Origin of the sequence: Asanoa siamensis (genome assembly GCF_016862555.1) — a bacterium.
Taxonomy (GTDB): domain Bacteria; phylum Actinomycetota; class Actinomycetes; order Mycobacteriales; family Micromonosporaceae; genus Asanoa; species Asanoa siamensis.
The window spans coordinates 57,672-114,199 of the sequence record NZ_BONE01000013.1; the positions used below are offsets into that span (position 1 = coordinate 57,672).

The 56,528-nt window shown below is 71.7% G+C and carries 54 protein-coding genes and 3 pseudogenes (2 of these 57 cut by a window edge); 30 read left to right on the forward strand and 27 right to left on the reverse strand.

Going from position 1 to position 56,528, the window contains the following annotated elements:
* Window positions 1–169, forward strand: partial view of a translational GTPase TypA gene (typA, locus tag Asi02nite_RS10845; protein ID WP_203712224.1) — the end only. Its footprint begins 1,697 nt before the window's first position; 169 of the gene's 1,866 nt are visible here — the last part of the coding sequence; the start codon falls outside the window, past its left edge; its stop codon occupies window positions 167–169.
* Window positions 170–254: 85 nt separating this feature from the next.
* Here the strand turns inward: typA and Asi02nite_RS10850 are convergent, their stop codons facing one another.
* Complete coding sequence (locus Asi02nite_RS10850) at window positions 255–1,364, reverse strand: DUF6884 domain-containing protein (RefSeq protein ID WP_203712225.1); 1,110 nt, start codon at window positions 1,362–1,364, stop codon at window positions 255–257.
* Between the two features lie 35 nt (window positions 1,365–1,399).
* On the reverse strand, window positions 1,400–2,314 hold the full coding sequence (locus tag Asi02nite_RS10855) for an amidohydrolase family protein (protein WP_203712226.1): 915 nt from the start codon (window positions 2,312–2,314) through the stop codon (window positions 1,400–1,402).
* Window positions 2,315–2,430: 116 nt separating this feature from the next.
* Here Asi02nite_RS10855 and Asi02nite_RS10860 point away from each other — a divergent pair, with 116 nt between their 5' ends.
* The 3 genes from Asi02nite_RS10860 to gsmA all read left to right on the forward strand — a co-directional run bounded on the left by Asi02nite_RS10860 (window position 2,431) and on the right by gsmA (window position 6,978).
* Window positions 2,431–3,897, forward strand: a complete 1,467-nt coding sequence (locus Asi02nite_RS10860) for a PhoX family protein (RefSeq protein WP_203712227.1) — start codon at window positions 2,431–2,433, stop codon at window positions 3,895–3,897.
* Window positions 3,898–3,933: 36 nt separating this feature from the next.
* Window positions 3,934–5,595, forward strand: coding sequence for a CocE/NonD family hydrolase (locus Asi02nite_RS10865; RefSeq protein ID WP_203712329.1), 1,662 nt, complete (start codon window positions 3,934–3,936; stop codon window positions 5,593–5,595).
* Between the two features lie 279 nt (window positions 5,596–5,874).
* Window positions 5,875–6,978 carry a sporangiospore maturation cell wall hydrolase GsmA gene (gsmA, locus tag Asi02nite_RS10870; protein WP_203712229.1) on the forward strand — a complete coding sequence of 368 codons (1,104 nt, stop codon included), beginning with the start codon at window positions 5,875–5,877 and terminating at the stop codon, window positions 6,976–6,978.
* A gap of 112 nt (window positions 6,979–7,090) precedes the next feature.
* Here the strand turns inward: gsmA and rsgA are convergent, their stop codons facing one another.
* On the reverse strand, window positions 7,091–8,143 hold the full coding sequence (gene rsgA, locus Asi02nite_RS10875) for a ribosome small subunit-dependent GTPase A (RefSeq protein WP_203712230.1): 1,053 nt from the start codon (window positions 8,141–8,143) through the stop codon (window positions 7,091–7,093).
* Window positions 8,144–8,234: 91 nt separating this feature from the next.
* Between rsgA and Asi02nite_RS10880 the strand changes: the two genes are divergently transcribed.
* From Asi02nite_RS10880 to Asi02nite_RS10895, 4 genes are all read left to right on the forward strand, one after another.
* Window positions 8,235–8,933, forward strand: coding sequence for a maleylpyruvate isomerase family mycothiol-dependent enzyme (locus tag Asi02nite_RS10880; RefSeq protein WP_203712231.1), 699 nt, complete (start codon window positions 8,235–8,237; stop codon window positions 8,931–8,933).
* 12 nt (window positions 8,934–8,945) lie between these two features.
* Window positions 8,946–9,605: an MBL fold metallo-hydrolase gene (locus Asi02nite_RS10885; RefSeq protein WP_203712232.1), complete on the forward strand. Its 660-nt coding sequence runs from the start codon at window positions 8,946–8,948 to the stop codon at window positions 9,603–9,605.
* A gap of 334 nt (window positions 9,606–9,939) precedes the next feature.
* Window positions 9,940–11,028, forward strand: coding sequence for a polysaccharide biosynthesis protein (locus Asi02nite_RS10890; protein WP_203712233.1), 1,089 nt, complete (start codon window positions 9,940–9,942; stop codon window positions 11,026–11,028).
* The gene (locus Asi02nite_RS10895; protein ID WP_203712331.1) at window positions 11,028–12,293 is read left to right on the forward strand and encodes a glycosyltransferase family 2 protein; all 1,266 of its coding nucleotides are present in this window, start codon (window positions 11,028–11,030) and stop codon (window positions 12,291–12,293) included. The genes Asi02nite_RS10890 and Asi02nite_RS10895 overlap by 1 nt, the downstream gene beginning before the upstream one ends.
* A 22-nt stretch (window positions 12,294–12,315) precedes the next feature.
* Here Asi02nite_RS10895 and Asi02nite_RS10900 read toward each other — a convergent pair whose 3' ends face one another.
* Entirely contained in the window at window positions 12,316–12,660 is a 345-nt protein-coding gene (locus Asi02nite_RS10900) for a hypothetical protein (RefSeq protein ID WP_203712234.1), read from the reverse strand.
* Window positions 12,661–12,899: 239 nt separating this feature from the next.
* Between Asi02nite_RS10900 and Asi02nite_RS10905 the strand changes: the two genes are divergently transcribed.
* Entirely contained in the window at window positions 12,900–13,184 is a 285-nt protein-coding gene (locus Asi02nite_RS10905) for a DUF427 domain-containing protein (RefSeq protein ID WP_203712236.1), read from the forward strand.
* Window positions 13,185–13,226: 42 nt separating this feature from the next.
* Here the strand turns inward: Asi02nite_RS10905 and Asi02nite_RS10910 are convergent, their stop codons facing one another.
* The 3 genes from Asi02nite_RS10910 to Asi02nite_RS10920 form a co-directional block, all read right to left on the reverse strand.
* The gene (locus Asi02nite_RS10910; RefSeq protein WP_203712237.1) at window positions 13,227–13,733 is read right to left on the reverse strand and encodes a hypothetical protein; all 507 of its coding nucleotides are present in this window, start codon (window positions 13,731–13,733) and stop codon (window positions 13,227–13,229) included.
* A 92-nt stretch (window positions 13,734–13,825) separates the two neighbouring features.
* Window positions 13,826–14,926 (reverse strand): epoxide hydrolase family protein, encoded by a 1,101-nt coding sequence (locus Asi02nite_RS10915; RefSeq protein WP_203712238.1) that lies wholly within the window; start codon window positions 14,924–14,926, stop codon window positions 13,826–13,828.
* The gene (locus tag Asi02nite_RS10920) at window positions 14,927–15,718 is read right to left on the reverse strand and encodes a maleylpyruvate isomerase family mycothiol-dependent enzyme (RefSeq protein ID WP_203712239.1); all 792 of its coding nucleotides are present in this window, start codon (window positions 15,716–15,718) and stop codon (window positions 14,927–14,929) included.
* A gap of 120 nt (window positions 15,719–15,838) precedes the next feature.
* Between Asi02nite_RS10920 and Asi02nite_RS10925 the strand changes: the two genes are divergently transcribed.
* The gene (locus Asi02nite_RS10925; RefSeq protein WP_203712240.1) at window positions 15,839–16,237 is read left to right on the forward strand and encodes a VOC family protein; all 399 of its coding nucleotides are present in this window, start codon (window positions 15,839–15,841) and stop codon (window positions 16,235–16,237) included.
* Between the two features lie 9 nt (window positions 16,238–16,246).
* Here the strand turns inward: Asi02nite_RS10925 and Asi02nite_RS10930 are convergent, their stop codons facing one another.
* The gene (locus tag Asi02nite_RS10930; RefSeq protein ID WP_203712241.1) at window positions 16,247–17,347 is read right to left on the reverse strand and encodes a glycosyltransferase; all 1,101 of its coding nucleotides are present in this window, start codon (window positions 17,345–17,347) and stop codon (window positions 16,247–16,249) included.
* A gap of 17 nt (window positions 17,348–17,364) precedes the next feature.
* Window positions 17,365–17,829, reverse strand: a complete 465-nt coding sequence (locus Asi02nite_RS10935; protein WP_203712243.1) for a DoxX family protein — start codon at window positions 17,827–17,829, stop codon at window positions 17,365–17,367.
* A 180-nt stretch (window positions 17,830–18,009) separates the two neighbouring features.
* Between Asi02nite_RS10935 and Asi02nite_RS10940 the strand changes: the two genes are divergently transcribed.
* The 5 genes and pseudogenes from Asi02nite_RS10940 to Asi02nite_RS10955 all read left to right on the forward strand — a co-directional run bounded on the left by Asi02nite_RS10940 (window position 18,010) and on the right by Asi02nite_RS10955 (window position 20,153).
* Window positions 18,010–18,567, forward strand: coding sequence for a dihydrofolate reductase family protein (locus Asi02nite_RS10940; protein ID WP_203712244.1), 558 nt, complete (start codon window positions 18,010–18,012; stop codon window positions 18,565–18,567).
* Window positions 18,564–18,635, forward strand: a pseudogene (locus Asi02nite_RS42290) (hypothetical protein); the annotation flags it as partial. The gene Asi02nite_RS10940 and the pseudogene Asi02nite_RS42290, both read left to right, overlap by 4 nt.
* Window positions 18,636–18,717: 82 nt before the next feature.
* Entirely contained in the window at window positions 18,718–19,296 is a 579-nt protein-coding gene (locus tag Asi02nite_RS10945; RefSeq protein WP_275410306.1) for a tyrosine-protein phosphatase, read from the forward strand.
* A gap of 10 nt (window positions 19,297–19,306) precedes the next feature.
* Window positions 19,307–19,729: an RpiB/LacA/LacB family sugar-phosphate isomerase gene (locus Asi02nite_RS10950; protein WP_203712245.1), complete on the forward strand. Its 423-nt coding sequence runs from the start codon at window positions 19,307–19,309 to the stop codon at window positions 19,727–19,729.
* The gene (locus Asi02nite_RS10955) at window positions 19,722–20,153 is read left to right on the forward strand and encodes a GNAT family N-acetyltransferase (protein ID WP_203712246.1); all 432 of its coding nucleotides are present in this window, start codon (window positions 19,722–19,724) and stop codon (window positions 20,151–20,153) included. The genes Asi02nite_RS10950 and Asi02nite_RS10955 overlap by 8 nt, the downstream gene beginning before the upstream one ends.
* A gap of 115 nt (window positions 20,154–20,268) precedes the next feature.
* On the opposite strand, the gene Asi02nite_RS10960 is transcribed toward Asi02nite_RS10955, so the two are convergent.
* From Asi02nite_RS10960 to Asi02nite_RS11005, 10 genes are all read right to left on the reverse strand, one after another.
* The gene (locus Asi02nite_RS10960) at window positions 20,269–20,742 is read right to left on the reverse strand and encodes an NUDIX domain-containing protein (protein WP_239126633.1); all 474 of its coding nucleotides are present in this window, start codon (window positions 20,740–20,742) and stop codon (window positions 20,269–20,271) included.
* Window positions 20,743–20,774: 32 nt separating this feature from the next.
* Window positions 20,775–22,580 (reverse strand): phosphoenolpyruvate--protein phosphotransferase, encoded by a 1,806-nt coding sequence (gene ptsP / locus Asi02nite_RS10965; RefSeq protein ID WP_203712247.1) that lies wholly within the window; start codon window positions 22,578–22,580, stop codon window positions 20,775–20,777.
* Complete coding sequence (locus tag Asi02nite_RS10970; RefSeq protein WP_203712248.1) at window positions 22,573–22,860, reverse strand: HPr family phosphocarrier protein; 288 nt, start codon at window positions 22,858–22,860, stop codon at window positions 22,573–22,575. Before Asi02nite_RS10970 ends, ptsP begins: the two co-directional genes overlap by 8 nt.
* Window positions 22,861–22,872: 12 nt before the next feature.
* Window positions 22,873–23,907, reverse strand: coding sequence for a zinc-dependent dehydrogenase (locus tag Asi02nite_RS10975; protein WP_203712249.1), 1,035 nt, complete (start codon window positions 23,905–23,907; stop codon window positions 22,873–22,875).
* A complete protein-coding gene (locus Asi02nite_RS10980) occupies window positions 23,904–24,359 on the reverse strand; it encodes a PTS mannitol transporter subunit IIA (protein WP_203712251.1) in 456 nt (151 codons plus the stop codon). Before Asi02nite_RS10980 ends, Asi02nite_RS10975 begins: the two co-directional genes overlap by 4 nt.
* A complete protein-coding gene (locus Asi02nite_RS10985; protein ID WP_203712253.1) occupies window positions 24,352–24,660 on the reverse strand; it encodes a PTS lactose transporter subunit IIB in 309 nt (102 codons plus the stop codon). The genes Asi02nite_RS10980 and Asi02nite_RS10985 overlap by 8 nt, the downstream gene beginning before the upstream one ends.
* A 69-nt stretch (window positions 24,661–24,729) precedes the next feature.
* The gene (locus Asi02nite_RS10990) at window positions 24,730–25,959 is read right to left on the reverse strand and encodes a PTS transporter subunit EIIC (protein ID WP_203712254.1); all 1,230 of its coding nucleotides are present in this window, start codon (window positions 25,957–25,959) and stop codon (window positions 24,730–24,732) included.
* Window positions 25,960–25,995: 36 nt separating this feature from the next.
* Window positions 25,996–27,081, reverse strand: a complete 1,086-nt coding sequence (locus Asi02nite_RS10995; protein ID WP_203712256.1) for a 1-phosphofructokinase family hexose kinase — start codon at window positions 27,079–27,081, stop codon at window positions 25,996–25,998.
* On the reverse strand, window positions 27,078–27,839 hold the full coding sequence (locus Asi02nite_RS11000) for a DeoR/GlpR family DNA-binding transcription regulator (RefSeq protein ID WP_203712333.1): 762 nt from the start codon (window positions 27,837–27,839) through the stop codon (window positions 27,078–27,080). The genes Asi02nite_RS10995 and Asi02nite_RS11000 overlap by 4 nt, the downstream gene beginning before the upstream one ends.
* Window positions 27,840–27,957: 118 nt before the next feature.
* Window positions 27,958–28,785: a helix-turn-helix transcriptional regulator gene (locus tag Asi02nite_RS11005; protein WP_239126634.1), complete on the reverse strand. Its 828-nt coding sequence runs from the start codon at window positions 28,783–28,785 to the stop codon at window positions 27,958–27,960.
* A gap of 103 nt (window positions 28,786–28,888) precedes the next feature.
* On the opposite strand from Asi02nite_RS11005, the gene Asi02nite_RS11010 reads away from it, so the two are divergent.
* Window positions 28,889–29,761, forward strand: a complete 873-nt coding sequence (locus tag Asi02nite_RS11010) for an oxidoreductase (protein ID WP_203712258.1) — start codon at window positions 28,889–28,891, stop codon at window positions 29,759–29,761.
* A 4-nt stretch (window positions 29,762–29,765) separates the two neighbouring features.
* Here Asi02nite_RS11010 and Asi02nite_RS11015 read toward each other — a convergent pair whose 3' ends face one another.
* On the reverse strand, window positions 29,766–31,043 hold the full coding sequence (locus Asi02nite_RS11015) for a GGDEF domain-containing phosphodiesterase (RefSeq protein WP_203712259.1): 1,278 nt from the start codon (window positions 31,041–31,043) through the stop codon (window positions 29,766–29,768).
* 305 nt (window positions 31,044–31,348) lie between these two features.
* Between Asi02nite_RS11015 and uvrA the strand changes: the two are divergent.
* The 13 genes and pseudogenes from uvrA to Asi02nite_RS11080 form a co-directional block, all read left to right on the forward strand.
* Window positions 31,349–34,303: pseudogene (uvrA, locus tag Asi02nite_RS11020) on the forward strand (excinuclease ABC subunit UvrA); the annotation flags it as partial.
* A gap of 701 nt (window positions 34,304–35,004) precedes the next feature.
* Complete coding sequence (locus Asi02nite_RS11025) at window positions 35,005–36,336, forward strand: putative bifunctional diguanylate cyclase/phosphodiesterase (RefSeq protein ID WP_203712261.1); 1,332 nt, start codon at window positions 35,005–35,007, stop codon at window positions 36,334–36,336.
* A 34-nt stretch (window positions 36,337–36,370) separates the two neighbouring features.
* Window positions 36,371–37,162, forward strand: a complete 792-nt coding sequence (locus Asi02nite_RS11030) for a YunG family protein (RefSeq protein WP_203712263.1) — start codon at window positions 36,371–36,373, stop codon at window positions 37,160–37,162.
* Between the two features lie 140 nt (window positions 37,163–37,302).
* A complete protein-coding gene (locus Asi02nite_RS11035) occupies window positions 37,303–37,773 on the forward strand; it encodes a Rieske (2Fe-2S) protein (protein ID WP_203712265.1) in 471 nt (156 codons plus the stop codon).
* 75 nt (window positions 37,774–37,848) lie between these two features.
* Entirely contained in the window at window positions 37,849–39,822 is a 1,974-nt protein-coding gene (gene uvrC, locus Asi02nite_RS11040; RefSeq protein WP_203712267.1) for an excinuclease ABC subunit UvrC, read from the forward strand.
* Between the two features lie 11 nt (window positions 39,823–39,833).
* On the forward strand, window positions 39,834–40,727 hold the full coding sequence (gene rapZ, locus Asi02nite_RS11045; protein ID WP_203712269.1) for an RNase adapter RapZ: 894 nt from the start codon (window positions 39,834–39,836) through the stop codon (window positions 40,725–40,727).
* Window positions 40,724–41,680 carry a gluconeogenesis factor YvcK family protein gene (locus tag Asi02nite_RS11050; protein ID WP_203712270.1) on the forward strand — a complete coding sequence of 319 codons (957 nt, stop codon included), beginning with the start codon at window positions 40,724–40,726 and terminating at the stop codon, window positions 41,678–41,680. The genes rapZ and Asi02nite_RS11050 overlap by 4 nt, the downstream gene beginning before the upstream one ends.
* 58 nt (window positions 41,681–41,738) lie before the next feature.
* On the forward strand, window positions 41,739–42,719 hold the full coding sequence (gene whiA / locus Asi02nite_RS11055; RefSeq protein ID WP_089253797.1) for a DNA-binding protein WhiA: 981 nt from the start codon (window positions 41,739–41,741) through the stop codon (window positions 42,717–42,719).
* A gap of 147 nt (window positions 42,720–42,866) precedes the next feature.
* The gene (gene gap, locus Asi02nite_RS11060) at window positions 42,867–43,871 is read left to right on the forward strand and encodes a type I glyceraldehyde-3-phosphate dehydrogenase (protein WP_203712334.1); all 1,005 of its coding nucleotides are present in this window, start codon (window positions 42,867–42,869) and stop codon (window positions 43,869–43,871) included.
* 5 nt (window positions 43,872–43,876) lie between these two features.
* Window positions 43,877–45,073: a phosphoglycerate kinase gene (locus Asi02nite_RS11065; protein WP_203712271.1), complete on the forward strand. Its 1,197-nt coding sequence runs from the start codon at window positions 43,877–43,879 to the stop codon at window positions 45,071–45,073.
* Window positions 45,073–45,864, forward strand: coding sequence for a triose-phosphate isomerase (gene tpiA, locus Asi02nite_RS11070; RefSeq protein ID WP_203712272.1), 792 nt, complete (start codon window positions 45,073–45,075; stop codon window positions 45,862–45,864). The genes Asi02nite_RS11065 and tpiA overlap by 1 nt, the downstream gene beginning before the upstream one ends.
* A gap of 84 nt (window positions 45,865–45,948) precedes the next feature.
* Window positions 45,949–46,203 carry a preprotein translocase subunit SecG gene (gene secG / locus Asi02nite_RS11075; RefSeq protein WP_203712273.1) on the forward strand — a complete coding sequence of 85 codons (255 nt, stop codon included), beginning with the start codon at window positions 45,949–45,951 and terminating at the stop codon, window positions 46,201–46,203.
* A 140-nt stretch (window positions 46,204–46,343) separates the two neighbouring features.
* Window positions 46,344–46,688 (forward strand): RNA polymerase-binding protein RbpA, encoded by a 345-nt coding sequence (locus Asi02nite_RS11080; RefSeq protein WP_203712274.1) that lies wholly within the window; start codon window positions 46,344–46,346, stop codon window positions 46,686–46,688.
* Here the strand turns inward: Asi02nite_RS11080 and Asi02nite_RS11085 are convergent.
* The 7 genes and pseudogenes from Asi02nite_RS11085 to tkt form a co-directional block, all read right to left on the reverse strand.
* A complete protein-coding gene (locus Asi02nite_RS11085) occupies window positions 46,685–46,876 on the reverse strand; it encodes a hypothetical protein (protein WP_203712275.1) in 192 nt (63 codons plus the stop codon). The genes Asi02nite_RS11080 and Asi02nite_RS11085 overlap by 4 nt on opposite strands.
* A gap of 69 nt (window positions 46,877–46,945) precedes the next feature.
* On the reverse strand, window positions 46,946–47,719 hold the full coding sequence (gene pgl, locus Asi02nite_RS11090) for a 6-phosphogluconolactonase (protein ID WP_203712277.1): 774 nt from the start codon (window positions 47,717–47,719) through the stop codon (window positions 46,946–46,948).
* Window positions 47,720–47,936: 217 nt separating this feature from the next.
* A pseudogene (locus tag Asi02nite_RS11095) lies at window positions 47,937–48,908 on the reverse strand (glucose-6-phosphate dehydrogenase assembly protein OpcA); the annotation flags it as partial.
* A complete protein-coding gene (zwf, locus tag Asi02nite_RS11100; protein WP_203712281.1) occupies window positions 48,905–50,422 on the reverse strand; it encodes a glucose-6-phosphate dehydrogenase in 1,518 nt (505 codons plus the stop codon). The gene zwf and the pseudogene Asi02nite_RS11095, both read right to left, overlap by 4 nt.
* A gap of 5 nt (window positions 50,423–50,427) precedes the next feature.
* Window positions 50,428–52,035 (reverse strand): phosphoglucose isomerase-related protein, encoded by a 1,608-nt coding sequence (locus tag Asi02nite_RS11105; protein ID WP_239126636.1) that lies wholly within the window; start codon window positions 52,033–52,035, stop codon window positions 50,428–50,430.
* Window positions 52,036–52,128: 93 nt separating this feature from the next.
* Complete coding sequence (gene tal / locus Asi02nite_RS11110; RefSeq protein WP_203712285.1) at window positions 52,129–53,271, reverse strand: transaldolase; 1,143 nt, start codon at window positions 53,269–53,271, stop codon at window positions 52,129–52,131.
* 14 nt (window positions 53,272–53,285) lie between these two features.
* Window positions 53,286–55,421 (reverse strand): transketolase, encoded by a 2,136-nt coding sequence (gene tkt, locus Asi02nite_RS11115; protein ID WP_203712287.1) that lies wholly within the window; start codon window positions 55,419–55,421, stop codon window positions 53,286–53,288.
* Window positions 55,422–55,666: 245 nt separating this feature from the next.
* Between tkt and Asi02nite_RS11120 the strand changes: the two genes are divergently transcribed.
* A protein-coding gene (locus Asi02nite_RS11120; RefSeq protein WP_373312220.1) for a heme o synthase crosses the window boundary here: on the forward strand, window positions 55,667–56,528 show its 5' portion. 77 nt of this gene lie beyond the right edge of the window; only the first 862 of its 939 coding nucleotides appear in the window; its start codon is at window positions 55,667–55,669; its stop codon lies beyond the right edge, outside the window.

A 56,528-nucleotide genomic window follows, 5' to 3' on the forward strand; every position in this document is an offset into this window, starting at 1 on the left:
GACGGAGAAGGTGATTCCGCCGCGGAAGCTGTCGTTGGAGCAGGCTCTGGAGTTCTGCCGTGAGGACGAGTGCGTCGAGGTGACCCCGACGGCGGTGCGGATCCGCAAGGTGGTCCTGGACCAGACGATCCGCGGGCGGGCAGCGGCCCGCCGCAAGCACGCCGGCTGAGCCCCGCGGTGTGGGCAGCGGTGGCAACCGGATCGATCGGCGCCCGCGGGCGCCGAGGTGGTCCGGTTGCCGGGGCGCACGGAGGCTAGAGCCGGTGCCGGCCGCGTAGTCGGGTGAGTTGCGCGCGGACAGGTGTGGCCGGCATGCCCTTCAGGTTCAGCGGTGGGTCGAGGTCCTTGAGGACCGTCTCCTCGAGGCGGCCGAGTGTGTCGGCGTCCGCGTAGGGGACGGTGACGACCTTCAGGCGGTCGTGCATCCAGGACGTCAGCGCCGGTTCGTCGATGCTGTCGCTGCCCGCCGCGGCGGCGAGGATCGCGCCGAGTGTGCGCCGGAGCGTGGAGAACTCGTGGTTTCCGCCGAGGTGCATGCCCGCGATGCGGGCCCACAGCGTGTTCGTCGACCGCCTGCCGCTCGGCCATCTGGTGGCGCCAGCGGTTCCGGCGTAGATGATCCCCGAGGCGATCGGGAAGCCCAGCCCGCGGGACAGGTCGAGGGCGCCGGGCGCATCGACCCACCAGCAGTAGAGGCCGGTCACGCGGAGGCCGGCGCCCTGCCGGTCCAGGAACTCTTCTGGAGTCACCGCGGCCCCTCGTGACCGCAGGCGGTCGATGACCAGGTCCGACTCCGCCGGTTCGCGCGCACCGGCGCCGGCCGCGTCGTACCAGGCGAGGCGCTCGCCCATCGTCAGACCGTGCAGCGGGAGCATCAGGCCGGCACCCTTGGTGGCGAGCGGTCCGCTGATGGCGTCGACGTACGCCGCCCCGGCGTGGACCTCGACCACGCGTCCGGTCAGTGGGCCGGCGAGGAGCTCGAGCCGCTCCGCCACCCAGCGTCCCCACGCCGACCGATAGCCGGCGGGCGTGTCGGGCAGGTACCGCTCGTACGGCGCCAGCCACTCGTCGGGTCCCACCAGGCCGTGTTCGGCGGAGAGGATGAACCAGGGAACTCCGCTGCGTTCGGCGTACGCCCGCTCCTTCTTGAACAGCGCGGAAACATACAGGTCGCGGGCGGCGGCCGGCACGCCGCGCTTCTCCTTGACGCAGGTGACCAGCAGCAGATCCGCGGGACCGCGCGGGACCGCGGGCAGCTCCGGTGAGCCGGCCCGTACGAAGGTGACCTCCACACCAGGGACCACCTTGTCGATGGCGTAGCCGGCGGTCGGAGCCGAGTCGAGAGCTTCGCGCAGCGGTTCCATGTGGTCAGTCTTCAACACGGGCCTCGCCGGCGGCATTAGTCGATCGTGGCGCCTTCCGCGGCGTTGAGGTTGAAGAGGCGTGACGCGTTGTCCCAGCAGACCGCGCGCAGCCAGTCGTCGCCGAAGTCCAGAGCGGCCAACCCCGCCAACTGACGCGCGTACGCATAGGGGATGTTCGGGAAATCCGATCCGAGGAGGACCTTGCCGGCCTCACCCAGGGCGTGTAACCGCGGCAGTTCCGACCGGGGGAACGGTTGCGCCGCGTCGAAGAAGTCCGTGAACATCATCGTCGTGTCCAGGGCGACCCCCTCGTAGTCCTCCGCCAGCCGCAGGAAGTCGACATACTCCGGCGCGCCCAGGTGGGCGATGATCGCGCGCAACCGCGGATGCCGCGCCAGGACCGCGCCGAACGGTCCCGGACCCGTGTGGCCGTGGGCGACCGGGCCCGAGCCGGCGTACACCACGACCGGCACCTGCGCCTCGGCCAGCAGGCCCCACACCTCGTCGAGCAGCGGGTCGGCCGGGTGGAAGTCGGCGACCTGCAGGTGCAGCTTGAACAGCCGGGCACCCGACGAGAGAGCGGCCCGGGTGTAGGCCGACGCCGACGGCTCCGGGTAGAACGTCGCGCACGGCAGACAGCCGGGGGTACGGGCGGCGAAGTCGAGCGTCCACGCGTTGAGGTCGGCCGCCATCCCGGGGCGGTGCGCGTAGGCGAGCGCGCTGAACACCCGTACCCCCATGCCCCGCAGATGGGCGACCCGCTCCGCATCCGGCCAGCGGTAGCGGATCGGCCACGGCATCCCGACCAGCGGCCCCGCGTCGTCGAAATGCGCCCACACCCGGCGCATCATCCGGTCCGGCAGGAAATGCGTGTGCACGTCGGCCAGGCCTGGCAACCCCAGCGCCTGCCAGAAGGCCGGCACGTCCTCGTCGTCCAGCAGCCGCGGCATGCGAGCCAACCTACCCCCGGCGAAGATGGCCGAAAGGTTAACTCCTGGCCAACCAGCGGTTGCGCGTACACCGGGACCTCGTGAGGATCGATGGATTCCCGACAAAGGAGTCCTGGATGTCTGACCTTGATCGCCGTTCCTTGTTGCGGGGTGTTGCCGCTGCCGCCGGAGGTGTCGCGCTCGGTGGGCCGTTCCTCGGGTTCGTCAACCGTGACGCGGCCAGCGCCGCCCGACCCCGCCGGCCCCTCGTCGACGACGTCGCCGACCTGCGTGACGGGCAGGTTCGGCTGCACGTGCCCGCCGGTTTCCGCTACCGCTCCTTCCATGACACCGAGTCACCGATCACGCTCGACGACGGCACCGCGCTGCCCGGCCGGCACGACGGCATGGGGGCCTTCCGCGGGAGGGACGGCGACGTCGTCCTCGTCCGCAACCACGAGATCAACGGCCCGGGCGCCGCGTTCGGGCCGCGTACCCCTTATGACCCGATGGCCCGGGGCGGCACCACGACCGTCCACACGACGCGGTACGGCGAGGTCAAGCGCGCGTACACCAGCGTCAACGGCACCATGATGAACTGTTCCGGCGGCCGGATGCCCTGGGGCAGCTGGGTGACCTGCGAGGAGACCGTCAACGGGCCCGACGTCGGGCCGGATTTCACGAACGTCTCCAACATCCCGCTGACCCAACCGCACGGGTACGTGTTCGAGGTGCCCGTCAAGGGTGAGGCCAGCGGCGAGCCGCTCACCGCGGCCGGGCGGTTCACGCACGAGGCCGTCGCCTGGGACCCGCACTCCGGCTACCTCTACCTCACCGAGGACAGCTTCGAGTTCCCGTCCGGCTTCTTCCGCTACAAGCCGCGGCGCGACCCGATGCGGCTCGGTCACCTCGACAACAAGGGGCGGCTGCAGATGCTCGCCGTCCGCAAGCGCCCCAACATCCACCTCGAGGGCGAGCAGCGGCGCGGCGCCACGTACGACGTGAAATGGGTCGATATCGACGATCCCGCGCCGCGCTTTCCCTACACTCCCGGCGAGACGGCGCCGACGAGCAACGACGATGCCACCGTGTACGTGCCGCGGCAGGGCTGGGAGCAGGGGGCGGCCTACTTCTCCCGCCTGGAGGGCGCGGTCTACGACGACGGGGTCATCTACTTCACCTCGACGCAGGGTGGCGGCGAGCCGGAGACGGAGATCGGACCACACCCGACCGGCGGGTACGGCAACGGGTCAGGCCAGATCTGGGCCTACTACCCGAAGCACGAGGTGCTGCGGGTCGTCTACCAGTCGCCGGGGCCGGACACTCTCGACTTCCCGGACAACGTGACCACCAGCCCGCGCGGCACGCTGGTCGTGTGCGAGGACAACACCAACGACAACTACCTGCGCGGGCTCACCCGGCACGGGGACCTGTTCGACATCGCGCTGAACCGGCTGACGTCCTCGACCGGCACGACCCGGTACAACGACGAGTTCGCCGGGTCGACGTTCAGCCCCGACGGGCGGACGCTGTTCGTCAACATCCAGGCGAGCGCGGGCATGACGTTCGCCATCTGGGGTGACTGGCGCGGGATCGGCGTGTGACCGGCGGCGCGGGCGGTGGCTGGGTACGGTGAGATCGTGCTCGCCCAGGTCGCGACCTACGCCGCCGCCCGCGCGCTGCGCCTGCCCCCGGCCGTGCCGGGCAAGGTCAGCTACCGCCGCAACCAGCGCATGCGCGCCCGCGACGGCGTCGCGCTGATGACCGACTATTACGCCACCGACGTGCCCGACGCGGGTACGGTGCTGATCCGCACGCCGTACGGGCGGGGCGGGCCGGTGACCCTGCTCGGGCGGCTCATCGCTTCGCGTGGGTTGCACACGGTGATCCAGTCCTGCCGCGGCACGTACGGGTCCGGCGGCACGTTCGAGCCGATGCTGCACGAGCGCGAGGACGGCATCGACACCGTGGACTGGCTGCGGCGGCAGCCCTGGTACAACGGCAACCTGGGCATGTTCGGCTCCAGCTACCAGGGATTCACCCAGTGGGCGGTGGCGCCGTACGTCGGCGACGAGCTGCGGGCGATGGTGCTGGTCTGCACGGCCTCGTCGGCCCGCGACTCGACCTACGCGGGCGAGGCGTTCTCGCTCGACACCGTGCTGACCTGGGCCGAGCTGCTGGCGGCCGAGGGCGCGCCGTTCTTCAGCCGCCAGGCCGAGCTGCGGCGCGGGCAGCCCAAGCTGTTCCGCGGGCTGGCGACGCTGCCGCTGGAGACCGCGGACGCGGTCGCCACCGGGGCCGCGGTGCCGTTCTTCCAGGAGTGGCTGCGCGAGGTCGCGCCGGACGCGGCCTACTGGGCCGACCGGGTGTTCGACGCCGGCGTGACCTCGGTCAAGGCGCCGATCGCCATGATCACCGGCTGGTACGACATCTTCCTGACCGCCCAGCTCCGTGACTACGCCGCGCTGAAGGCGGCGGGGGCCGACCCGTACCTGATGATCGGGCCGTGGACCCATGGCAGCCCCGGGCTGCTCACCGCCTGGATGCGGGAAGGGCTCGCGTTCCTCTGTGACCGGATGCCGCGGGGTGGTGACGCGGCGGCGGCGCTGCGCGGGCGGTCGGGCGGGGCGCCGTGGGACGGCGAGGTGCGGCTGCACGTGGCCAACGCCGGGTGGCGCTCGGAGCGGGCGTGGCCGCCGCCGGGGCGCTCGGCCGAGGTGCTGCTGCGGCCGGGCGGCGGGCTCGGCGCGTCGCCGGGCGTGGGTGAGCCGTCCAGCTTCTACTACGACCCCGGCGACCCGACGCCGTCGGTCGGTGGGGCGGTGCTGACCGCGAACCGGGCGGGGCGGGTCGAGAACGGCTCGGTCGAGAGCCGCGACGACGTGCTGGTGTTCACGGGCGCGCCGCTGGAGTCGCCGTTCGACATGGTGGGCGAGGTCGCGGCGACGATCTACATGGGCGGGGAGCCCGAGTTCTTCGACGTGTTCGTGCGGCTGTGCGACGTGGACCCGCGCGGACGGTCGTTCAACGTGTGCGACGGGCTGGTCCGGGTGGTGCCACGGCGGTTCCGCCGGGATGCCGACGGGGTGACGCGGGTCGAGGTGCCGATGTACCCGACCGCCTACAGGTTCCAGGCCGGCCACCGGCTGCGGGTGCAGGTGGCGGGCGGGGCGCATCCACGGTGGGCGCGGAACCCGGGGACCGGGGAGCCGCTGGGGTCGGCGGTCGAGATGCGCGGCGGGCGGCGCTGGGTCTATCACGACGAGGCTCGGCCGTCGGCGGTGCGGTTCACGGTCGTCTGAGCGCTTCGACGGCCTTGTAACAGCAGTGTGTTGGTTGCCGCTGCTTGCTTCTGGCGCGCGCCGTCGCGCGTATCTCCGCGTCATTGATCTTCAGATCCCTGCCCCCAGCTCCTCTTCCCCGTGGCCCTGCGGCGTCCCTCGTCCGGACAAATCGGATGTTCATGACTTTTGTTCGCGGTTTCCTCGCTTTTCCCGCCTGTCTCATTTCCGGCAAATAGCCTGAATTGACCGCTGGCGGAGCGGACCGTCGGGGGCTTCTGGTGGAACGGGGGACCGACGGTGCCATCTGCTCTCACGCGCGCGCTGCTCGCCGGCGCTCTGGCCGCCGCGGCGGCGGTCACCTTCCTGCCGGGCGTGGCCGCCGCGGCGCCGACGGCTACGGTCGCTGCGAACGGACCGCTCAATCTCCGAAGTGGACCGTCCACGGCGGACTCGCGTACCGGCTCGGTGGCCGACGGTGCCAAGGTGACCGCGGTCTGTCAGGCGTTCGGCCAGGAGATCGCGGGTACGCAGCGCAAGACGCCCTACTGGGACCGCCTCTCCAACGGCCACTACGTCTCGGACGGCTACCTGAAGTGGTCGCCGGCGCGGCCGACGCTGCCCTGGTGCTCCAGCAAGGGCGCCACAGTGTCCAAAGTGAGCAGTGGCGGCGGGAAGGTCAACGTGCGGGCCGGCGCGAGCACCGGCACCGCCATCCTCGGTACGCTCGCCAACGGCAGCGGGCTGGCGATCGAATGCCAGGTGTGGGGCCAGAAGGTGACCGGCCACGCCCGCACTACGAACGCCTGGAACAAGCTGACCAACGGGCGGTACGTCAGCGACGCGCTCGTCTCGTACAGCAAAGGTCTGCCGAATCTGCCGTGGTGCGGCCAGACGCCGCCGACGGTGCCTCCGGCGGGCGCGGCGGCGTTCGTCTCCCGCGTCGCGAAACCGGCGCAGTTGGGCTTCCAGAAATACAAGGTGCCGGCCTCGGTGACGATCGCGCAGGCGATTCTCGAGTCGGGTTGGGCGCGCTCCTATCTGACGCGGCGCGACCACAACTACTTCGGCATCAAATGCTTCGGGTCGCCGGGGACGATCGCGCTCGGTTGCCGCAGTTATGCGACGCAGGAGTGCGAGAACGGCAAGTGCTACGACACGACGGCGACCTTCCGCGCCTACAAGGACGCGACGGCGTCGTTCGCGGACCACGGCTATTTCCTCACCGTGCACGACCGCTACGACAAGGCATTCAAGTACAGCAACAACCCGAACCAGTTCGCTAAGGAAATCCACAAGGCCGGGTACGCGACGTCACCGTCGTACGCCAACGACCTGATCAAAATCATGAAGTCGTACGACCTGTACCGGTTCGATCCGAAGTCCCGGGCGGCGCGGAGCTAGCGTCTCGGCGGGTGCGGCGAGGCCTGGCAGCGGCTGGGCCTCGCCGGCTTTTGTCGGCTCTCGAAGCGGCGTGCGCTGACCGCCGCCGCGTGGCCCGGGACGCCGCGTTCACTCAGCGGGCATCGCGGAGCCGCTGCTGTTTGAGCCGGGCACGCTCGGCCTGTGCCTGACGGGCCGCCCGGCGCCGGGTCTCATACGCCACTTCCCGCTGAAGGCGCTGCCAACTCTCCCAGCGGCGCGGGCTGAGATCGCCGTCGGCCAAGGCCGCACGGACCGCGCACCCGGGCTCCGCCTCGTGAGCACAGTCGGCGAACCGACAGGCGGCCACGACCTCGGCCACGTCGGCAAAGGCCCGGTCGAGACCCTCGGCCCCCTCAAGCAGGCCGACCTGCCGCATCCCGGGCGTATCGAGCACCGCACCGCCGCCCGGGATCGGGATCAGCGCGCGGTAGGTCGTCATGTGCCGCCCCTTGCCGTCGCTCTCCCGGACGGCCCGCGTCGCCATGACGGATGCGCCGGCGAGTGCGTTCACCAGCGTCGACTTGCCGGCGCCGGACGGACCCAGCAGCCCCAGCGTGCGGCCGGGAGCGACCAGCGGTTTCAGCTTGTCGAGGCCCTGCCCGGTGCGGGCGCTGACGGTCAGGATCTCGACGCCCGGCGCGGACCGGGCCAGGTCTCTCGCGACCGCCTCGGGGTCGGGCGCGGTGTCGCACTTGGTCAGCAGCACGAGCGGGCGCGCGCCGGAGTGCCAGGCGAGGGCGAGCAGGCGCTCGACGCGCCCGACCTCGGGAGCGGGATCCATGGGCTCGACCACCGCGGCGACGTCGAGGTTGGCGGCCAGCACCTGCCCGGACGAGTCCTTGTCGGCGGTACGCCGCACGATCGCGGTGCGCCGGGCCAGGACGGCCTCGATCGTGACCCGGTCGTCGGGCCAGGCGCGCACCAGCACCCAGTCGCCGGCGCACGGCAGCCGGGCGGGGTCGCGGGACGCGGCGGCCAGCACGGCGCCGGCGAGGCTGGCGCGGACGGGACCGCCAGCGGCCAGCACGGTGCAGACGCCGCGGTCGACCCGGGCCACCCGGCCCGGAACCACGTCGGCGTCGAGCACCGGCAGGTCACCGGCGTAAGCGGCGTCCCACCCGAGGGACGCGAGATCAAAGATCATGGGTGCCTTTCCTTCGTTGGCATCGACGGTAGGCCGCCGTCGAGGGGGCCGAAACCGAATTCCGGCGGGGGCACCGACTAGGGTGGTCATCGTGACCACGGACCCGCTGGCGCTGATGGCCGAGGTCGACCGCGCGACGGACCGGTTGATCGCGACAGCGGCCGCTTTCGACGACGCCGCGGTCGCGGCCCCGTCCCTCCTGCCGGGCTGGACCCGCGGCCACGTCCTGGCCCACGTGGCCCGCAACGCCGACGGCATGCGCAACCTGCTGACCTGGGCGCGCACGGGCGTGGTCACGCTCCAGTACGAGCCGGGCCAACGCGAGGCCGACATCGAGGCGTACGCTTCGCGCCCCGCGGCCGAGCACCTGGACGACCTACGCGCCTCCGCGGCCGCCTACTCCGCGGCGGCGGCGTCGCTGACCCCGGAGCAGTGGACGACCACCCTCGACGTCCCCGGCCACCCGCAGTCGGCGGCGTTCGGCGTGTGGCGCCGCCTGCGCGAGGTCGAGGTGCACCACGTCGACCTGGGCGCGGCGTACGGGGCTTCCGACTGGCCCGACTGGTTCGGCCACCGCCTGCTGCACGAGGTGGTCAGCGACCTGGACTCTTCGGTGCCGCTGGTGCTCCAGCCGGCCGGCGCCGGCCACCCCCTGGTCGTCGGCGCCGACGGCCCGGTGATCTCAGGCTCGGCCTGCGCCCTGGCGGCGTGGTTGACGGGCCGCTCGTCGGGCGCGGACCTGTCGGTGTCGCCGTCCGGCCCTCTGCCCACCCTACCCACCTGGATGTAACGGAGAACCGCCATGTCGTCGTCGTACACCGGCAACGTCGAGCCCGGCGGCGCGCCGGACGTCCGCGAGCTGCCCAACCTGCGCATCACCAAGCTGTCGGTGGGCCCGATGGACAACAACGCCTACCTGCTGGAGTGCATCCCCACGGGTGATCTCCTGCTGATCGACGCGGCCAACGAGGCACCGCGCCTGCTGGAGCTCGTAGGCGACCGCCGCCTGTCCACTGTGGTCACCACGCACCAGCACATGGACCACTGGGTGGCGCTGGAGGAGGTCGTAGCGGCAACCGGCGCCCGCGCCCTGGTCCACCCGGACGACGCGGACGGCCTACCGATCGCCACGTCCCCGGTGGTCGACGGCGACCGCATCCCGATCGGCGACTGCGAGCTAGAGGTCATCCACCTGGTCGGCCACACACCGGGTTCGATCGCCCTGGTCTACCGCGACCCGTCAGGAGTCCCGCACCTCTTCACGGGCGACAGCCTGTTCCCGGGCGGCGTCGGCAACACGCACGACGACCCGGTGGCTTTCACGTCCTTGATCGGCGACGTGGAACGCAAACTCTTCGACGCCCTCCCGGACGACACCTGGTTCTACCCGGGCCACGGCAAAGACTCGACCCTGGGCACGGAACGCCCGTCGCTCCCAGAATGGCGCGCCCGCGGCTGGTGACTGAGCCGGGCTGGACGCAAGCCCGCGTGATCGACGTGCCACTTTAGAGATCGTCCAGTTGGACGCGGGAGGCCTCTAGTTGACGCCTTGGCCTGCCAGATGGACGGCCGCGATCGGCCAAAGCGCCGTTGCGTGATCGACCGCTGGGCAACGGCGGAAGTCCTGCGCTACATCCGCGCCGGACGGAGCGGCGAGCCTGAATCGGGTCAACCGGACGAAGGATGAACAACAGGGCAGGAAACGGACACACTTGCGTCGGTCGGCCGCTTCGCGCCGGCCATCGCCCCTGCGACGGCGAATCGTCTTCGCAGTTCGTGTCCGGAAGGCTCCACGGTTGTCCACTCTGGTCTCTGCGACGGTCAACGACCTGATCGGTCGCGACGTCACGATCACGTACTCCGCCCAGGCCCGGGCGTCGGTCGACGGTAAACGGTTCTTGGTCACCGGGGCCGGCGGCTCGATAGGCAGTGAAATCGTGCGTCAGTTGGTCTCACTTGGCGCTGGCGCCGTTTACATGCTCGACCACGACGAGGGAGCGCTCCACGCGCTTCAGCTCGAGCTTCGGGGGCACGGGCTGCTCCAGGACGACACGGTTCTGCTCGCCGACATCCGTGACGGCAGGACACTCCGGAGGATCTTCGCCGAGGTAGCGCCGACGACTGTGTTCCACGCGGCGGCCCACAAGCATCTGCCCTTACTGGAGCGCTTTCCCGCCGAGGCGGTCCGGACGAATGTGTTGGGTACCGCGAACACGGTACGTGCCGCCGCCGCGGCCGGAGTGCGCCGTTTCGTGAATGTGTCGACCGACAAGGCCGCAGCGCCGGTATGTGTACTGGGCGCGACGAAGCGCGTAGCAGAAGTGGTTACGGCTCGGGAGGCCAAGCCCGGAACGGCGGTCGCATCGGTTCGCTTCGGCAACGTACTCGGAAGTCGAGGGTCTCTGCTTCCGACGCTGCACTGGCAGCTGACGCATGGCGTCCCGGTCACGGTGACCGATCGTGCGGCGACCCGGTTCTTCATGACCATCCCGGAGGCCTCCAGCTTGGTCATCGAGGCGTCGGCAATGGCCAGCACCGGCGAGACGTACGTACTCGACATGGGGACTCCCGTGTCAATCCAAGGTCTGGTCAACCGGTACGCACGACACCTGGGCGTTCCTGCTCCGCGCATCGAGTACACCGGGTTGCGCCCGGGGGAGAAGTTGCACGAAGAGTTGAGTGACGGCGCGGAAACGCGGGGGTCGACCGAGCACGAACGGATCTGGCGGATGACGTCCACCGCGCCCTGCCCGACGGACTTCCCGGCGCGGCTGCAGCGGCTGGGCCACGCCGCGGCCAGCGGTCGCGACCACGCGATCAGGGCCCATCTCTGGTCCTTGCTGCCGGTGGGATCGGCCGCTCGAGCCGTGACGGCGGCGGCGTGATGATCTCGTACACCTGGCTCGCATGGCTCGTCAGCCTGCTCTGTCTGCCGCTGCTGTACGTCTTGATCGACACGCTCGGCGGCCTTCGCGGCAAGCACCACCGCGGCATTGCGACCCCGCACCCGCCCGTCGAGGACTTCACCGTCCTCGTACCGATCTACGGCGATGTCCGCTACCTCGAGAACGTCGCTTACCTGGCCGAGTACGGCGCCCGCGTCGTCCTCTGCACCACCGCGAGCGAGACGCCGGCCTTTTATGCGGCGCTCGACGAACTCTCCGCCGTTCACGGGTTCCGCGTCTTCCGTGGCACTGTCCCGGTGACGCAGGCCAACGCCGGGGCCTCGGGACGGCGTGCTACCAGCGGTACGATCCGCGATCGACTGATCCGCGATGCCCTTCAGTTCGTCGACACCCCGACCGTGGTGTGCATCGACGCGGACACGACCACGACCCGACCTCTGCAAGAGCTTGTCGGCACCTTCGTCGGGAATCAGTTCGATTTCGCGTCCGTGCGCTTGATCCCCTCGAATACCGACCGGCTTCTTGGCCGACTACAGGCCTACGAGTACCGGTTGTCCATGCAGATGCGCCGCATCGCACCCTGGATGGTTTCGGGCGCCTGTCATGTTGCCCGCACCCCCGTCCATCTCGAAGTGATGCGCCGGCATTCGTTGTTCTTCCAAGGAAACGACGTCGAGGCCGGCATCATCGCGTCAGCCTTGGGCTACCGCGTCGGCCACATCCCGTTCGATGTGCCGACGACCGTTCCCGACCGGATCAAACCCTGGTTTCGGCAACGCCTCGCATGGGCCGGCGGTGAGTTCCGGCTCTTCGCGCTGAACCTCCACCTGGCCCGCCGACACCCCTGGTTCTGGGCCTATGGGACTCTCATCACCCTTGTCGGTCTGCCACTGCGGTGGGCATCCGCGAGTCATCCTGCTTGGCCGCTCGCTGCCCTCGCCATCCTCTACTTCGGTGGCTGCCTTTACCTTCACTACCGCCACCGCGGCTGGACTCTTCTGCTACTTCCCTTCTACACCGCGTTCAACAGCCTGGTCATGACTCCACTGGGCGCCGTCTGGTACGCCGTCATGGCGGTTCGTGATCGCAACCCCGGCATCATCAGAACAAGATTGACGAGGTATCCGGCGGCAGCATCGATCACGCAAGCGAGAGAGCTTCTGGCGATCGAAGCGCTTTCGACGGATACGCAGATCCTTCCAGTCGTCCCGTCGCGCGCTCGACCGATCGAGGCGTCGCATTGATGGGCGTCCGGCTGGCCGTTCGTCACTGATCGTGCGCCGTTGAGATCGACTGGTCAATCGTCAGCGACCTCGAGGTGGGATCGGGCGTGAGCCAGCCCGTTGACTCGTCGCTCGGCAGCAGTGTGGCCCAGTCGATCTCGTCTCGGTGTCGCACGGTGGGGTTCAGGAAGAGAACGAACGTCCACGTGTCCTGACCGGTTGGGCCACACCAGGCCATGCCTCGAATGCAGGGTCGTTCCGCGAGCAGGTCGTACTCCTCGGGGACGAAGCCGTCACACCAGAACTGTCGAAGGTCCTTGTCGGTGAAGCCGCGGAACTCGGCGGACACTCGATACTCCAGCCGGAGCCAGAAGTCGTCCTCGTTCATGAATGCCTCCTCGGCCAGCCATTACAGCGCCGGCCGTGGATTCTGTCGATATCACCGCGCCTGCTGGTCGGCGTTCGGCGCGTCGTTCGGCCTTGCTGGCTCTGCCGTACAGGGGCGACTGCTGGCCATAACCGGCGCGGCCGGGCACAGCTTCGATCCGACCGGGATCGGATCGTCGGCGGCGTCGGTCGGGACGGTGCTGGTGGGCAGCACCCCGTGATTCGGCATAGGTTGGCGGCATGCCGAAAGCGATCTGGAAAGACCTCGTCATCGCCGACTCCGATGACACCGTCGTCGTCGAGGGCAACCACTACTTCCCCCGGGCGTCGCTGCGGGATGACCTGATCAAGGAGTCGGGGACGCACACCGTGTGTCCCTGGAAGGGCACCGCCTCCTACTACTCCCTCGAGCATGACGGGCAGGGCAGCGCCGACGCTGTCTGGTACTACCCCGATCCGAAGCCTGAGGCCGAGATGGTGCGTGATCGGGTGGCGTTCTGGAAGGACGTCCGCGTCGTCGACTGAGCGGCACGGGCGCCAACGCGACGTGGCGCCCGTCACCGCAGCTCAGCGTGCTGCGTAGCAGATGACGTAGACCGTGCCCCGGCCCGGCTGGTCGGTCGCGTTGTCGAACGCCGCCCGCCAACCGAGGAAGGCACCGCCCGAGCCGACCACCGGCGCGCTCGCCACCAGCGAGACGTTGTCCGAGTCGAGCTCGTGGCCGCCGCCGGTAGGCGTGGTGCCCGTGGGGCAGAACGCGACGATCGACTCCTCGTCGGCGCGGGCCGGGATCACCTCCGTCTCCGTGATGATGCGGTTGCCGGTCAGGCCCGACGCACCGGGCGGACCCTGCGGACCCCGCGGGCCGCGTACGTTCCAGAACACCTGCTCCTCCCACCGGGTGCAGTCGCGCGCGCCGGTGTTGATGCGCACCTCACCGGACTTCCTGTTGACGCAGGCGATGATCACGCCTGCCCCTTCGGACGGCCCGGCCGCGGCGATGCCGCCGAAGACCAGCAGGGCCGCGGCCACGAGGCCGGCGACGCCCAGCGAGCGTCGGGTTGGCGATGTCATGGTGCTCTCCTCGAGACGTTGCGGTCGCTCCGGCGGGAAGCTCAAGGCCGGTTATATCGAGGAGAAAGTCCGGATTTGTGTAGCCACTCCGCTCAGAGCCGCGCGGCGAACGTCGTCAGCTCGGCGACGAACGCCTCAGGCTGCTCCCACGCGCCGAAGTGACCGCCCCGCGCGGGCTCGCCCCAGTGGACGATGTTCGCGAACCGCCGTTCCGCCCACCGCCGCGACGGGCGCGGCACCTCGCGCGGGAACACGGTGCAGCCGGTCGGCACCCGTACCCGATCGGTCGTCTGCGCGGTGAACCACCGCGACACCTCCGCGATGCTCTCCCGGTAGAGGCGGGTCGACGAGGCCCCGCTGCGGGTCAGCCAGTAGAGCGTGACGTCGTCCAGGACCTGGTCGCGGGTGAGCACCGTGGACAGGTCGCCGTCGTGGTCGGCCCAGGACCAGATCTTGTCGACGATCCACGCGCACAGGCCGGCGGGGGAGTCCACAAGGGAGTAGCCGAGCGTCTGCGGCCGGGTCGCGTGCACGACGGAATAGCCGGAATCCGCGGCGCGCACGGCCAGGTCGGCGAGCGCCGCCGCTTCGGCGGGCGTCGGGTCGTCGTCGGTCGGCGCCACCAACGGGGGTACGAGGTGGAGGCCGATCAACCGCTCCGGCACCTGCAGGGCCAGGCTCGTCGACACGCTCGTGCCCCAGTCACTGCCCTGCGCGATGAAGCGGTCGTAGCCGAGCGCGCTCATCAAGGCCGCCCACGCCCGCGCGATGCGGTGGATGTCCCAGCCCGGCTCGGTCGGCTTGCCGCTGAAACCGTAGCCGGGCAGGGACGGGACCACGACGTCGAAGCCGGCCGCGACGAGCGGCGCCACCGCGGCCTCGTACTCGAAGAACGATCCTGGCCAGCCGTGCGTCAGCAGCACCGGCAACCCGCCGCCGCGCGCGTGCAGGGCGTGGATCCCGAGCCCGTCGACGGTGACCGTGACCTGCGGGATCTGGTTGACCCGGTGCTGGGTCGCACGCCAGTCGTAGCCGTCGGCCCAGTAGGAGACCAGATCCCGCAGGTAGTCGAGCGGCACGCCCTGCGCCCACCCGTCGACCGGCGCCGGCTCCGGCCAGCGGGTGGCCCGGAGCCGGCGCCGCAGGTCGTCCAGGTCGGCCCGCGGCGTGTCGACGCGGTAGGGCGTGACCACTCAGAAGCCGGGGAACACCCGGCGTAGGTCGTCGAGGGTCAGCGGGCCGTCGAGCTTGACCGGCGCCGCCGCGTGCTCCGTCTTCAGCCGACCGGTGACGAGCCGTAGCCAGGTCTCGGCGGGTAGCCGCAGCGTGCCGTCGGCCTCGGCGGGCGCGGCGGTCAGCGAGATCTCGGGGCCGAGCACGAGGCCGAACGACTCGGGCACGTCGGTGAGCTCGACCGCCAGCGTCGCCGCCTTGCCGTCGAGGTGCTCCGGCTTGGCGACCCAGCCGAGCATGTGCGACATCTGGCCGAGCAGCAGCGGTGCCGCGGCGGCGTCGACGGTGGCCGCCGGGTCGAAGGCGACCGCGACGTCCCAGGCGTGCAGCGCGAACTCGGATAGGCGCATGGTCCCCGACGCGGCGACGTCGACCGGCGCGGGCATCCACGAGTACGTCACGCGTACGCTCTCGCGCTCCTGCTCGTCGAGCGACTCGTAGCGCTTGACCAGCGCCTCGTTGGCGGTGAGCACCCAGTCGGCGCGCTCCTGGCGGGAGGCGTCGTCCCACTTGGCCCAGACGCCCTTGTTGAAGTCGCCGTCGGGCGGAGTGCTGCCGGTGATGCCGGCCTCCAGCGTCGCGAGGTTGATCTCCGCGCCGCTGCCCAGGTGGCTGAGCACCTGGGAGACGTCCCACTCGGCGGCACCGGAAGGACGGCCGAGGTCGTCGGCGGTGAACCGGGCGACGGCGGCGGCGAGGTCGTCGTGGCCGCTGCGCAGCACCGCGATGACGCGGTCGGCGGAGGATGCCATGAGGGTGAGCTCCAAACGCGAAGGGGGTTGTTCGCGACCGAGCCTATGCCGCCGCTGCCGGAAAGTGTCAGGGGCTGTGGATAGCGTCAGCGTCACCAATGGACGAGGAGGGGATCGCAGATGCTCCGGGGGATCGCGACGATGAGCTACTGGACCGACGACCTGGCCGCGGCCAAGCGGTGGTATGCCGACCTGCTCGGCATCGAGCCCTATTTCGAGGTGCCTGGCGGTTACGCCGAGTTCCGGCTCGGTGACTATCAGCAGGAGCTAGGGCTGATCGACCGGTCGTACGCGCCGGAGGGCACTCCGACGGGCGCCGGCGGCGTCGTCGCCTACTGGCACGTCGACGACATCGACGCGGCGCTGGAGCGGCTGACCGCCATGGGCGCGACGGTCCGGGACCAGCCCCGCGACCGTGGCGAGGGCTTCATCACCGCCACGGTCACGGACCCGTTCGACAACATCCTGGGCATCATGTTCAACCCCCACTACCGCGACGTCCTATCGCGGCGCGGCTGACGGCGGCGGTCAGCCGAACTTCGCGAAGACGGTCGAGGCGATCTCGGCCGGTGCCGGCATGGCGGCGATCTCGGCGGCCACCTCCGTCGACGCGGCCCGCAGGCGCGCGTCCTCGATTAGGCGACGCAGGGCCGCCGCGTCGATCCGCTTGACCGGCACCGCCAGACCCGCGCCGCGGTCGGCGATCCGCTGGCCGTTGTGGGTGCGGTCGCCAGGCCCGGGCGTGAGCAACTGCGGCACACTGGCCGCCAGCGCCGCGAAGATCGTGCCCGCGCCGCCGTGGTGGACGATCGCGCTCGCCGTCTCCAGGGCCTCCGGCACGGGTGCCCAGCCGACCGCGCGTACGTTCGGCGGCAGGGTCCGGCCACCGACCTTGTCGACGGCGCGGAGCAGCACGAACTCCGCGTCGACCGACGGTGCCAGGCGGATGATCCGGTCCAGCACCGAGGTCGACCCCGGCCCGGCGATCGTGCTGTGGCTGACCAGGATCCGGGGGAGCGTCCCCGGTTCACGCAGTGACTGGGGCAGGCTCGCCCCGCCGCCGTAGCCGACCGGCCGCAGCGGCTGGCCGCTCGCGCCCGGCACGACACTGTCGGGGCTGATCCGCAGCACCGCGGCGCTGGCCGGCACGTCGACCCGCGCCCGCATCTTCGCGGTCGTCACCGACAGCAGCAGCGCGTCGTCGAACAGCGTGTTGCCGTGCAGCACCGCCGGCACGTCGTGCCGGGCCGCGGCGACCGCACCGGCGCCGCACAGCGGTTCGTGCACGACCACGTCCGGGCGCCACCGGCCCACCAGCGCGGTGGTCGCCTCGACGAGCCGGTCGTTGACCGCGCCGAAGATGTGGCCGACCGCGTCCGTACCCGCCCGCCCCGCCAGTTCCCGCACCAGCAACCGCGGCCGGCTCAGCATGGTGCCGAGGGCGATCCGGCCGAAGTTGAACGGCCCGTCGACCACGTCCTCGACCGGGAACCCGGCGGGCGGCCGGGCAGCGGCGTCGCCGCCGGACGCGACGAGAACGTCGTGTCCGGCGGCGCGCAGCGCCTCCGCCAGCGGAACCATCGGATAGAGGTGACCGATCAGCGGGGCTGCGACGAACAGGATCCGCACGGGCTTGGTCCTCTTCTCTAGTCGGCGGCGGGCGGCACCAGCCGGGCGCCCAGGGCCCGGGCGGCGACGACGAGACCGGCGGCGGCGAGCACGATGTCCTTCGCCACATACTGCCCCTCGATCGTCGGTGTGCCGGGGAAAAGGTCGGTGAAGAACAGCAGAAGTGGCGACATGATCCCGACCAGGGACGCGGCCAGGACGACCAGACCGGTCTTCAGCAGCCGCCCCGTGACCAGCGTGAGGCCGATGAAGCACTCGGCCACCGCGGTCAGCAGCAGGGCACCGGTCCCGCTGACCAGGCCGAGGCTGAGCGTGTCGATCGTCCGGACGACCAGGGCCTCGGCCGGGCTGGCGCCGGGAAAGAACTTGAGCACCCCGAAACCGAGGAAGACCAGCCCCAGGCTGACCCGCAGGATGGCGATGCTGTGCCGGGCGAGCAGGTCGGTGAGCCGGCGCTGCGCGGCGATGGCGACCGTTGTCATGACGTCCGTCCCCTCGTGGAAGGTGTTGTCGCATCAGCGTCCCGGCCACGCGGCCGCGGGTCGTCCGGCCCGCGGCGGCGAAACCGGTACGGCATCGGCGGTACGCACCCTCGGGAGGCGTACGCCACGAGGCGGCCCGCCGCCCCGGAAATGTCGTACCCCGCTGATAGGTTCGGTGCCATGACCAGGGTGATCTTCGGTATGACCGTCTCGGTCGACGGCTACGTCGAGGACGCGGAGGGCAGCGCCGCGCCGCTCTACCCGGACCTGGCCGAGCTACGCCCGACCCACTACATGACCGAGATGGTCGACGAGACCGGCGCCGTGCTGATGGGCCGCCGCACGTTCGCGATGGCCGACCCCGACGGCTACGCCGGCGCCTACGAGTTCCAGGTCCCGATCTTCGTCGTCACTCACACGCCGCCGGCCACCCACCCCCGCGAGAGCGGCAACCTGACCTTCACGTTCGTCACCGACGGCGTCGAGGCGGCGCTGTCGGCGGCCAAAGCCGCGGCCGGCGACCGCGACGTCACCGTCGTCGGCGGCATCGACCTGGGCCACCAGTTGCTCACCCGCGGCCTGGTCGACGAGCTACGCCTCGACGTCATGCCCGTGCTGCTCGGCGGCGGCCGGCGGCTGTTCGAGCCCGACGCCGACCTGGCCGCGCTCGGCCTGCGCAAGACCCGCGTCATCGAGGTCGGCATGCGCACGTCGCTGCGTTTCACGGTGTCGCGATGAGACACATCGCGTTCGACCGGCTGCACAACTTCCGCGACGTCGGCGGCTATTCCACATCGGACGGTGCCACGACCCGCTGGGGCCGGTTCTACCGGTCCGACGGGTTGGGCAAGCTGACGGGCGCCCCCGGACGTGGCGAGGTTCCAGGCCTTGGGCGTCGGCACGGTGATCGACCTGCGCTACCCGGAGGAGGTGGCGCGGCGCGGGCGGGTCCCCGAATACGACGGCCTCGCCTACTACAACCTCTCCATCGAGCACCGCCCGCACAAGCAGGCGACGCTCGCCCGCGACGTCGAGACGGTGCGCTTCCTGGCCGACCGCTACGCGGAGGTCCTGGCCGACGGCGTCGTCGAGATCGCCCAGGCGCTGTCGGTCATCGCCGCCGCGCGGGACGCGCCGGTCGTGATCCACTGCGCGGCCGGCAAGGACCGCACGGGCCTGCTGACCGCACTGGTGCTGGCCCTGGTCGGCGTCGGCGACGAGGACATCATCGCCGACTACGCGCTCACCGACCTCGCCGCCGACAGGTTCGTCGCCGACTGGCAGGCCAACGCGGCCAACCCGCCGATCACCTGGCCCGGCTACGGCCGCGCCCCGGCGGAGGCGATGCGGCTGACGCTCAAGGAGTTGGCCGCCGAATACGGATCGGTGAGCGACTATGCCCGTGACCGACTAGGCACCGACGACGCCCTGCTGGCCGGGCTGAGGGCCCACCTGCTCGACACGTAGGGTTGGCGGTATGCGGGTGGCGTACGGAGCCGACGACGCGAACGAGACCACGCGGGCGGTCCAACAGGCGCTCGCCGACCGGGGCATCGAGGTCGTCGACGTGACCGGCGACCAGCAGTGGCCCGACATCGGCGCGGCGGTCGGCCGCGCGGTCGCCACCGGCACCGCCGACCTGGGCGTCGTCCTCTGCTGGACGGGCACCGGCACGGCCATCGCGGCCAACAAGATCGCCGGCGTCCGCGCCGCCCTGGCCTGGGACCCGTGGATCGCCGGCGGCGCCCGCAAGTGGAACGACGCCAACGTCCTCGCGATGAGCCTGAAACGCCTGGCGCCGGACGTGGCCGTCGAGGTCCTCGCCGCGTTCCTCGACACCCCGGCACCCGACCCGGACGAGGCCGCCAACATCGCCCGCCTCGGAGCCCTCGATGACTGACCTGCGCCGCGCCACCCCACGTGACCTGGCCGAGATCCTCGCCGACCTCCCGTCGTACTGGGGCGACCGCGACGTCCGCCACCTCCACCACCCGATGTTCGTCCGCGAGTTCGGCGACACCGCGTTCGTCTCGGGCGACGTCGACGGCTACCTGTTCGGCTTCGTGGCACCGGCCCACATCGGCTACATCCACGCGGTCGCGGTCCACCGACGCCGCCGCGGCACGGGTGTCGGCCGCCACCTGCACACGGCCTTCGCCGCAGCGGCCCGCGCCCGCGGCGCCACCCGCCTCAAGGCCATCACGGGCCCGGCCAACGCGGAATCGATCCAGTTCCACGAACGGATCGGCTTCAAAGCCGACCTGGTCACCGACTACAGCGGCCCCGGCCAGGATCGCGTCGTGCTCACCCGCGACCTGCCATAGAAATCAAGCGGTCCCGGGTCCGTCGTCGGCACGACCGTCGCTCCCGCCGGACACCGCTTCGCTGCCATCTCCGCGCCCGGTCACCGTTGACCCGAACCGATGAACAGACCGCGGTTCAGGCCGCCGTATGCGCTTTCAGTGCCCTCCGCACCCACGTCGAGACCGCCGATCCACCCGGCAGGTCCGTCAGGTCAATGGCCACCCACCGAGCTTCGGCGATCTCTCCGTTGCGCACCAGGCCGTCCGAGACGGCATGTGCGACGACAACTTTCTGGTAGCGCTGTCTGCCCTCGGCCGTCGTCAGGTGTTCCTCCAGCAGAAGCGCGCACGACCTGAGCGCGAGGCCCAGTTCCTCCATGCACTCGCGCCGGGCCGCCTGCTCGGGCGTCTCCCGGGTCGGCCGGTATCCGCCTCCCGGCAGCCTCCACAACGACCGGTTGCCGTAGCTGTGTCGGACGAGGAGCACCCGCCCAGCGTCCGACGGGTGAATGATCAGGGCCTTTACGCCGAAGGTCGTCGGCTTGACGATCCGCCGGTAGACCTTCCGGATGCGATAGAGGGGCCCGAACGCGTACGGAGGAATCCTCACGCGGCCATGATCCCGGAGGGCGGCATCCGGGGTCAGCCGGCCGCCGCGCGGGCCGCGGTCGGGTCCTCGGCCGACAGGACCGCGGTGGCCAGGCGTTCGCAGGCCTCACGGGTGTGGGCCGCGAGTGCGTCGCGGACCGCCGGGATCGCGTGGGCCGGCATCGACAGACTGCTGATGCCCAGCCCCGCGAAGACCGGTGCCAGACCCGGATCCGCCGCCGCCTCACCGCAGATGCCGACCGGCTTGCCGGCCGCGCGGCCCGCGCGGGCGCACATGGCCACCAGGTCGAGCAGCGCCGGCTGCCACGGGTCGAGCAGCTCCGCCAGGTCGCCGGCCATCCGGTCGGCCGCGAACGTGTACTGGCTCAGGTCGTTCGTGCCGATCGACAGGAACTCGACCTCGCGCAGCAGGGCGCGTACCCGAAGCGCCGCCGCCGGGATCTCCACCATCACGCCCGCGGACGCCAGTCCGGCCGCACGGGCGCGGGCAACGAAGTCCCGGGCCTCGGCCGGGGTCGCGATCATCGGCGCCATCACCCAGGCGGTCGCACCGGTACGGGCGGCGGCCGCGGCGATCGCGGCGAGCTGGCCGTCGAGCAGCCCGGGATCGCGCCGCGCGAGGCGCACCCCGCGGACGCCGAGCGCCGGGTTCGGCTCACCCGACTGCTCGAGGAACGGCAGCGGCTTGTCGGCGCCCGCGTCCAACGTGCGCACGACGACCTTGCGGCCGCCGAGGGCGTCGAAGACGGCCGCGTACGCCTCGACCTGCTCGTCATGGCTGGGTGCCTGCGCGCGGTCGAGGTACAGCAGCTCCGTGCGGAAGAGCCCGACGCCCTCGGCGCCCGCGACCGGGTCGGCCGCCGAACCCACGTTGGCCAGCAGTTCGACAGACCAACCATCGGCGGTACGGCCCGGCCCGGACGACGCCGCCGCCCGCGCGCGGCGTTCCTGCTCGCGCCGCCGGGTGTCCGCGACGGTGGCCTCGTCGACGCCGACCCGTACCGTGCCCGCCGCCCCGTCGACGGCGACCACCATCCCGTCGCGGAGCCCGGCCGCGCCGCCGCAGCGCACCACGGCGGGGATGCCGAGCGAGCGCGCCAGGATCGCGGTGTGGCTGGTCGGGCCGCCGGCCTCAGTGACCAGCGCGAGCACCCGCGCGGGGTCGAGCCCGGCCGTGTCGGCGGGCGCGAGGTCGGTCGCGACCAGCACGAACGGATGGTCGGGCGACGGGATGCCGGGCATCGGCGCGCCGCTCGACACGGCCACCGCGCGGTCGCGCAGGTCGTCCAGGTCGGCCACCCGCTCGGCGAGGTAGCCGCCGGCATCCAGAAAAGCCTGCCTGTGTACGGCGAACGCCGCGTCGATCGCGTGCGGTGCGTCGGAGCCCGCCCGGATCGCGTCGGCCACCGCCTCGTCCAGCACCGGATCCTCGGCCATCAGCACCTGCGCGCGGAGGATCTCGGCGGCGGTGGCGTCCCGGGTGGCCTCGGCCCGCCGCCCCAGCTCGGCCGCCACCTCCCGCAGCGCCGCCGCGGCGCCGGCCAACTCGGCCTCGACGTCGTCGACCACCCGCGGCGACGGCATCCGCGGCGCGTCACCCGCCCGACACACCGGGCCGGCGGCGAAACCGGGCGACACCCCGATGCCGCGCAACGGCTCCGCCGACGGACCCGGACGCACCCCGCCCGGCACCCCGCCGATCAGACCGGGGGTCGCTCCCGTGAGCCGCCCGGCGGGGACGCCGGTCTGTGATGGGGCGCTCGCCGCGACCGGCTGGCCGGCGGAGATGTCGGTGGGTGCGTCGGCCGGGAGGCTCGACGCGGCAGCCGCCTCACCCATCGGAGCCACCTTCCTCGGCGTCCAGGTCGCGGGCCAGCAGCGCCGCCAGGTCGTCGAGGACCACGTCGGCGCCGTCGCCCTCGGCGGTGATGGTCACCTCGGTGCCGCACTTGGCGCCCAGCGACAGCACCGACAGCATGCTGTTGGCCGGCACGGGCTTGCGGCCCGCCACATTGATCTTCACCGGCAGCGGAGCGGACCCCGCGGCGGCGACGAACAAGGCCGCCGGGCGGGCGTGCAGGCCGGTACGCGAGCCCACGGTCACGGTGCGGGACGGCATGGTGAAACCCCCTCAGGACTCGATGGTCACCTTGATGGCGGCACCCCGGGCGACGATGTCGAACGCCTCCAGCGCCGACGTCACCGGCAACCGGTGGGTGATCAGGTCGGCGACCGGCACCGCGCCGGACGCGATCAACTCCAGCGCCCGCTTGTTGTGCGCGGGCGACGAGCCGTTGGCGCCGACGATCGTCAGCTCCTGGTAGTGCACGAGGTTGCTGTCGACCCGGATCACCGGGTCGTCCTTGGGCAGCCCGCCGAAGAAGCTGATCCGGGCCTGCCGGGCGCAGAGCGCGAACGCCTGCTCCTGGGCGGCCTTCGACGCCGCCGCGGTGATGACCACGTCGGCGCCGCGGCCGTCGGTGAGCTTGCGGACCTCGTCGACCACGTCGGTGTCGGCGCCGCAGATCGCCGCGTCCGGCGCCACCCGTACGGACGAGAGCGCCAGCCGGTCCGGGTTCAGGTCGACGAGGAAGACCCGCCGCGCGCCGCGGGCCCGGGCAAGCCGGACGTGCAGGCAGCCGATCGGGCCGGCGCCCATCACCACCACGTCGTCGCCGGAACCGACCCGGGCGAGCTCCTGTCCGTTGAGGACACAGGCGAGCGGCTCGGCGACCGACGCCTCGGCGTACCCGATCCCGTCCGGAATGCGGTTGAGACCGTCGACGGCGAGCACCTTGGCGGGCACCAGCATCAGCTCGGCGAAGCCGCCGTCGTAGTGGTAGCCCATCGACTCCTGGTTGGGGCAGACGGTCATCCGGCCGCGCCGGCACTCGCCGCACTGTCCACAAGGGATCGCAGCGATGACCTGGACGCGGTCGCCGGCCTGCCAGCCCGTGTCGCCGCCGTCGACCACCTCGCCGGCGATCTCGTGGCCCATCACGCGCGGCGGGCGGATGTGGTGGTGCCCGAACTTGAAGATCTTGACGTCGGTGCCGCAGGTGGAGCAGTTGTGCACGCGGATCAGCACGTCGCCGCCGGTCCGGGTGGGCTCGGGGGCGTCCTCGATGCGTACGTCGCCGGGCGCGTGGAAGCGCACGACCTTCATGCCGTCTCCTCGATGGGGGTCAACAGGTCGTAGACCGTGTCCTGGTCGGTGGCCGCGCGCAGCGCCGCGGCCCGGTCGGGGTCGAGCAGGATCTGGGCGAGCTCGCCGAGCACCTCGACGTGCCCGTCGCCGCGGGCGGCGATCGCGACGCAGACGCGTACGGGCCGGTCGCCGCCCCAGTCGACGCCGGCCGGGAAGCGCAGCACGGCCAACGCGTCCCGCAGCACGGTCTCCTTGCCGGCCAGGGTGCCGTGCGGGATCGCGACACCTTCACCGACGTACGTGGAAACGGATTTCTCGCGTTCGAGCATGGCGTCCACATAGGCCGGTTGGACCGCGCCCACCGACACGAGCACCTCGCCGCAGCGGCGGATGGCGGCCTCCCTGTCGGCGGCGGTCTCGGCGAGCCGGATCGCGGCCGGGTCGAGCAGCGCGCCGAGGCCCTCAGCCATCGAGCTCGCCGCCGGACTCGACCACCTGCACGAGCCGCGTGACCGCCGGGTCGCCGATGAACACCTGCACCGGGAGGATCACCTTGCCCGGCGCGCTGCCGCGGGCACGGTCGGCGAGCCCCGCGTGGCAGACCACGACGTCGGCGTCGGCCGGGATCGAGTTGACCGGCGTGTGCTCGACGGTGATGCCGCGCTTCTTGAGCTGGCGCCGGAGCTGGCTGGCGAGCATGACGCTGCTGCCCATGCCGGCGTCGCAGGCCACGACGACCTTCTGGATGTCGCTGCCCTTGATGTTGGCCATGACGGTTGCCTTTCGGGGGTGGGGAACGGAAGGGGCCCCGCGCTGCACGGGCCCCTTCTCATCGCGGGGTCAGGCGGACGTGCGTTGATCCGGCGCGGCGGCCGCGACCGGCTCGCGGTCGGGCGCCGGCTGCGTGCCGGGTTGCGGATCGGCATCCGGGGGTACGGCGGCCGCCGCGTCACCGCCCGCGGTCGTCGGGTCCTCCTTCGGCTCGAGGCGGCCGAAGCCGAGCAGGGCCGCGGCCACCGCGAACGTCACGCCGGCCGAGATCACGATCCCGAGCAGCATGGGTACGTAGCCGCCGCGCGGCGTCACCGCGAAGTAGGCGAAGATGCTGCCGGGCGACGGGGTGGCGGTGAGGCCCGCGTCGGTGAGCATGAAGGTGCCGACGCCCGCCGCGCCACCGGCGATCATCGCGATGATCAGGCGGGGCTTCATCAGCACGTACGGGAAGTAGATCTCGTGGATGCCGCCGAGGAACTGGATGATCATGGCGGCCGGGGTGGTGGCCCGCAGGTTGCGGGGTCCGAAGAAGAAGAACGCGAGCAGCAGGCCGAGGCCGGGGCCCGGATTCGACTCGATCATGAACAGGATCGACTTGCCGGTCTCGGCGGCCTCGGCGACACCGAGCGGCCCGAACACGCCGTGGTTGATGGCGTTGTTGAGGAACAGCACCTTGGCCGGCTCGACGAGGATCGACGCGAGCGGCAGCAGGTTGCGGTCGACCAGCCAGCTGACGGCGTCGCCGGCGGCGTTGGTGACCGTACGCATGACGGGGCCGATCGCCCAGGCGCCGAGCAGCGCCATGCCACCGCCGATGATGCCGGCGGAGAAGTTGTTGACCAGCATCTCGAAGCCGGGTCGGATGCGGTCCTCGACGAGCGCGTCGAACTGCTTGAGCAGCCAGGCGGTCGCAGGCCCGATGATCATCGCGCCGAGGAACATCGGCGAGGCGTTCTCGAGCTCGGTGCCCATCACGGCACCGGCACCGACGGCCACGCCGACGGTAGCGACGGCACCGACCACGGCGCCGCGCTGGCCGTGCACCAGCCGGCCACCGGTGTAGCCGATGAGGATCGGCAGGAGGAAGAAGATCATCGGGTTGACGAGCTGGCCGAAGTCGTCGTTCGGTATCCAGCCGGTCGGGATGAACAGGGCCGTGATCAGACCCCACGCGATGAACGCGCCGATATTAGGCATGATCATGGCCGCGAGGTTGCCACCGAACCGCTGCACGGTGGCGCGGAACCCGGTGCCCTGCACCGTGGGTGTGTAGCCACGTTCCTCGGTAGTTGTCACCGAACGCTCCCTTCGGGGGTGGGGGAGGGGGGTCCGTCAGCCTTGCGAGGCCAGGCTCCGGACAGGATCGGAATCGGGATGGATAACCACGTCACCGCGGCGCATTTCGTCAGGCCGCGGCATCCGGGAGCCCGGCAGGCTGACCGCCGCCGCACCCCAGGCAAGCCCTTCAGCGAGCGCGGCCACGAGATCGGGCCGCAACCGCCCGTCCCGCCCGCCACCAGCACGGGCTTCGTCGACGGCGGTGAAGGTGTCAGCGGTAGTGGCCGGACCGCTGACACGGTTGGCCGTTTCGGTCGGGCCGGTGGCGCCGGCAGCCGCCGCCTCTGACCTGGTCAGCGCCGCCAAGAACCCCGCCAGCAACGCGTCGCCGGCGCCGACCGTGGAGCGGGGGGCCGTGACCGCCGCCGTGCCGCTGACGACCGTGTCGGCCGTGACCAGGATCGCGCCGTCGGCGCCGAGGCTGGCCAGGACCGCGCCCGCGCCCCAGGCGCGTACCTGGTCGGCCGCCGCGATCACGTCGGAGCGGGACCCCAACGGGCGGCCGACCACGTCGGACAGTTCCTCCCGGTTGGGCTTGACCAGGTGGGCGCCCGCCTCCGCAGCCGCCCGCAAGGCCGGCCCGCTCGTGTCCACCGCCAGCCGTACCCCCGCCGCCACGATGCGGTCGCACAACCGGCCGAAGGCCGCCGGTGTCACGCCCGGTGGGAGGCTGCCGCAGACCACCACCCAGCCCGCGGTGCCCGCGGCGGCCAGGGCCTGGCCCGTCACCGCGTCGAACTCGACCGCGGACAGGGTCGGGCCCGGTTCGTTGACCTTCGTCACCGTGCCGTCGGGTTCGGCGAGGGTGATGTTGGAGCGGGTCTGGCCGCCGATCGGGACGGCGACCAGGTCGACGCCCTCCGCCGCGAGCAGGCGGACCAGTTGGGCGCCCTCGTCGCCGCCGCACGGCAGGACCGCGCGGGACGCAACCCCGTTGGCCAGCAGCGCGCGGGAGACGTTGACGCCCTTGCCGCCCGGGTCGAGGCGGGCCGAGCGGGCCCGGAGCACGTCGCCCCGGGCCAGGTGGTCGATCTCGATCGCCCGGTCGAGGCTCGGATTGAGGGTGACGGTGACGATCATGCGCGGACCACCCGTACGCCGGCCGCCTCGACGTCGCCCGCCAGTTCCGCGTCGAGGCCCGTGTCGGTGATCAGCACGTCCAGATCGGACAGACCGCCGAACCGGGCCAGGTAGTCGTTGCCGATCTTCGTGTGGTCGGCGAGCAGCACCACCCGCCGGGCCGCCGCGATCATCGCCCGCTTGACCGTCGCCTCGGCCGGGTCGGGTGTGGTCAGCCCGCGCTCGACCGAGCAGCCGTTGGTGCCCATGAAGGCGACGTCGACGTACATGTCGGCGAGCGGGCGCAGCGCCCAGTCGTCGACGGTGGCCAGGGTCTTGCCGCGGACCCGGCCGCCCAGCAGCAGTACCGTCAGGTTGGCCCGGGTGCCGAGCAGCGTGGCCAGCACCGGCGAGTTGACGACCACCGACAGCTCGCGGTCGGCCGGCAGTGCCTGCGCGAGCCGGGCCGTGGTGCTGCCGGCGTCGAGGATCACCGCGCCCTCGTCGGGCAACTCGGCCAGCGCCGCCTTGGCGATGCGCTCCTTCTCGGTGATCAGCACGGAGTCACGGGCGGCGAGCGCCGGCTCGAAGCCGATCCGCTCGACGGGAATCGCGCCGCCGTGCACTCGGCGCAGCACCCCCGCCCGCTCCAGGACGGTCAGGTCGCGGCGGACCGTCTCGGCGGTGACCTGGAAGGCATCGGCGAGCGCGGTCACGTCGACCCGCCCCTGAGCACGCGCGAGCCGCCGGATCTCCTCTTGCCGCTCCTCCGCGTACATGTGGCTTTGCCTCCGCATCATTTTGTTTCGTCTTTGTTTACGCTTGACTATGTGGGAAGTCAAGACATGGAAATGCCCCGACCTCGGGTACGAGGCCGGGGCGTGCGGAAAAACGGACCTAAGTGGACGCCGCCAGCGAGCCGAGCAGCGAAAGCGATCGGGCCGATTCGCTGCCGGGTTCCGCGTGATACACGCACAGGACCAGACCGTCCGTCCCGGCGATCGTCAGCTTGTCGCCGTAGAGGTCGAGGTCGCCGACCTCCGGATGGCGCATCAGGCTGAACCGGGCCTCCGGGCGCCGCACGTCGTGGCGCGCCCAGAGCTGTCGGAACTCCGCGCTCTTCAGTGACAGCTCGCCGACCAGCGACGTCAGCGCCAGGTCGTCGCCGTGGCCGGTCGCGTCGGCGCGTAGGCCGGCGACCGCGTGCGCGACCGCTTCGGGCCAGTCGCGGTGGAACGCGCGCTCGGCCGGGTCGAGGAAGACGGCGCGCAGCCGATTGACGCCGGGGGAGAGGTTCGGCGACAGGGCGAGCGCCATCCGGTTGGCGAGCAGCACGTCGAGCCAGCGGGTCTGCACGAACGCCGGCGACGTCAGCTCGTCGAGCAGGAAACGGATGCTCTGCGGGATCGCCGTCGACGCGGCCCCCGGGCGGGCGGCGGCGCGGGAGGTGGGCCGGCTGAGCCCGACCAGGTACGCGGCCGCGTCGGTGTCCAGGCGCAGCACCCGGGCCAGCGCGTCGAGCACCTGCACCGACGGGTGCCGGTCGCGGCCCTGCTCCAGCCGCAGGTAGTAGTCGGAGCTGATGCCCGCGAGCATCGCGACCTCCTCGCGGCGCAGGCCGGGCACGCGCCGGACGCCCACCCCGGGGCCGAGGCCGACCTCCTCCGGCGTGATCCGCTCACGATGCGCGCGCAGGAAGTCGCCGAGCTCGTTGCCCTTGTCCACAAGCCCGACGATAGGCACATCCGGCGCGCCGCGGGTGGTCCCCGCACACCCAGGAACAGCACGACTCTGCCTGTCAGGTCCGCGGCGAGGCACGGTCGAGGGCATGACGACGACAGCAGCGATCTCCGGAAGCGTCCTCCACCTCGCCGACGAACTGACCATCACCAGGATGGGGTACGGGGCCATGCAGCTGGCCGGCCCCAACGCGTTCGGCCCGCCGCGCGACCACGACGCGGCGGTCGCCGTGTTGCGTGGGGCGGTCGACCGCGGCGTCACCCACATCGACACGAGCGACTACTACGGCCCCGTTTCGGTCAACCGGCTGATTCGGGAGGCGCTGCACCCGTACGCGGATGATCTGGTCATCGCGACCAAGGTCGGCTCACGTCGCATGATCGACGGCCGGTGGGTCCAGTCGCTGCATCCCGAGGACCTCAAGGCCCAGGTTCACGACAACCTGCGCAGCCTCGGCGTCGACGCGCTCGAGCTGGTGAACATGCGCACCGGTGGTGTGGAGGAGAACCGGGAGGAGTCCCTGGCCGAGTCGTTCACCGCGCTGGCCGAGCTGCGCGAGCAGGGGTTGATCAAGCATCTCGGGCTCAGCGGGGTGACGATCAACCAGGTCCGCGAGGCGCGGTCGATCGCGCCGGTGGTCGCGGTGCAGAACCTGTACAACCTCGCGAAGCGGGCCGAGGACCCGATGGTCGACTTCTGCGCGGCGCAGAACATCGCGTTCGTCGGGTACTTCCCGCTCGGCGGCTTCTCGCCGCTGCAGTCCGACGAGCTCAGCGCGTTGGCCGACCGGCTCGGTGCGACGGAGCGGCAGGTCGCGCTGGCCTGGCTGCTGCAGCGGTCGCCGACGATGGCGGTCATCCCGGGTACGTCCTCGGTGGCGCACCTGCGCGAGAACCTGGCGGCGGCCGACCTGACGCTGCCGGCGGACGCGGTCGCGGAGCTCGACCGCATCGCCGGCTGAGGGCTCAGTTCACCGAGGGTACGGCGAGGCCACCCGCGCCCGGCCAGCGCAGCGCGCGCGAGGCCGGTGCGGGGCGGCCGAGGTGGAAGCCCTGTGCGAACGGCATGCCGAGCGCCGAGAGCGCCCGTACCTCCAGCGCGCTCTCCACGCCCTCGGCGATGATGTCGGTGACGCCGGCGCCGGCCGCGAGCAGGCGGACCGCCCGGACCACCGTCGGGTCCGGCATTCCGGGCTCCTCGTCGTGCAGCAGCTCGCGGGAGATCTTGATGCCGTCTATCGGGAGGCGCCGCACGCTGGCCAGCGAGGAGAAGCCGGTGCCGAAGTCGTCGACCAGCACCCTGATGCCGGCCTTGCGCAGCTCGATGAGCTGGGCGCGGGACCGGGCGGAGGCCAGCAGGGCCGACTCCGTGACCTCGATCCGCAGCTCGTCTGCGGGGACGCCCTCCTGGTCGAGCGCGCGCAGCACCTCGTGGGTGAAGTGCACGTCGTCGAGCTGCACGGCGCTGACGTTGACCGACATCCAGCTGTTGCGGCAGGCGCCGTAACGCCGCTTGTCGCGCAGGGCCCGGCGGAGCACCCGCAGGCCGATGTCGGCGATCAGGCCGCTGCGCTCGGCGGCGGGGATGAACGCGTCCGGCGAGACCCAGCCGCGCTGCTGGTCGGGCCAGCGGGCGAGGGCCTCGTAGCCGACGATGCGGGCGCCCGGCAGCGCCACCACCGGCTGGTAGTGCACGGTCAGCCGGTCGCCCTCGACGGCCCGGCGCAGGTCGACGTCGAGCGTGACGCGCTGTCGCGCGCTGGCGAGCATCGGCGCGGTGCAGATGGTCACGGCGCCGGGCGCGCGGCGGCCCGCCTCCTCGAGCGCGAGGCCGGCGCGGGAGACCAGGGCGTCGGCGTCGTCGTGCGCGACCGCGACGGAGGCACCGACGCTGAGCTGCCCGTACGCGGCCGCCGTCCAGCCACTGCCTTCGCGGACCAGGTCGTGCAGGCGGTCCTCGAGCCCGGCCGCGCTGTCCAGCAGGACCAGCATGTCGCCGTCGGGCTGCACGGAGAGCAGGTCGCGCGGGCCGAGCCGGCTCTGGATCCGTTCGCTGATGTGGTCGAGCAGGTCGGTGGCCGCCTCGGCGCCCAGGGAGCTGCGGATCTCGGGAAAGTCGTAGACCGCGAAACGCGCGACGGCGAACCCCGTGCCACGGTCGCGGACGAGCGTGGCAGCATGTTCACAGAGAGTAACCGGCTCGACGGGTACCCCGGGTACGCGCGTCGTCAGGTCCGTTGTCACATTTCCCCCTGAGCACGAGGGGTCGCCCCGCCGGCGACCCGGCGCACTGTGATTGCCGGACGCCCTACGGTACGTGATGGCCGGGGCGGATTGCGTACCCGGAATGACCGAAATCACCGGCCTCTTAGATCTCCCCTGTTTGGGGGAATGCGGTGCATGACATTAACGCTGTCGGGGGAATGCCTCGGCTGACATTCGCGCCGTCGCGGGAATGCCGGGCCGCGGAAAGTTGTCGTACCCCGCGGCTAGAGTTGCCGAGGCAGAGATTCTGCAGGTCTTCCATCATGTCAGGAGTGGGCTGGGCTGTGGCCGACCGACTGATCGTGCGCGGCGCGCGGGAGCACAACCTGCGCGACGTCAATCTGGATCTTCCCCGCGACGCCATGATCGTGTTCACCGGACTCTCGGGCTCCGGCAAGTCGAGCCTGGCGTTCGACACGATCTTCGCGGAAGGTCAGCGCCGTTACGTTGAGTCACTTTCCTCGTACGCGCGGCAGTTCCTCGGTCAGATGGACAAGCCGGACGTCGACTTCATCGAGGGGCTCAGCCCCGCGGTGTCCATCGACCAGAAGTCGACCTCGCGCAACCCGCGCTCGACGGTCGGCACGATCACCGAGGTCTACGACTACCTCCGCCTGCTCTACGCCCGCGTCGGTGAGCCGCACTGTCCAGTCTGTGGCGAGCCGATCGCCCGGCAGAGCCCGCAGCAGATCGTCGACCGCGTCCTGGCGATGCCCGAGGGCACCCGGTTCCAGGTGCTGGCGCCGGTGGTCCGCGGCCGCAAGGGCGAATACGTCGACCTCTTCGCCGAACTGCAGTCCAAGGGCTTCGCGCGCGCCCGGGTCGACGGCGTCGTGCACCCGCTGACCGAGCCACCCAAGCTCAAGAAGCAGGAGAAGCACACCATCGAGGTCGTCGTCGACCGGCTCGCCGTCAAGGCGTCCGCCAAGCAGCGGATGACCGACTCGATCGAGACGGCGCTGCGGCTGGCCGCCGGCGTCGTGCTGATCGAGTTCGTCGACGAGCCCGACGACTCGCCGACCCGCGAGCGGGTGTTCTCCGAGCACCTGGCCTGCCCCAACGACCACCCCCTGGCGATCGAGGATCTCGAGCCGCGGGTGTTCTCGTTCAACTCTCCTTACGGCGCCTGCCCCGAGTGCACGGGCATCGGCACCAAGAAGGAGGTCGACCCCGAGCTGGTGATCCCCGACCCGGAGCGCACCCTGCGCGAGGGCGCGGTGCAGCCGTGGGCCACCACCCAGACGCTCGAATACTTCCTGCGCCTGCTGCAGGCGCTGGGCGAGGCCGAGCACTTCGACCTCGACACGCCCTGGCGGGCGCTGTCCAACAGGGCGCAGAAGACGATCCTCTACGGGTCGCACGACCAGGTGCACGTGCGCTACCGCAACAAGTACGGGCGCGAGCGGTCCTACTACACCGGCTTCGAGGGCGCGGTGCAGTGGATCGAGCGGCGCCACGGCGACACCGAGTCCGAGTGGTCGCGCGACAAATACGAGGGCTACATGCGCGACGTGCCGTGCTCGGTGTGCGGCGGCGCGCGGCTCAAGCCCGAGGTGCTCGCGGTCACGATCGACGGCCGCAACATCGCCGAGGTCACCGGCATGTCCGTCGGCGACACCGCCGAGCTGCTCGGCGGCATGGTGCTCAACGACCGGCAGAAGATGATCGCCGAGCGGGTGCTCAAGGAGATCAACGCCCGGCTGCGGTTCCTGGTCGACGTGGGTCTCGACTACCTGTCGCTCGACCGGCCGGCGGGCACGCTCTCGGGCGGCGAGGCGCAGCGCATCCGGCTGGCCACGCAGATCGGCTCGGGCCTGGTCGGCGTGCTCTACGTGCTCGACGAGCCGTCGATCGGCCTGCACCAGCGCGACAACCACCGGCTGATCGAGACGCTGGTCCGGCTGCGCCGGCTCGGCAACACGCTGATCGTGGTCGAGCACGACGAGGACACCATCCGCACGGCCGACTGGGTCGTCGACATCGGCCCGGGCGCGGGCGAGCACGGCGGCGAGATCGTCCACAGTGGCTCGTTCGACGACCTGCTGACCAACGAGGCCTCGATCACCGGCTCCTACCTGGCCGGCCGCCGGCAGATCCCGACGCCGATGGTGCGCCGGCCGGCGACGCCCGGGCGCGAGCTGGTCGTGGTCGGCGCCCGCGAGCACAACCTCAAGAACCTGACGGTGCCGTTCCCGCTGGGCCAGTTCATCGCGGTCACCGGCGTGAGCGGCTCGGGCAAGTCGACGCTGGTCAACGACATCCTCTACACGGTGCTGGCCAACCAGATCAACGGCGCGCGGATGGTGCCGGGCCGGCACCTACGGGTGACGGGCCTCGACGAGGTCGACAAGGTGGTCGGCGTCGACCAGTCGCCGATCGGCCGCACGCCGCGCTCCAACCCGGCCACCTACACGGGCGTGTTCGACAACATCCGCAAGCTGTTCGCGGAGACCACCGAGGCCAAGGTGCGCGGCTACGGCCCGGGCCGGTTCTCGTTCAACGTCAAGGGCGGCCGCTGCGAGAACTGCGCGGGCGACGGCACGATCAAGATCGAGATGAACTTCCTCCCGGACGTGTACGTGCCGTGCGAGGTCTGCAAGGGCGCCCGCTACAACCGCGAGACGCTCGAGGTGCACTACAAGGGCCGCACGATCTCCGAGGTGCTGGAGATGCCGATCGAGGAGGCGGCGACCTTCTTCGAGGCGATCCCGGCGATCCACCGCCACCTGAAGACGCTGGTCGACGTGGGCCTGGGCTACGTCCGTCTGGGCCAGCCGGCCCCCACCCTCTCGGGCGGCGAGGCGCAGCGGGTCAAGCTGGCGTCGGAGCTGCAGAAGCGCTCGATGGGCCGCACCGTCTACGTCCTGGACGAGCCGACCACGGGCCTGCACTTCGAAGACATCCGCAAGCTGCTCAAGGTCCTGGAAAGCCTGGTCGACAAGGGCAACACGGTCATCGTCATCGAGCACAACCTCGACGTCATCAAGACGGCCGACTGGCTCATCGACATGGGCCCGTCCGGCGGCCACCGCGGCGGCATGGTGATCGCGGCGGGCACACCGGAGGAGGTGGCCGAGGTCCCGGAGAGCGCGACGGGCCAGTTCCTGCGGCACACGCTTTCCCTGACGGGCCCGGCCCAGGGCTCGGAGAAGGCGGTGGCCCGCGCGGCGAAGGCCAACGGCGGCAGCAACGGCAAGGCGACCAGCAACGGCAAGGCCGCCAGCAACGGTCGGGCGGCCGCGACCAACGGCGCTGCCGCCGACCCGGCTCCGGAGCCGAAGGCAGGGGCGAAGTCGGCGGCGCGGAAGTCGACGGCGACCAAGGCGACCCCGGCCAAGGCGGCGGCCACCAAGCCGGCGGCGACCAAGTCGGCCACCAAGGCGACGAAGGCCACGCCGGCCAGCCGGACGAAGGCGGCGGCGCCGATCGAGGAGAAGCCGGCCAAGAAGGCGGCGGCCCCGCGCGCCCGAACGGCCTCGAAGGCCACCAGCCGAGCGCGCGGCTGACACTGGCCGCGGCGACCGCCCGGGTCGCGGCGGCGTGGTCCGGGCTAGCCGGCCCTGCGGCTAGCCGCTCATGCAGCTAGCGGCCCTGCGGCTAGCGGCCCTGCGCGGCCGCGGAGTGCCGCGGGGCGGCTGATACCCGGACGTGTCCGCCGCGCTGGTAGCCGCGGCTGTGCTTCGCCCCTTGCGCCGAACGTCCCTGCGTGGCCGCTGGCCGCAGCGACCGCGCGGTTCTCCGCGGCTGCGGTCCGGGGTAGCCGGCGCGCGGCCGCGGGCGCCGCGTCGGATGTCCCGGTCCGGGGTGCGAAGGGGGTCAGGCGGGGCGAGGGGGACAGCTGTGGCGCCGGGAGCAGGTGGGCGGCGGTCGGGCGCGGCGGTTTGGGCGAGCTTGTCCGCGTAAGGAGGGGCAAGCCGGGTACACGCATCCCGTGCTCGGCGTGCACGAAGCGCAGCAGCGGCGATCGCAGGAGCGCGCCCTGCGCCGGGACCTGGAACGCCGCGCCAACCAGGACGCGTTGACCGCCCTGGCCAACGCCGACCGGTTCCGCGAGACGATGCGGGCCCGCGCCCGGGAGGAGCCGACCGGCGGTTGGGCCGCGCTGTTCGTGGACCTCGACGACTTCAAGGCGGTCAACGACACGTTCGGCCACCAGGTCGGCGACGGCCTGCTGCGGGTGGCCGCCCGCCGGATCGAGTCATGCGTACGCGAGCAGGATCTCGTCGCCCGGCTCGGCGGTGACGAGTTCGGGGTGCTGCTCGACGGCGTGGACGTCGCGGACGCGCGGGCGATCACCCAGCGGATCTCCGACACCCTCGCCGAGCCGGCCACGGTGGACGGCGTCCGGGTCGACCCGCAGGCCAGCATCGGCCTCGCTTACCTCCCCGACGACCGGAACCCCGACACGCTCCTGCGCGCGGCGGACAGCGCGCTCTACCGCGCGAAGGGTGCGGGCAAGGGCCGCTGGCGCCAGTACCGGCCCGGCATGCCGGCACCGACCCGGCAGCACGCGAGCGCCCGTGAGCGGCTCGCGCGGGCGCTGGAGGCCGACACGTTCGCGGTGCACTACCAGCCGATCGTGACGACCGCCGACGCCGAGCCGGTCGGCTTCGAAGGGCTGCTGCGCCTGCGGGACGACGGCCCGCCGATGACCGCTCCGGAGATCGTCCAGGTCGCCGAGGCGACGGGTCTGATCGCCGACATCGGGGACTGGGTGCTCGCACGGGCGTTGCGGGACCTGCCGCGGCTCAACGCGGGTCCCACGGACGACCGCTACGTCTCGGTCAACGTCGCCCCGCGCCAACTGCGCCTGCCCGACTACGCCGACCGGGTCGCCGGTGAGCTGGCCCGCGCGGGCGCGCGGCCCGACCTGCTCGTCCTGGAGGTCACCGAGGGCGACCTCGTCCGCGAGGACGAGCGGGCGTGGGCGCAACTCGAGGACCTTCGGGCGAAGGGTGTACGCGTCGCGATCGACGACTACGGCACCGGCTTCGCGGGGCTGTCGTACCTGCGGCAGTCCGCCGTCGACATGATCAAGGTGGACGGCACGTTCCTGGCCGACCCGGGCTCGGCGCGGGCCCGCGTGCTCGTCGAGGCCGTCGCCGACCTCGCCGACCGCCTCGGGCTCGCCATGGTGGCCGAGGGCGTGCACAACCTGCCCTGCCGCCACCTGCTGGTCGACGCCGGCTGCCCGTACGCGCAGGGCCACCTGTTCGCGAAGCCGATGCCGGTCGACGCGGCCGCGGGCTGGCACTTCGACGGCAACGGTTGACCCTCGACCTGCTCGACGGTCCATGATCACCGGTATGTCGACCGTCGAGCGGCTGAGGCCGCTGTTCGAAGCCGCCTGGGGACCCGACACCTGCGACCCGCACGACCTGGCCGCCTGGCGTCCCGGCAACCCGTCCCGCGGCCAGTGCGGGCCGACCGCGCTGGTGCTGCAGGACCTGCTCGGCGGCGACCTGGTGCTCGGCCGCGGGCACGTCGACGGCCGGCAGGTCGGCCACCACTGGTGGAACCGGCTCCCGGACGGCGCGGTGGTCGACCTGACGGCCGACCAGTTCCGCCCGGAGGAGACGGTGGTCGGCGGCGAGGTGCGGCACCGGCCGCCGGGCGCGCCCGGCCGCTGCCGGGGCCAGTACGAACTGCTCGGGCACCGGGTGCGCGGCCCGGCCCGACCGCCGGTGAGCGGCGACCCGGTGCGGATCGCGGTGGTCGCGTTGACCGACTCCGCCGGCCGGCTGTTGCTGCACCTGCGCGCCGCGGACGCCGCCGCCGAGCCGGGCCAGTGGGCCCTGCCCGGCGGGCACGTCGAGCCGGGGGAGACGCCCGCCGAGGCGGCCGCCCGCGAACTGCGGGAGGAGACCGGCCTCGTCGCGGACGGGCTCCGGCCGACCTGGACGGCCCTGCGGCCCGACCTGACCGGCGCCGCGCCTTGCGTCGAGGTGCACGCCTTCGCGGGCCGGACCATCGCCACCACGAACGGACAGGACGCCAGGTTCGTACGGGAGGCGGACCTGCCGCAGACGGACCTCAGCCCCACGGCGGCCGCGGTGCTCCACGCGACCTGGATCTCCTTCGGGTCGGGCTCCCGGTAGGTCGTACGGTCCGGTCAGTATGGTGCCGGAACGAAATGTCCGGACCCGCCTGTCGTGAACCGGGGGCCACCGACGTCCGTGTGACCTGGTGGGGAATTTGAACATTCAACTGACCGTGCGGCCGAGGAGAGGCATAGCGGATGAATACGGAAGAGACGGTGACGAGCCGGCGCGCGCTGCTGGCGGGTGTCGGAGCGGTGGGGGCCGTGACCGTGCTCGCGGCCTGTGGCAGTGACGACCCGGCCGGGTCCGGGACGTCGGGCCAGGGGAGCCAGGACCCGACCGAGCCGGCCGAGGAGCCGGGTGACTCCACCGGCGGCGGGGGAGAGGTCATCGGCAAGGTGGCCGACGTGCCGGTCGGCGGCGGCGCGTTGTTCCGCTCGGCCGAGATGGTGGTGACGCAGCCGACCGAGGGGCAGTTCCACGGCTTCCGCGCGGTCTGCACCCACCAGGGCTGCCCGATCGCCAGCGTGGACAGCGGCACGATCAACTGCAGCTGCCACGGCAGCAAGTTCGCGCTCGACAGCGGCGAGCCGAAGAACGGGCCGGCCACCCGGCCGCTCACGGCCCGCGAGGTCACCGTCAAGGGCGACGACATCGTCCTGGCCTGACGAAACGACATCCGACGGCGGGTCGGCCAGCAAGATCAACTGATTGTGTCGGAGGCGAGCGTTACGCTTGCCGCCGTGGCTGACCCGTCGTCGTATCGTCCCCCACCGGGTTCGATTCCGGACCTTCCGGGCGTCTACCGGTTCCGGGACGCGACCGGCCGCGTCATCTACGTCGGCAAGGCCAAGAGCCTGCGCAGCCGGCTCAACTCCTACTTCGCCGACCCGTTCGGCCTGCACCAGCGCACCCGCCAGATGGTCACGACCGCCGCGTCGGTCGACTGGATCACGGTGGGCACCGAGGTCGAGGCGCTCCAGCAGGAATACACCTGGATCAAGGAATACGACCCGCGGTTCAACGTCCGCTACCGCGACGACAAGTCCTATCCCTACCTCGCGGTCACCCTCGACGAGGAGTTCCCGCGGCTGCAGGTGATGCGCGGCGCCAAGCGCAAGGGCGTCCGCTACTTCGGGCCCTACTCGCACGCCTGGGCCATCCGCGAGACCCTCGACCTGCTGCTCCGGGTCTTCCCGGCCCGCACCTGCTCCAAGGGCGTCTTCAAGCGCGCCGGCCAGATCGGCCGCCCGTGCCTGCTCGGCTACATCGGCAAGTGCTCGGCGCCGTGCGTCGGCTCGGTGACCGCCGCCGAGCACCGGCAGATCGTCGACGACTTCGTCGACTTCATGGCGGGCAAGACCGACACGTTGGTACGAAGGCTGGAGCGCGACATGTTCGCCGCCAGCGAGGAGCTCGAGTTCGAGCGGGCCGCCCGCCTGCGCGACGACCTGGCGGCTCTGCGCCGCGCCATGGAGAAGCAGACCGTGGTGCTCGGTGACGGCACCGACGCCGACGTGGTGGCCTTCGCCGAGGACCCGCTGGAGGCGGCCGTCCAGGTGTTCCACGTCCGCGGCGGCCGGGTCCGCGGCCAGCGCGGCTGGGTCGTCGAGAAGACGGAGGACCTGACCACCGGCGACCTGGTGCACCACTTCTGCTCCCAGGTCTACGGCGGCGAGCAGGGCGAGTCCGACGTCCCGCGCGAGTTGCTGGTGCCCGCGGTCCCGAGCGACGTCGACGCGCTGACCGACTGGCTCGGCCAGCACCGCGGCAGCAAGGTGACGATGCGGGTGCCGCAGCGCGGCGACAAGAAGGCCCTGCTCGAGACCGTCGCCCGCAACGCGCACGAGGCGCTGACCCGGCACAAGCTCAAGCGCAGTGCCGACCTGACCACCCGCAGCCAGGCGCTCGAGGAGATCGCCGAGGCGCTCAACATGGACACCGCCCCGCTGCGCGTCGAGTGCTACGACATCTCGCAGATCCAGGGCACCGACGTGGTCGCGAGCATGGTCGTCTTCGAGGACGGGTTAGCCCGCAAGAGTGAATATCGGCGTTTCATCATCAAGGGCGCGACCGACGACCTGTCCGCGATCTCCGAGGTGTTGCGCCGCCGGTTCGCCCGCTACCTCGACGCCCGGGCCGAGACCGGCGAGCTCGGCGAGGAGATGGAGATCGATCCGGACCGCCCCGGCATCGACCCGACGACCGGCCGGCCGCGCCGGTTCGCGTACCCGCCGCAGCTCGTGGTGGTCGACGGCGGCGAGCCGCAGGTGCAGGCCGCGGCGGCGGTGCTGCGCGACCTCGGCATCGACGACATCGCGCTGTGCGGCCTGGCCAAGCGGCTCGAAGAGGTGTGGGTCCCCGACGATCGGTTCCCGGTCATCATGCCGCGCACGTCGGAGGGCCTCTACCTGCTGCAACGCGTCCGCGACGAGGCGCACCGGTTCGCCATCACGTTCCACCGCCAGCGCCGGTCCAAGCGGATGACGGCGTCGCAGCTCGACGGCATCCCGGGGCTCGGCGAGCTCCGGCGCAAGGCCCTGCTGCGGCACTTCGGGTCGGTCAAGCGACTGACGGCGGCCTCGGTCGACGAGATCGCGTCGGTGCAGGGCATCGGCCAACGCACCGCCGAGGCGATCAAGGCCGCGCTCGGTGACGACAGACCAACCAACGGGACGGAAGAGGGCGATGAGTCCGATGTTTCCCGCGATGCCTAGGATTTCGCGACGTGGGTGAGCGGGAGCACGACGAGCTGGACCGGTCCGACACCACGCTCGTGATCGTCACGGGCGTCTCGGGTGGTGGCCGGAGCACGGTCGCGCGCGCACTGGAGAACGTCGGCTTCTACGTGGTCGACAACCTGCCGCAGACGCTGATGCTGGAGATGGCGGAGCTGGCCTACGCGGCCGGCGGCCCGGCCCGGCTCACGGCGATGGTGCTCGACGTGCGCAGCCGGGCGTTCTCGGCCGACCTGACCGGCGCCGTGCACGCGCTGCGCGAGCGGGGCTTCAACCCGCACGTGGTGTTCCTCGACGCCGACGACGACGTGCTGATCCGGCGCTTCGAGAGCGTCCGCCGCTCGCACCCCCTGCAGGGCGACGGCCGGCTCGCCGACGGCATCGCGGCCGAGCGCAAGCTGCTCGAGGAGGCCCGCGAGCAGGCCGACGTGATCATCGACACCAGCCACCTCAACGTCAACCAGCTCCGGCGCCGCGTCGAGGAGATGTTCGGCGGCGAGGACGCCCGCCGGCTCAAGGTGACCGTGCTCAGCTTCGGCTTCAAGTACGGCCTGCCGCCCGACGCCGACTTCGTGCTCGACGCCCGCTTCCTGCCCAACCCGTTCTGGGTGCCGGAGCTGCGCGACCTGACCGGCCGCGACGAGGCGGTCAGCGGCTACGTGCTGGGCCAGCACGGCGCGGTGCCGTTCGTCGACACCTACGCCCGGCTGGTCGTCGGCACCGCGCCCGGCTTCGAGCGCGAGGGCAAGCGCTACCTGACGGTGGCCGTGGGCTGCACCGGTGGCAAGCACCGCAGCGTCGCGATCGCCGAGGAGCTGGCCACCCGGCTGCGCGAGGCCCGGGTCTCGGCCTCCGCCCAGCACCGTGACCTGGGGCGCGAATGATGCGGGTCGTCGCCTTCGGTGGCGGCCACGGCCTGTCCGCCTCGCTGCGGGCCCTGCGCACCAGCGGCGTCGACCTCGACATCACCGCGGTGGTCACGGTCGCCGACGACGGCGGCTCCAGCGGCCGGCTGCGCGCCGAGCGGTCGGCGCTGCCGCCCGGTGACCTGCGCCAGGCGCTGGCCGCGCTGGCCGCCGAGCGCGACGACACCCAGCGCACCGCCGCGCTGTTCCAGCACCGCTTCGTCCCGGACGGCCGCGACCACAGCCCGCTGGACGGCCACACTGTCGGAAATCTGGTACTCGTCGGGCTCATGGAGCAGCTCGGCGACCCGGTGTCCGCTTTGGATCACGCGGCGCGGATGGTCGACGCCGGCGGCCGGGTGCTGCCGATGGCGGTCAAGGCGGTCGGCATCGAGGCCGACGTCCGGGGCGCCGACCCGCGCCGGCCCGAGACGCTGCTCACCGTCGTGGGCCAGCACGCGGTCGCGGTCGCGCCCGGGCACGTGGAGGCCGTCCGGCTCACGCCGGCCGACCCACCGGCCTGTCCGGAGGCGGTGGCCGCGGTCGAGGCCGCCGACTGGCTGATCTTCGGGCCGGGCAGCTGGTACACGAGCGTGATCCCGCACCTGCTGGTCCCGGAGCTGGCCCGGGCGATCGTGGCCAGCCCGGCGCGCCGGCTGGTCACCCTCAACCTGGCCGCCGAGCCCGAGACGTGGGGCCTGTCGGCTGCTGATCACCTGGCGGCCCTGCGCTGGTACCTGCCCGAACTGAAAGTTGACACGGTTCTGGCCGACGGCGCCGCCGTCGGTGACCCCGAACCCGTCCGTCGTGCGGCAGAATCGCTGGGTGCGCGGCTGGTGCTCGCCCCGGTCGCTGTGGCCGACGGCAGCCCGAAGCACGATCCGGGAGCACTCGGGGCGGCCCTGGTGCCTGTCCTGGGCGCCAGTCGTTAAGCACGTGAGAACCCACCGGCTTCGGGCCGGATACCGGCACGCGAGGTGACGAAGAGTTATGGCGATGACCGCCGCGGTCAAGGACGAGCTGAGTCGGGTCGACGTGCCCAAGCCGTGTTGCCGGCGCGCCGAGATGGCCGCGCTGCTGCGGTTCGCCGGCGGCCTGCATATCGTCTCCGGCCGGGTGGTGGTCGAGGCCGAGCTCGACACCGGCGCGGTGGCGCGCCGGCTGCGCCGCGAGATCGCCGAGGTCTACGGCTACCCGAGCGAGATCCACGTGCTGGCCTCCGGCGGCCTGCGCAAGGCCAGCCACTACATCGTCCGGGTGGTCAAGGACGGTGAGATCCTGGCCCGCCAGACCGGCCTGCTCGACGTGCGCGGCCGCCCGGTGCGGGGCCTGCCGCAGCACGTGGTCTCCGGCAACGTGTGCTGCTCCGTGGCCGCCTGGCGGGGCGCGTTCATGGCGCACGGCTCGTTGACCGAGCCCGGCCGCTCCAGCGCCCTGGAGATCACCTGCCCGGGCCCCGAGTCGGCGCTGGCCCTGGTCGGCGCGGCCCGGCGGATCGGCATCACCGCCAAGGCCCGCGAGGTCCGCGGCGTCGACCGCGTGGTCGTCAAGGACGGCGACGCGATCTCCGCGCTGCTCACCCGGATCGGCGCCCACAGCAGCGTGCTGGCCTGGGAGGAGCGCCGGGTCCGGCGCGAGGTGCGGGCGACCGCCAACCGCCTGGCCAACTTCGACGACGCCAACCTGCGCCGCTCGGCCCGCGCGGCGGTGGCCGCCGCGGCCCGGGTCACCCGGGCGCTGGAGATCCTCGCCGACGACGCGCCCAACCATTTGACCTCGGCCGGCAAGCTGCGCCTCGACCACCGCCAGGCCTCCCTCGAGGAGCTGGGCGCGTTGGCCGACCCGCCGCTGACCAAGGACGCGATCGCCGGCCGGATCCGCCGGTTGCTGGCGCTGGCCGACAAGCGTGCCCGCGATCTGGGCATTCCGGACACCGAGGCCGCTGTGACGCCCGACATGCTGGTGGTCTGAGCGACCACCTGCCGCGCCGGTCAAGCGTGGGCTCAGATAGGGTCGTCAGGTACGGCGACGGGGCCGGCAACCGGTTCTAACACCGGCCGGCGTACGCGGAGGAAAACCGCGGCAGCCGGCCATCCCATCATCGAGGAGATGAAACCTGTGACCATCCGGGTTGGCATCAACGGGTTCGGCCGCATCGGCCGCAACTTCTTCCGGGCCGTTCTCGCCTCCGGGGCGGACGTCCAGCTGGTCGGCGCCAACGACCTCACCGACAACGCCACCCTCGCCCACCTGCTGAAGTACGACTCGATCCTGGGCCGGCTGCCGTACGAGGTGAAGGCGACCTCCGACGAGATCACCGTCGGCAGCCACACCTTCAAGGTGTTCGCCGAGCGCGACCCGGGCAAGCTGCCCTGGGGCGACCTGGGCGCCGACGTCGTCATCGAGTCGACCGGCCTGTTCACCGACGCCACCAAGGCGCGGGCGCACGTCGACGGTGGTGCGAAGAAGGTCATCATCTCCGCGCCGGCGAAGCACGAGGACGTCACGGTCGTCATGGGTGTCAACGACAACCAGTACGACCCCGCCAAGCACACGATCATCTCGAACGCCTCCTGCACCACCAACTGCCTCGCCCCGATGGCCAAGGTGCTGCACGACACGTTCACGATCCAGCACGGCCTGATGACGACCATCCACGCGTACACGCAGGACCAGAACCTGCAGGACGGCCCGCACAAGGACCTGCGCCGGGCCCGCGCCGCGGCGCTCAACATCGTGCCGACCTCGACTGGTGCCGCCAAGGCGATCGGCCTCGTGCTGCCGGAGCTCAAGGGCAAGCTCGACGGGTACGCGCTGCGCGTGCCGATCCCGACCGGCTCGGCCACCGACCTCACCGTCAACGTGGGCCGCGAGACCTCCGTCGAAGAGGTCAACAACGCGATGAAAGAAGCCGCCGCGGGTGCGCTCAACGGCTACCTGACCTACACCGAGGACGAGATCGTCTCCAGCGACATCGTCACCGACCCGGCGTCCTGCATCTTCGACTCGGGCCTGACCAAGGTCATCGGCAACCAGGTCAAGGTCGTCGGCTGGTACGACAACGAGTGGGGCTACTCGAACCGCCTGGTCGACCTGGTCAAGCTCGTCGGTTCCTCGCTCTGACCGACATGAAGACGCTTGACGATCTCCTCGCGGAGGGAGTCGCGGGTCGGCGCGTGCTCGTGCGCGCCGACCTGAACGTCCCCTTCGAGAAGGACAAGCCCGGAGTCATCGCCGACGACGGCCGCATCCGGGCGGTCCTGCCGACCCTCACCGCGCTCCGCGACGCGGGCGCCGCCGTGGTCGTGATGTCCCACCTGGGCCGCCCCAAGGGCGCGCCCGACCCGAAATACACGCTGACCCCGGTCGCGCGGCGGCTCGGTGAGCTGGCCGGCAGCGAGGTCGTCTTCGCGACCGACACCGTCGGCCCGGACGCGACCGCCAAGGTGGCCGAGCTGGGCGGCGGGCAGCTGCTGCTGCTCGAGAACCTGCGCTTCAACGCCGGTGAGACCAGCAAGGACGACGCCCAGCGGGGCGCCTTCGCCGACCAGCTCGCCGCGTTCGCCGAGGCGTACGTCGACGACGCGTTCGGCGCCGTGCACCGCAAGCACGCCAGCGTCTTCGACGTGCCCGCCCGGCTCCCGCACTTCGCGGGCGGCCTGGTGCTGCGCGAGGTCGAGGTGCTCGCCAGGCTGACCGAGAGCCCCGAGCGGCCGTACGCGGTCGTGCTCGGCGGCGCCAAGGTCTCCGACAAGCTGGCGGTCATCGAGGCGCTGCTGCCCAAGGTCGACAAGCTCCTGGTCGGCGGCGGCATGTGCTTCACCTTCCTCAAGGCCCAGGGCCACGAGATCGGGAAGTCGCTCCTCGAGGACGACATGCTCGACACCTGCCGCGAGCTGCTCGCCCGCGGCGGCGACAAGATCGTGCTCCCGACCGACGTGGTGGCCGCGACCGAGTTCTCGGCCGACGCCGACCACGCGGTGGTGCCCGCCGACGCGATCCCGGCCGACCGGCTCGGGCTCGACATCGGCCCGGCCAGCGTCGCCGCGTTCGCCGGTGCCCTCGCCGGTGCGCACACCGTCTTCTGGAACGGCCCGATGGGCGTCTTCGAGCTCGCGCCGTTCGCGGCCGGCACCCGGGGCGTCGCCGAGGCGATCATGAAGGTCGACGGCCTCACGGTCGTCGGCGGCGGTGACTCGGCGGCCGCCGTACGCGCGCTCGGTCTCGACGAGTCCGCGTTCGGGCACATCTCCACCGGCGGGGGAGCCTCGCTGGAATACCTCGAGGGCAAGCGCCTTCCCGGCATCGCCGCACTGGAGTCCTGATGGCGCAGCAGTCGCGCCGGCCGCTGATGGCCGGCAACTGGAAGATGAACCTCAACCACCTCGAGGCCATCGCCCTGGTGCAGAAGCTGGCCTTCAGCCTCAACGAGCAGCAGCTCTCCGACGTCGAGACGGTGGTGATCCCGCCGTTCACCGACCTGCGCAGCGTGCAGACCCTGGTCGACGGCGACAAGCTGCTGATCGGGTACGGCGCGCAGGACCTCTCGCCGCACAAGGGTGGCGCCTACACCGGTGACATCTCGGGCCCGATGCTGGCCAAGCTCGGCTGCGGGTTCGTGGTGGTCGGCCACTCGGAGCGCCGGCAGTACCACCACGAGGACGACGCGGTGGTCAACTCGAAGGTGCAGGCGGCGCTGGCCAACGAGCTCACGCCGATCTTCTGCGTCGGCGAGGGGCTCGAGGTGCGCGAGGCGGGCGAGCAGGTGGCGCACGTCGTCGCGCAGCTCGACGCCGGCCTCGACGGGCTCAAGGCCGAGCAGGTGCGCAAGGTCGTGATCGCGTACGAGCCGGTCTGGGCGATCGGCACGGGCAAGACCGCGACCCCGGAGGACGCGCAGGAGGTGTGCGGCGCGCTCCGCACCCGCCTGGCCGAGCGGTTCGACACCGAGACGGCCGAGACCACCCGCATCCTGTACGGCGGCTCGGTCAAGGCCAACAACGTGGCCGCGATCATGGCCCAGCCGGACGTCGACGGCGCTCTCGTCGGTGGTGCCAGCATCGACGCGGACGAGTTCGTGCAGATCGTCCGGTTCCCGGAGCACATCAAGAAGTGAGGCACCGGTGGCCGGGTCCGCACATGCCGGACCCGGCCGCTATCCTTGCTCTGTCGCGCCCATCCGAAGGGAAAACCCACCACCATGCCGATCGCATTCGCCTACACGTTGATCGTGTTGCTGATCATCACGAGCGTGCTGCTGACGATGCTGGTCCTGCTGCACCGCGGCAAGGGTGGCGGCCTTTCGAGCATGTTCGGCGGCGGCGTCAGCACCAACCTCGCCGGCTCCTCGGTGGCCGAGAAGAACCTCGACCGCTACACCATCCTGGTGGGGATCGTGTGGTTCGCGTGCATCGTGGGTCTGGGCCTCTGGCTCAAACTCGCCGTCGCGAGCTAGCACACATCCTGGCCAAACAGTCGTAAACTCGTGCGCGGCCCGTCTCGGGCCGCGCACGATTTCTATTCCCGCTTCACCGCGTCGCGACGCCGCGCTTCCCCCGCGGCCGAGACCCCGCACGACGACAGGAGCGACATACCGTGCCCAGCGGCAGCGCAATCCGTGGCACCCGGGTTGGTTCCGGGCCGATCCGACCCACCGAGCGGTGCGAACCCGCTCCCCGGCGCCCGGTCACCTACTGGTGCGCCAACGACCACACGATCGAGATCTCGCTGGCGGCCGAGGTCGTCCCGCCGGCAACGTGGGACTGCCCGCGCTGCGGGCAGCCGGGCGGCCTCGACGCGGCCAACCCTCCGGGCCGGCCGCGCAACGAGCCCTACAAGACCCACCTGGCCTACGTGAAGGAACGGCGCAGCGACGCCGACGGCGCGGCCATCCTCGCCGAGGCGCTCGCCAACCTCCGCCAACGCCGCGGCGAAAACTAGCCTGACGGCGTCAGCAGCCGGCGGCTGGTCGTCGACCGGCCGCGCAGCGGACGCCCACCGGCCGGGGTGCGGTCACCGTCGGAACGATCGCCGTGCGCGACAGGACCGAGGCCGACCCGCGCGGGCGTGAGCCGCCCGCGGACCGGCCCGGCCGCCGCCGCCAGATCCTTGCGCAGCTCATCGAGCACGGTGCGTGGGTCGCCGCTCTCCGAGAGTGACGATCCCTCCCGGGTAAGAGCCCGCTGCCCGTGCAGGGTTCAGCTGCGGACGCTGCGGAACGTGCGGCGGACCTGGGTCGCGGCCGCGCTGTCGAGGTGCCAGATCGTGCGGTTCACGCCGTGCACCCCCGCCGCCGGTAGCTGGACCGGGCCCGCGCCCGTCAGGGCCATGCCGACCGCGTCCGCCTTGTCCGGGCCCGCGGCGACCAGCCAGATCTGGTCGGCGGTGTTGATCGTGGGCAGGGTCAGCGTCGTGCGGACCGGGGGTGGCTTCGGGCTGCCCCGGACCGCGCTGACCGGCCTCGTCTCGTAGGCCACCGGGTGTTCCGGGAAGACCGACGCCACATGGCCGTCCTCGCCGACGCCGAGCATGAGCACATCGAAGTGGGGGAGCGGGGCCGTGCCCGGCCGGGCCGCCCGCGCCAACTCCTGTGCGTACCGGGCCGCCGCCGCCTCCGGGTCGTTGCCGTCCGGGCCGTCGGACGGCGGCATGGCGTGCACCCGCTCCGCCGGCACCCGCAGCGCGTCGATGAGCTGCGCGCGGGCCTGCGTCTCGTTGCGGTCCGGGTGGCCGTCGGGCAGGAACCGCTCGTCGCCCCACCAGAAGTCGACACGCGCCCAGTCGACCGCGTCGCTGGCCGGGAAGTCGCGGACGGCGCGGTGCACGGCGCCCGCGATCCGGCCGCCGGTCAGCACCCAGGACGCCGAGCCGCGTTCGGCCTGCGCGTCGATCAGGGTGACCACCAGGCGCGCCGCGACCGCCTGGGCCAGCACGTCGGGGTCGGAATGGACGATGACGCTCGTCTCGCTCATGCCTCCACCGTCCTTCGGCCGGCGGACGCACGCGCGCCGCGCACCGGGCCGCCTCGCTCGCTCATGTTCCGCTGCCTTCGGAGGGGGTGGTCGGTGCGGAGCCCTGGGCGGTGCCGGCGCCCGCGGAGGCAGGGCGGACCCGGTCGCCGGTGCGCGGCGGCATGTCCTCCGGCTGGGTGGGCGGGCCGCCGCCGACGATGCCCGGGCCGAGACCCGGTGCGTTGCCGGCCGTCACCGGGTCCTTCCAGACGTGCACCCGGTGGGCCGGGCGGGTGTCGAGGCCGGTCTCGCCGGACATCGCGCTCAGCGCCGCCGCGTAGACCTGGTCCGGGTCGAGCCGGCGCAGCTCCTCGGCCAGCTCCTCGCCGAGCGGACGGCGTACCAGCGGCAGTTGGCGCTCGTCCTGGTTGGTCCGGTCGAACGTCGCCATGTCCTGCTCGCGGACCAGCTTGAGCCGGTCGTTGTTGGCGGCGACGAGACAGACCGAGTGCATGATCCGGTATTTGTCGTCCTGCTCCAGCCGCGGCTTGATGTCGAGCCGGGCGGAGAGCCAGCCGGACATCAGCGCGGCGGTCGGGTCGTGGTCGTTGGCCTCGATCGTCGCGCCGACGACGCGCTCCTCGGTCGTGTCGAAGGCCGACGCGACCAGGGTGCGCCACGGGGTGATCCGGGTCCACGCGAGGTCGGTGTCGCCGGGCGCGTAGTCCTTGGCGCGCTGCCGCAGCGCGGCGACAGGATCCGCGGTCTGCGACACGTCGGTGATCCGGCGGTCGGCCACCACGCCCAGGAAGTCGTTGGCGATCTTCTCCGGCGGCTCGCCGTGCCACCAGGTGACCACGGGGACGTCCGGCACCAGCAGCGGCATCACGACGGACTCGGCGTGCAGGGCGAGCCGGCCGTACATCCGCATGACGACGGCCTCGCACGGGCCGAGCCGGCCACCGACGACCACCTCGGCGTCGAGGCGGTTGCTGGGCCGCTCGACGTCGGCGCGGACCACGATCAGCAACCGGCACGGGTGCATCGAGGCCGCGATCGTCGCCGCCGCCTCGGCCTCCCGGACGCGCTTCTCGTCGACGACGACGATCAGCGTCAGCGCCATGCCGCTGGCCACGCCGCCGGCGGACCGGCGTTCCGTGGCCAGCGCCTTGACCACCTCGTTGCCGGTGGTGTCCCAGAGCCCGATCATGCCCGCCTCCAGTGCCGGCCGTCCCGGCGCAGCAGCTCGTCGGCCGCGTGCGGCCCCCACTCACCCGAGCGGTACGGCTCGGGCGACGTGCCGGCCCAGGCCTCCTCCAGCGGGTCGATGACCCGCCAGCTCTGCTCCACCTCGGCCGCGTCGGGGAACAGAGTCCGGTCGCCGATCAGGACGTCGAGCACCAGCCGCTCGTACGCCTCGGGGCTGGACTCGGTGAACGCCGCACCGTACTCGAAGTCCATCGCGATGTCGCGGACCTCCATGGTGGTGCCGGGCACCTTGGAGCCGAACTTGAGCACCACGCCCTCGTCGGGCTGCACCCGGATGACGAGCTGGTTGGCGCCGAGCATCTCCATGTCGTGCTGGTTGAACGGCAGGTGCGGCGCCTTCTTGAAGATGATCGCCAGCTCGGTGACCCGGCGCGGGAGCCGCTTGCCGCACCGCAGGTAGAACGGCACGCCCGCCCACCGCCGGTTCTGCACGTTGAGCTTCACGGCGACGTACGTCTCCGTGGTGGAGTCGGACGGGACGTTCTTCTCCTCCAGGTAGCCGACGGCGCGCTCGCCGCCGACCCAGCCCGGAAGGTATTGCCCGCGGACCGTCTCGCCGCGGATATCGGTCGGCACCTTGATGGCCCGCAGCACCTTGAGCTTCTCGGTGCTGATCTCGGCGGCGTCGAAGCTGGTCGGCTCCTCCATCGCGACCAACGTCATCAGCTGGAGCAGGTGGTTCTGCAGCACGTCGCGGGCGGCGCCGGCGGCGTCGTAGAAGCCCGCCCGGGTGCCGATGCCCACGTCCTCGGCCATCGTTATCTGCACGGAGTCGACATATTTGCTGTTCCACAGCGGCTCGAACAGGTTGTTGGCGAACCGCAGCGCCAGGATGTTCTGGACCGTCTCCTTGCCGAGGTAGTGGTCGATCCGGAACACGTCCTCGCGGGTGAACACGTCGTCGACCAGGCCGTTGAGCGCCTTGGCCGAGGCCAGGTCGTTGCCGAACGGCTTCTCCACCACGACCCGCCGCCAACCGCCGGACTTGCGGTTGTCGGCCATGCCCGTGCGGGCGAGCTGCTTGAGCACGATCGGGAACGCCGGTGGCGGGATCGCGAAGTAGAACGCGGCGTTGCCGGTGATGCCGTGCGTGTCGCGCAGCTCGTCGAGCGTCGCGGCGAGCTGGTCGAACGCCTCGTCGTCGTCGAAGGCGCCCGGCACGAACTTGATGTTGCCGGCGAGCCGGGCCCACACCTCCTCGCGCCAGGGGGTGCGGGCGCCGCGCTTGGCCGCCTCCATCGCCAGGGACTCGAAGTCGCCGTCGCCCCAGTCACGCCGGGCGAACCCGAGCACCACGAAGCCCGGCGGCAGCAGCCCGCGGTTCGCCAGGTCGTAGATGGCGGGCAACAGCTTCTTGCGAGACAGGTCGCCGGTCACGCCGAAGATCACCAGAGCGCAGGGCTCCGGGATCCTCGGCAGGCGGCGATCCTGGGGGTCACGCAGCGGGTTCACCACAGCTCCTAGTGTGAATCCTTGCCGGCGGGCAGTGCCGCCAACGCGCGCAGCAGCTGGTCGATGCCCGCCGCCCGGTCGGTGAGGTGCAGCCGGACCACCGGCCGGCCCCGGTCGGTCATCGCCTTGCGGTCGCCGGCGGCCTGGGCGGCCTGCAGCTCGGCGAAGCCGTACGGCTTGCCGGCGATCGGCAGGTCCGCGAGGACCGCGCCGGTGAGCTGCAGGAACGAGCCGACCTGCGGACCGCCTTTGTGATATTGCCCGGTCGAGTGCAGGTAGCGCGGGCCCCAGCCGAACGTCACGGGCCGCCCGGACGCCGTCGCCAGCGCCGCGCGGACCTGCTCGGCCTTCGCGTCGCCGACCCGGTCGAGGAACGCCAGCACCGCGAGGTAGCCGTGCGGGTCGATGCCGCCGACCAGATCGCGCAGCACCGCCTCCAGGCTGTCGCCCGCGGCGCCGTGCACCTCGATCGCACCTTCGGTGAAGGACGGCTCCTCGGAGGGCAGCCCCTCGGCCAGGATCCGGGTCGTGTTGCTCTTGGACTCGGTCACGTTGGGCTGGTTGAACGGGTCGATGCCGATCACCCGGCCCGCGATCGCGGTGGCGAACTCCCAGGTCAGGAACTGCGCGCCCAGCGGGCCGTTGACGGACAGGTCGGGGCGGACGCCGCCGCCGGGCACGCCGGCCGGCAGCTGCGCGCCACCGACCGTGACCGTGACCACGTCGGAGCCGTGCGCGCCGGGGCTGTCCGGGGTCTCGATGACCACCGGCAGGATGCCCTTGCCGTCCTTGCCGGTCGACTCGGCGATGAGCTGCTCCGCCCAGTCGCCGAGGCCGACGATGCCGGTGCCGTCGGAGACCAGCGCCACCTTGTCGCGGCCGCCGGTCGCGGCCGTGCCGAGCGCCGCGCCCAGCGCGAGGCCCGGGTTGCCGCTCTCCTCGGAGAGCGCCGGCAGCAGCTCCTCGGCCTGGTCGAGCAGCTCGGCCACGTCGACGCCGGCCAGCGCGGACGGTACGACGCCGAACGCCGTCAGGGCCGAGTAGCGCCCGCCGACGTCGGGGTCGGCCAGGAAGACCTGGGCGCCCATCTCGCGCCCGGTGGTCTCCAGGGGCGACCCCGGGTCGGTGACGATCACGAAGTGCCGGCCCGCCTCGGCCTCGGTCATGCCGGCGTCGAGAAAGGCCTGCCAGTACGCGCGGCGGTGGCTGTCGGTCTCCACGGTGCCGCCGGACTTGCTGGACACGACGACGAGCGTGCGGTCCAGCCGGTCGGCCAGCGCGGCCCGGATCTGTGCCGGGTCGGTGGTGTCGAGCACGGTCAGCTCGACGCCCAGGGTGCGGGTGACGACCTCCGGCGCGAGCGACGAGCCGCCCATGCCGGCGAGCACCACGTGGTCGAGGTCGGCCAGCTCGGTGCGCAGCTCGGCCAGCCGGGGGAGCAGCTCGCGGCTCTGCCGGAACGTGTCGACCCAGCCGAGCCGGATCTTCGCCTCGGCCTCGGCGTCGGGACCCCACAGCGTGGCGTCCTTGGCGACGAGCTTGGCCGGCACGTCGTCGCCGACCAGCGCCGCGCGGGTGGCCGCGGCGTCGGTGCTGCCGGCCCCGTAGACGGCGATGCCCGCCGCCGCGACGACGCCGTCGGCGAATGCCGGACCGGCGTCGTCGCTCTCCGGGACCCCGTCGGACCCGAACCCGTAGGTGCTCACCAGCTAGCCCTTCGCCGCGTCGCTCGGCTTGTCCGAGCCGGCGGCCGCCGCCTTGAGCGAGGCGTCCACGCCGTCGATGAGCTCCTGCCAGCTCGCCGAGAACTTCTCGACGCCCTCGCGCTCCAGCGTGTCGAACACGTCGTCGAGGTCGATGCCCACCCGGGTGAGGTCGGCCATCACCTGCTTGGCGTCGTCGTAGTTGCCGGTCACCGTGTCGGCCTCGGTCTCACCGTGGTCGGCCCAGGCGTGGATGACCGACTCCGGCATCGTGTTGACGACGCCCGGCGCGATCAGGTCGCGGACGTAGAGCGTGTCCGGGTAGTCGGGGTTCTTGGTCGACGTCGACGCCCACAGCGGCCGCTGCGGCTTGGCGCCCGCGTCGGCCAGCGCCTGCCAGCGCTCGCCGCCGAACACCTCGGAGTAGCGCTCGTAGGCCAGCCGCGCGTTGGCGACCGCGCCCTTGCCGCGCAGCGCCTTGGCCTCGTCGCTGCCGATCTTCTCGAGCCGATGGTCGATCTCGGTGTCGAAGCGGGAGACGAAGAAGGACGCGACCGACGCGAGGTTGGTCAGGTCGTGCCCGTTGGCCTTCGCCTGCTCCATGCCGGCCAGGAACGCGTCCATGACCTGGCTGTAGCGGTCGAGCGAGAAGATCAGCGTCACGTTGACGCTGATGCCGGCGGCCAGCGCCGCGGTGATCGCCGGCAGACCCTCCTCGGTCGCCGGGATCTTGATGAAGGCGTTGGGCCGGTCGATCAGCCACCAGAGCGCCTTGGCCTCGGCGATCGTCTTGTCGGTCTCGCGGGCGAGCCGCGGGTCGACCTCGAGCGAGACGCGGCCGTCGACGCCGTTGGAGGCGTCGTAGGCGGGCCGCATCACGTCGCACGCCCAGCGCACGTCGTACGACGTGAGCATGCGCACGGCCTCTTCCGTCGCAACGCCCCGGGTGGCCAGGTCGCGGACCTGGCCGTCGTACGCGTCCGCGTCGGCGAGGGCCTTGGCGAAGATGGTCGGGTTGGTGGTCACGCCCACGACGTGCTGTTCGCGGCGCAACTGGTCCAGGGTGCCGGTGCTAAGGCGTACGCGGGAAAGGTCGTCGAGCCACACGGCGACGCCCGCGGCCGAAAGCTCGGCCAGCCGGTCAGTCATGATCCTTCGCTCCCTCAGTTGCCCGTGGTGGTGCCGGTGATGGCGCCGACCTTCGCCAGCGAGGCGTGCGCCTTCGCGACGACGTTGTCGGCGGTGAATCCGAACTGTTCGAAGAGCACCGTGTAGGGCGCGCTCGCCCCGTAGTGCTCGATGCTGACGCTCTCGCCGGAGTCGCCGACCAGGTCACGCCACGACATGGCGATGCCGGCCTCGACGCTGACCCGCGCCTTGACCGCGTTGGGCAGCACGCTCTGCCGGTAGGCCTCGTCCTGCGCCCGGAACCACTCCTGGCAGGGCATCGAGACGACCCGGGTCGGGGTGCCGGCGGCCTCCAGCCGCTCCTGCGCGGCCAGGCAGAGCTGCACCTCGGAGCCGGTGCCCATGAGGATCACCTCGGGCTGCGCGTTGGACGCCTCGGAGAGGATGTAGCCGCCGCGGGCCACGTTCTCGGCCCCGGAGTACCGCTCGCGGTCGATGGTCGGCAGCGCCTGGCGGGTCAGCGCGAGCGCGGTCGGCCGGTCGGTGTGCTCCATGGCCAGCCGCCACGCCCAGGCGGTCTCGTTGGCGTCGGCCGGGCGCACCACGTCGAGGCCCGGGATGGCCCGCAGCGCGGTCAGGTGCTCGATCGGCTGGTGCGTCGGGCCGTCCTCGCCGAGGCCGATGGAGTCGTGCGTCCAGACGTAGGTGACCGGCAGCTTCATCAGCGCCGCGAGTCGCACCGACGGTCGCATGTAGTCGCTGAACACCAGGAACGTGCCACCGTACGGGCGGGTCGCGCCGTGCAGCACGATGCCGTTGAGGATCGCGCCCATGCCGTGCTCGCGGATGCCGAAGTGCAGCGTCCGGCCGTACTCGTCACCCGGGAACTCCTTGGTGGCGTGCTCGGCCGGGACGAACGACGGCTCGCCCTTCATCGTGGTGTTGTTGCTCTCGGCCAGGTCGGCCGAGCCGCCCCAGAGCTCCGGGAGCACCGGCGCGAGCGCCTCGAGGACCTTGCCGGAGGCGGCCCGGGTGGCGACGCCCTTCGGGTCGGCCGGCCAGACGGGCAGCGCGTCGGTCCAGCCCGCCGGCAGCGCCCGGGAGGTCAGCCGGTCGAACAGGGCCCGCCGGTCGGCGTTGTTCGACGACCAGGTGGCGAACGTCTTGTCCCACTCGGCGTGCTCGGCCTGTCCGCGCGCGACGGCGGCGCGGGTGTGCTCGAGCACCTCGGCCTCGACGTCGAAGCTCTTGCCCGGGTCGAAGCCGAGCACCTTCTTGGTCGCGGCGACCTCGTCGGCACCGAGCGCCGAACCGTGGATCTTGCCGGTGTTCTGCTTGTTGGGGGCCGGCCAGCCGATGATCGTGCGGAGCACGATGAACGACGGGCGGTCGGTGACGGCCTTCGCCGCCTCGATGGCCCGCCACAGCGCCTCCGGGTCCTCCCGGTAGTCGCCCTCGTCGGCGTGCCCGGCGCGCCAGTCGACGGTCTGGACGTGCCAGCCGTACGCCTCGTAGCGCAGCGCCACGTCCTCGCTCTTCGCGATCCGGGTGTCGTCCTCGATGGAGATCTCGTTGTCGTCCCAGATCGCGATCAGGTTGCCCAGCCGCTGGTGCCCGGCGAGCGAGCTGACCTCGTGGCTGATGCCCTCTTCGATGTCACCGTCGGAGACGATCGTGTAGACGTGGTGGTCGAACAGCGACCCGCCGTTGGCCTCGGGGTCGAACAGGCCCTTCTCCCGGCGGGCGGCCATCGCCATGCCCACCGCGTTGCCGATGCCCTGGCCCAGCGGGCCCGTGGTCGTCTCGACGCCCTTGGTGTGGCCGTGCTCGGGGTGACCCGGCGTGAGCGAGCCCCACTGACGCAGCGACATCAGGTCCTCGAGACCGAGGCCGTAGCCGGTGAGGTAGAGCTGGATGTAGAGCGTCAGGCTGCTGTGCCCGGCGGAGAGCACGAACCGGTCGCGTCCCGGCCACTGCGGGTCGGTCGGGTCGTGCCGCATCACGCGGTTGAACAGCAGGTATGCGGCGGGCGCCAGGCTCATGGCGGTGCCCGGGTGACCGTTGCCGGCCTTCTCGACCGCGTCCATCGCGAGGACGCGGATCGTGTCGACCGCCTTGCGGTCCAGGTCGGACCAGGTGAATGAGGCTTGCTCTGACTTGTCGGCAGGCACGATGTATGCGCTCCTCGGCGAAGATTCCGGTCCCTCACCTCTGACCCTAGCGACCCGTGCTAAACACCTGCCGCCGGATCTCGCCCCGTGGGGCGTGTTGTGGGGCGGAAGACACTCACCGGGTGGTTCTCGCCGCACCGCGTCGGGTCGCCGATCAGCGCGGATACGCGCCGCGTACGCTGTCGATCGTTCTGTTGCCACCGTCCGCGGCTGGCGAGAAGCACCCCGGGAAGGTGGACACGGCCTTGAGCATGGTCACGGAGCGTCCGTCGCCGATCCTGGTGCCGGGACCCGTCCCGGTGCCCGCCCGGCGCGACCCCCGTGCCGTCGTCCGCGCCTACGTCGCCCTGACCAAGCCGCGCATCATCGAGTTGCTGCTGGTCACCACGGTGCCGGCGATGATCCTGGCCGCCGGCGGCATCCCGCCCGTCTCCACCATGGTGGTCGTCCTGGTCGGCGGCACGCTCGCCGCGGGCGCCGCCAACGCGCTCAACTGCTACATCGACCGCGACATCGACCAGCTCATGCGCCGCACCAAGCGGCGCCCGCTGCCCACCCACGCCCTCGCGCCGCAGAGCGTCCTGGTGTTCGGGCTGGTGCTGGCGGTGGTGTCGGTCGGCCTGATGGCGGGCTTCACCAACTGGCTCGCGGCCGGGCTGACCGCCGCCGCGATCGCCTACTACGACCTCGTCTACACGCTGTGGCTCAAGCGGACCACGCCGCAGAACACGTTCTGGGGCGGCGCCTGCGGTGCCGCGCCGGTGCTGATCGGCTGGGCGGCGGTCACCGGCGGCCTCTCGCCGCTGGCCTGGGCGCTGTTCGCGGTGGTCTTCTTCTGGCAGATGCCGCACTTCTACGCGCTGGCCATCAAATACAAGGACGACTACGCCCGGGCCGGCATCCCGATGCTGCCGGTCGTGCGCTCGGCCGCGCGGGTCAACCGCGAGATCATCCTGTTCACCTGGCTGACCGTGGCGGCGTCGCTGGCGGCCTGGCCGTTGGGCCTGGGCCCGCTCTACGGCATCACGGCCGCGGTGAGCGGCGTGGCGTTCCTCGTCGAGGCGTACCGGCTGGTGGGTCGGTCCAAGCGCGGCGAGGCGCTCAAGC

Coding starts and splice junctions, on each gene's coding strand:
- Asi02nite_RS11000 (WP_203712333.1), bottom strand. CDS start 27,839: ATGTACGCGGAGGAGCGGCAAGAGGAGATCCGGCGGCTCGCGCGTGCT.
- Asi02nite_RS10940 (WP_203712244.1), top strand. CDS start 18,010: ATGACCAGGGTGATCTTCGGTATGACCGTCTCGGTCGACGGCTACGTC.
- Asi02nite_RS11035 (WP_203712265.1), top strand. CDS start 37,303: ATGAATACGGAAGAGACGGTGACGAGCCGGCGCGCGCTGCTGGCGGGT.
- Asi02nite_RS10920 (WP_203712239.1), bottom strand. CDS start 15,718: ATGGCATCCTCCGCCGACCGCGTCATCGCGGTGCTGCGCAGCGGCCAC.
- Asi02nite_RS10955 (WP_203712246.1), top strand. CDS start 19,722: ATGACTGACCTGCGCCGCGCCACCCCACGTGACCTGGCCGAGATCCTC.
- tal (WP_203712285.1), bottom strand. CDS start 53,271: ATGACTGACCGGCTGGCCGAGCTTTCGGCCGCGGGCGTCGCCGTGTGG.
- Asi02nite_RS11065 (WP_203712271.1), top strand. CDS start 43,877: ATGAAGACGCTTGACGATCTCCTCGCGGAGGGAGTCGCGGGTCGGCGC.
- Asi02nite_RS10975 (WP_203712249.1), bottom strand. CDS start 23,907: ATGAAGGTCGTGCGCTTCCACGCGCCCGGCGACGTACGCATCGAGGAC.
- ptsP (WP_203712247.1), bottom strand. CDS start 22,580: ATGGGTGAGGCGGCTGCCGCGTCGAGCCTCCCGGCCGACGCACCCACC.
- Asi02nite_RS10895 (WP_203712331.1), top strand. CDS start 11,028: ATGATCTCGTACACCTGGCTCGCATGGCTCGTCAGCCTGCTCTGTCTG.
- Asi02nite_RS10935 (WP_203712243.1), bottom strand. CDS start 17,829: ATGACAACGGTCGCCATCGCCGCGCAGCGCCGGCTCACCGACCTGCTC.
- tpiA (WP_203712272.1), top strand. CDS start 45,073: ATGGCGCAGCAGTCGCGCCGGCCGCTGATGGCCGGCAACTGGAAGATG.
- Asi02nite_RS11010 (WP_203712258.1), top strand. CDS start 28,889: ATGACGACGACAGCAGCGATCTCCGGAAGCGTCCTCCACCTCGCCGAC.
- Asi02nite_RS10985 (WP_203712253.1), bottom strand. CDS start 24,660: ATGGCCAACATCAAGGGCAGCGACATCCAGAAGGTCGTCGTGGCCTGC.
- Asi02nite_RS10850 (WP_203712225.1), bottom strand. CDS start 1,364: ATGGAACCGCTGCGCGAAGCTCTCGACTCGGCTCCGACCGCCGGCTAC.
- Asi02nite_RS10950 (WP_203712245.1), top strand. CDS start 19,307: ATGCGGGTGGCGTACGGAGCCGACGACGCGAACGAGACCACGCGGGCG.
- Asi02nite_RS10855 (WP_203712226.1), bottom strand. CDS start 2,314: ATGCCGCGGCTGCTGGACGACGAGGACGTGCCGGCCTTCTGGCAGGCG.
- Asi02nite_RS10885 (WP_203712232.1), top strand. CDS start 8,946: ATGTCGTCGTCGTACACCGGCAACGTCGAGCCCGGCGGCGCGCCGGAC.
- Asi02nite_RS11050 (WP_203712270.1), top strand. CDS start 40,724: ATGATGCGGGTCGTCGCCTTCGGTGGCGGCCACGGCCTGTCCGCCTCG.
- pgl (WP_203712277.1), bottom strand. CDS start 47,719: ATGAGCGAGACGAGCGTCATCGTCCATTCCGACCCCGACGTGCTGGCC.
- Asi02nite_RS10995 (WP_203712256.1), bottom strand. CDS start 27,081: ATGATCGTCACCGTCACCCTCAATCCGAGCCTCGACCGGGCGATCGAG.
- whiA (WP_089253797.1), top strand. CDS start 41,739: ATGGCGATGACCGCCGCGGTCAAGGACGAGCTGAGTCGGGTCGACGTG.
- Asi02nite_RS10900 (WP_203712234.1), bottom strand. CDS start 12,660: ATGAACGAGGACGACTTCTGGCTCCGGCTGGAGTATCGAGTGTCCGCC.
- Asi02nite_RS10925 (WP_203712240.1), top strand. CDS start 15,839: ATGCTCCGGGGGATCGCGACGATGAGCTACTGGACCGACGACCTGGCC.
- Asi02nite_RS11030 (WP_203712263.1), top strand. CDS start 36,371: ATGTCGACCGTCGAGCGGCTGAGGCCGCTGTTCGAAGCCGCCTGGGGA.
- Asi02nite_RS10860 (WP_203712227.1), top strand. CDS start 2,431: ATGTCTGACCTTGATCGCCGTTCCTTGTTGCGGGGTGTTGCCGCTGCC.
- Asi02nite_RS10905 (WP_203712236.1), top strand. CDS start 12,900: ATGCCGAAAGCGATCTGGAAAGACCTCGTCATCGCCGACTCCGATGAC.
- Asi02nite_RS10910 (WP_203712237.1), bottom strand. CDS start 13,733: ATGACATCGCCAACCCGACGCTCGCTGGGCGTCGCCGGCCTCGTGGCC.
- rsgA (WP_203712230.1), bottom strand. CDS start 8,143: ATGATCTTTGATCTCGCGTCCCTCGGGTGGGACGCCGCTTACGCCGGT.
- Asi02nite_RS10980 (WP_203712251.1), bottom strand. CDS start 24,359: ATGGCTGAGGGCCTCGGCGCGCTGCTCGACCCGGCCGCGATCCGGCTC.
- Asi02nite_RS10970 (WP_203712248.1), bottom strand. CDS start 22,860: ATGCCGTCCCGCACCGTGACCGTGGGCTCGCGTACCGGCCTGCACGCC.
- secG (WP_203712273.1), top strand. CDS start 45,949: ATGCCGATCGCATTCGCCTACACGTTGATCGTGTTGCTGATCATCACG.